We start from the raw sequence: 56565 nt of genomic DNA on the forward strand, positions 1-56565 counted from the left end.
GGCGCCAAGGGACCGGGCGAGATGTGCGCCAACCCGCAGATCCCGGCCGTCGCCAATGCTGTCTTCGACGCCGTCGGCGTGCGCATCGACACGCTGCCGATCACGCCCGAGCGCATCCTGCGCGCGCTGAAGGCGCAGGCCGCGGGCTGAGGGGAAGATGGCAAACCCCGACGCCGTTGCGGTCGCGGCTTCGCCGGAGACGATAGCCGAGCGCCTTGCCGCCTCGCGCTATCTGGCCGACGACAGCCTCGCCACCGCGATCTTTCTGGCGATCCGGCTCGGCAAACCGCTGCTGCTCGAAGGCGCGCCCGGCGTCGGTAAGACCGAAGCCGCCAAAGCGGTCGCCGAATTGCTCGGCCGCGAACTGGTGCGGCTGCAGTGCTATGAAGGCATCGATGCCGGGCATGCGCTTTACGAGTGGAACTACCAGCGGCAATTGCTCGCCATCCGCCATGCTGGCGAGCACGAGATCGACATCTATGACGACCGCTTCCTGATCGCGCGGCCGCTGCTGCAGGTGCTGCGGGCGCCTGAGCGGCGTGTGCTGCTGGTCGACGAGATCGACCGCTCGGATCACGAGTTCGAGGCGCTGCTGCTCGAATTTCTTTCCGACTTCCAGATAAGCATCCCGGAACGCGGCACAATCCGCGCCGCCACGCAGCCGATCGTCATCCTCACCTCCAACCGCACCCGCGAGCTGGCCGAGGCGCTGCGCCGGCGCTGCGTCTACCATTGGATCGGCTATCCCGAAGCCCGGCGCGAGGCCGAGATCATCATGCTGCGCTCGGGCGATGTCGCCGAGGCGACCGCGCGTGCGGTGGCGAACGCCGTGCAGGAAATCCGCGCGCGGCCTCTCGCCAAGCCACCGGGCATCGCCGAGGCGGTCGAATGGGCGAACGCCGCCACCATCCTCGAAAAAGGCGGCAGCCCATGGCCGGAGGCCTTCCGGCGGGCCATCGGCGTGCTGATCAAGGACGAGGAGGATTTGTCGGCGATCGCACCGGAGCTCGGAAGGATCGTCGGGGAGGCGCTGGCGTAATGGGCGACCCAAACAGTCCCTTCTCCCCGTTTACGGGGAGAAGGTGCCCCGAAGGGGCGGATGAGGGGCAGCGCCACACTGGGCAGAAGGTAGCGCCGCCCCTCACCTGCCTGCCGGCATCCTCTCCCCGTGAACGGGGAGAGGAGAGCTTGCCCCGTTCCGCGCAGCCCTTCCTCGGCTTCGCCCGCCTGCTGCGCCGCCACGCCTTCGCCATCGCGCCCGAACAAATCACCAGCTTCATGCAGGCCGTCACCCTGCTTGGCCCGCGCTCGATGAACGACATCCGCGAGGCCGCACTCGCCACGCTAGCGCCCTCGCCCGATCGCCGCGGCGAATTCGAGGCGCATTTCCGCGGCTATTTCTACGGCGATACCAGGCCGTCAATCGAAGGCGAAGAGCACGACGAAACCCGCGTCAAGGACGATCGCGGCACGCGCGAGGAAGAGAAGCAAACCATCCGCCAGGAGAAAGGCGGCGAGCTCTCCTCGGCGCTCGAGCAGCTGAGCAGCCGTGATTTCCAACGCGACGCCGATGGCCTTGGCCAGTTCCGCCGCAAGCTCGCGTCCGCCCTACCGGCGCGCCGTTCCTTCCGCACTGCGCGCACCCGCTCGCGCGGCACCCTCGACCTCCGCCGCTCACTCAGCGAAATCGTCAGCGCCGACGGCGACATCCCCTCGCCGCTGCTGCGCCGGCGGCAGCCAGTGCCGCGAAAGCTGCTCCTGCTTGTCGATGTCTCCGGCTCGATGAAGCTGCACACCGCCGACTATCTCAAGCTGGCGCATGCGGCGGTGCAAGGTGCCGATCGCGCCGAAGTCTTCACCTTCGGCACACGCCTCACCCGCATCACCTCGGCGCTGCGCGTCCGCGACCGCGAGCATGCGCTCGTCCGCGCCGCCGCGCTTGTGGACGATTGGGACGGCGGCACGCGCATGGGGCCGACCTTGCTTGCCTTCCTGTCGGTGCCGCGTTTCTCTGCCTTCGCGCGCGGCGCCTGCATCGTCATCCTGTCCGACGGACTGGAACGCGGCGATCATTCCGACCTCGAAACCGCGGTGCGCCGGTTCAGCGCCCGTGCCTTCCGGCTGTCGCTGGCGAGCCCGCTCGCCGGCGATCCGCGCTTTCGGCCCGCAACGTCGGCGCTTCGCGCCATCCTGCCGGCGCTCGACGACCTGGTCGACGGCTCGTCGACCGGAAGCCTGACCGATTTCATCCTGTCGCTCGCCCGCCTGGCCCCGGCGGCCGAGACCATCTGGAAAAGGGTATCGTGATGCAGAAAGCCATCGACGCGCATTTCCACATCTGGCGCCAGAAGGATCAGCCCTGGCTGGTCGGACCGATGGTGCCGCGCATCTTCGGCCCCTACGAGCCGATCCGCCGCGACTATCCGATCACGGAATTCCTCGAAGACCAGAAGGGCTCTGGCGTCGAGAAGGCGGTCTATGTCCAAACCAACTGGGCCAAGGAGGATTTCGAGAAGGAAGTCGCCTTCCTGCAGAAGACAGCCGACGAGACCGGCTGGCCGCATGCCGTCGTCGGCTATGCCGACATGACGGTCGACGATGTCCGCCCGCAGATCGACCGGCTGATGAAATACAAGCTGCTGCGCGGCGTGCGCATGCAGCTTCACTGGCACGAGACGCCCGCCTTCCGCTTCGCAGCCTCGGCCGACCAGGTGATCGATCCGAAAGTGCGGAAGAACGTGGCGCGGCTTAAGGACTATGGCCTCTCCTTCGACCTGCAGCTTTTCCCGGCGCAGATGAAGGACGGCCTGACGCTCGTCGGCGAAAACCCTGAGACCAACTTCATCCTCACCCATGCCGGCATGCTGACCGGCATGGAGCCTGAAACCACCGAAGCGTGGAAGGCGGGTCTCCGCACGCTTTCGGCGGCGCCCAATGTCTACGCCAAGCTGTCGGGACTCGGCACCTTCGTCCACCGCAACGACCCGGATCTCATCGCCTACATCGTCGACAACGCGGTCGACATCCTTGGCAGCGACCGGCTGATGTTCGGCTCGAACTTTCCGATCGAAAAACTTTGGACCAGCCATGCCGAGCTGATCAAGGCGCATCGCAGTGCAGTTGCGAAGCATGGCACCAAGGCCGAGGCGGACATCTTCTGGAACACGGCGCAAAAGGTTTACCGGCCGGTGTGAATGCTCCGAAAGCCGCCGCGCCGGCGGACGCGACGGCTTCGGTGGCATGTATTACTGCGTCGGCAACATGCCTTCGACGTCGCTCGCAGCGTCGGCAAGCGCTTCCTTCGGCGTCGCCGACTGGTCGACGATGCGCGAGAGGTTGTCGACAATGGTCTGCGTCACCTTGACCCCGTTGGTACCGGGGAAAGCATACCACGGAACCATCAGCGGCATCTGGCTGAGGCCGGCCTGGAACAGCGGGTTCTTCTTGTAGAAATCGCCGAGATAGTCGGGAGACTTCGCGGCGAGCTCGTTGTTGGGCACATAGCCGGTGCCGGGCACCACGACCGACGCGCCATAGGGGCCGGCGGCGAACTTCGCGAACTTCCAGGCGGCTTCCTGCTTCGCGGCGTCCTTGGTCAGGACGACCACCGCATTGCCGCCGGTCGGAAGACGGCCGTTGACCGGATCGATCAGCGGGATCTTGGCCGTGCGCAGCGTGAACTTGTCGCCGACATTCTTGATCGTGTTGACCAGCGCGCCGGTGGTCTGGAATTCGAAGCCGACCTTTCCGGCCGCGAAGGCTTGCTCGCCTGCCGGCTTGGTGAAGACCGGCATGCCGCCTTCCTTCACCATCCGCTCGATGAGCTCGACGGCCTTCTCGCCTTCCGGACCGTTGAAGGCAACCTTGCTCTCATCGCCGTTCAGCATCTTGCCGCCGGCGCCGAACAAGAGCGCTGAGAACATCCAGTCGTCGCCCTGCCAACGGAAATCAATGCCGTCAACGCCGTTGCCGAGCGCCTTGATCTTGCCGCCAAGCGCGATGACCTCGTCCCAGGTCTTGGGCGGATTGTCCGGATCGCCGCCTGCGGCCTTCACCAGGTCGGCATTGTAGTACATGATCGGGTTGGAGGTGGCGAAGGCCAGGCCGATCTGCTTGCCGTTCACCTGCGCGAGCTTCAGGATCGTGTCGGAGAAGCCTTGCTCGGCCATGTTGCCGTCCTTCTTCACGAGCGGCCCGAGATCAACGGCGACATCGCGCTCGTTGAGCATGCGCAGGCGGTTGAGGCCGATGAAGGTGATGTCGGGCATTTCGTCGGTGCCAGCCTGGCGAAGGATGGTCTGGATGCCTTCCTCATAAGTCGCAGACGGGCTGGCGAACTGGATCTTGATATCGGGGTTTTCTTCCATGAACTTCTTCGAGATCGTGTCCATCACATTCTTGAAGAAGCCGGGCATCGGGTAGTGGACCGTCAGCGTCGTTTCGGCACTTGCCGGAAAGGCGAAGGTCAGCGAGACCGCCGCCGCGGCGAAAATCCTTGAGATGTGCTTCATTGCTCGTGCTCCTTGTTGGCCCAGTCAGTTGGCAATTCAGCCTTTGAGACCGGTCATGGTGATGCCTTCGACGAAGCGCTTCTGCGCGAGCAGGAAGGCGACGACGAGTGGAAGAGTGATGATCAGCGTGGCGGCCATCAGCGCGCCGTAGTCGTCGCCCGCCTCCGCCGCCCGGAAATACATCAGGCCGAGCGGCGGCGTGGCGTAGGCCTGCTTGCTGATGACGATCAGCGGCCAGTAGAGATCGTTCCAGTGCGCGACGACGGAAAAGATCGCGAATGCGGTGACGGCCGGCCAGGCATTGGGGACGATGACCCGTGCGACGATGCCGAGCTCCGACATTCCGTCGAGCCGCGCCGCGTGGATGAGATCGTCGGGCATGGCGCGGAAGAACTGCAGGAACATGAAGATCGCGAACACCGAAATCGTGAACGGCGCGACCAGCGCGACGTAGCTGTTGAGCAACGACAATTTGTCGAAGGCGACATAGAGCGGCAGCGCCGTTGCATGGATGGGAACCAGCAGGCCAAGCATGACCAAGACCATCATCGCGCGCGCCGCCCGGAACTTCAGCTTGGCCATCGCGTAGGCGCAGGGAATCGCCACCGCGACCTGGAAGAAGAAGATCAGCCCACACACGGCGACGCCGTTCCACAGCAGCGTTGCCATCGGCACCTTGTCCAGCGCCTTGGCGAAATTCTCGGCGAAGTAGACATGCTGCGGGATGAGCGAAAGCGCCGCGGTGAAGATGTCGCTCTGTGTCTTGCCGGCGGTCGAGATCATGAAGATGTAGGGTGCAAGGATGAGCAGCGCGCCGAGCGAAAGCAGCGCGAAACGGACGATGCGGCCGGCGTGGATGCCTGTCATGTGTAGTGCACCCGCCGGTCGAGCACGCGGTATTGCAGGAACATCAGCACGACGAGGATCGCCAGGAAGACCACCGTCATCGCCGACGCATATCCGACGCGCATATAGACGAAGCCCTCCTGGTAGATGGTGAAGAGCAGCACTTCTGAGGCCTTGTTCGGGCCTCCGTCGGTTAGCATCTTCACGGTCTCGAAAACCTTCACCGCATTGGTGATGCTGATGGTGACGACGAACAGCGTCGTCGGCCCGAGCATCGGCCAGGTGACCAGGAAGAACCGGTCGAGCGCAGATTTCGCGCCGTCGACTTCAGCTGCCGCATAGAGCTCGCGCGGGATCGCGGTCAGGCCGGCCAGGAACAGCACCATGTTGAAGCCGACCGACTGCCAGACGCCGATGATCGACAGGCTGTAGAGGACTGTGTTCGAGGCGCCGAGCCAGTTCGGGCCGGGAATGCCGACAAGCGAAAGCAGCGCATTGAGCGGCCCGATGGTCGGATGGAAGATATACTGCCAGACGGTTGCCATCGCGACGATCAGCGAGGCCACGGGCAGGAAGTAGACGGTGCGGAAGAAAGCCCGGGCGCGCAATTCGCCTTCGATCAGAAGCGCGACGCCCAACCCCAGCGCGATCGAGACCGGAGCGACCATCGCCGTGTAGAGGGTGGTGTTCCACAGCGATTTGCGGAAGGTGCGGTCGGTGATGAGATGCGCGTAGTTCTCGAAGCCGACAATCCGGAATTTGCCGTAGCCGAGCTCGAAATCGGTGAAGCCGAGAAAGATGACGGCAATCACCGGCAACAGCACGAACAGGAACAACAGCACGATCGCCGGCAGCGCCAGCAGCCAGGCGGTCCGGTCCTCGCTGCGCGCACGCAGCGCCGCGGTGCTCAGGACATTGCCCGCCAGCGCGACGCTAGACATAGGCCGGCTCCTGCCGTGCGCCAGCCACTTCCGCGATGCGCAGCCGGCGTCCCTCAGGCCCGAAGACCATCGCCTGCTCAGGGGCCAGAAGGATGCCCACCGGCATTCCGCCGATCAGGTCCTTCGCCTCCTGCGGCGCCAGCTTGGCGATGACGCTGTCGCCGGAGACGCCGAGCCGGCAATGGGCAATGATTTCCGAGCCGAGGAATTCCAGCCGTTCAATCCGCCCGGCAACGCCGCTCCGCCCGCTGGGGGACAGTTTGACGAATTCCGGGCGAATGCCGAGGCTGATCGGGCCGTTCGCCACCTTCTCCAGCAAAGCCAGCCGCATGCCTTCGAAATCGACACGACCGTTTTCGGCGATCGCCTGCAGGATGTTGATCCTCGGCTGGCCGACGAACCGCGCGACCTCGATATGGGTGGGGTCGTTGTAGATCGTCTCGGGCGTGGCGAGCTGAAGCAGATGGCCGCCGATCATGACGGCGACGCGATCGGCCATCGAGAGCGCCTCGGCCTGGTCATGCGTCACATAGAGTGTTGGCACACCGGCGCGCCGGTGCAATTCTACGATCTCGCCGCGCGCATGGACGCGCAGATTGGCATCCAGGTTGGAAAGCGGTTCGTCCATGAGGAAGATGCTGGGATGGCGCACCATCGCGCGCGCCAACGCCACGCGCTGCCTCTGCCCGCCAGACATCTGTCCGGGCTTGCGGTCGAGCAGATGGTCGATCTTCAGCAAGCCCGCCATCTCGCGCACATCGCGCGCGATGCCGGCGCGTATCTCCCCCTGGCCCGGTAGCCAAGCGCCGATCAGCGGCAGGCGCTGCGCGCGGCTCAGCCGCTTCATGGCGAGCGGCACGGCGATGTTCTGGCTGGCCGTCAGATGCGGATAGAGCGCGTAGGATTGGAACACCATGGCGATGTTACGATCGGCAGCGGCGACGTTCGACATGTCCTTGCCGCCGACCAGGATCTCGCCGGCATCGGCATGGTCGAGCCCAGCAAGGATGCGCAGCAAGGTGCTCTTGCCGCAGCCCGAAGGGCCGACCAGGGCGATGAACTCGCCGGGCTCAGCATCGAGGCTGATGCCGTTCAGCACGGCATTGCCGGCAAAGGCCTTGCTCAGGCCGCGAAGCGACAGCGCGCCCATCACCCGGCCTTCCTGCGGACCTTGTGGGCCTCGTGCGGATAGACCTCCTCGACCACGTCGTCGAGAACGTGGGTCGCCATGCCGGGAATCGCGACGATCTCGCTGGCGACCGTGTCACCCAAGTCGTGCACGACAGCGCCGATCAATTGCTCGCCCGGCATCTTGCGTTCCATCGTGTCGACGATGAAGGCGGCGGACGGCCCCCATACAAGCGAGGTGTGGGCGTATTGGCCCTTCCACGCCCAGTGCAGGTGACCGCTCGCATGCAGGGCCACGTCGTGGGCGGCGATCAGATCGTACAGACGCCGGCGCTGCGTCGGCCGGATACTCCAATAGCCGGTATCGCCTTCGTCCGGATCGTCGACAAAGAGCGGCTTGTGGGCAAACATCGCGGCGCGGCGGCCGCCACGGCTTTCCAGTGTTTCCCGCAACCATTCGAACTGGGCTTCTTCGGTCGCGTCGTTGAAGCCCATCACCTGGCTGTCGAGGCCGACGAGCCGCCAGTTGCCCGCGTCCTCGAACCAGTGGTCGGGGCCGGCCAGTCGGCGCCAGCGCTCCAGCCGCACGGCATCGACCGGCTGCAGCGAGCCCGGCAGGTGACCGACATCGTGGTTGCCGGGTACCAGCAGCACGGGTTTCGATATCTCCCGCATAAGCCCCATGCAGAAGGTGATGTCGTCATCCTTGTCGGCGCCATCGACGGTCAGATCGCCGGTGTGGATGACGAGATCGGCGCCGCTTTGCTCGACCCAGGCGGCCAGAGGCTCCCAATTGCCGTTAAAATGCGGCTTGCTCGGGCTGAAATGGGTATCTGTGATCTGGATGATTTTCATGACGGCTCCGCTGCGAGAGCCGCGCCGGAAACCGCGGGCGAACTTCGCGTGCGGCTTCCTTAGTGCCGTTACATGTCACTTCCTTAACAGCGCCGGGACAAAATTCTCGATCACGGGCGCGAGCGTGTGGAATGCAAGAATGATCGCTGCCGGTCGATATTTTTTTGTTGGCGGCGACACGGAAAACGCCGTGACGCGCACCCTCCTCACTTCACCTCGAACTGCGGATCGAGCGGGATCTGCATCGCTGTGACCAAATGGTTGGTCTGGCCTGCGAGCCCGATGATCGACACAAGCTCGCCATGCTGCGCGTCGGTCATGCCCTTAGCGCGGGCGGCAGCCGTATGCGAGTGGATGCAGTAGGAACAGCCGTTCGCGGTCGAGACCGCGATATAAATCATCTCCTTGGTCAGCGGATCAATGGCACTGTCGGCGACCATCACCGCCTTGAGCTGTTCCCACACCCGCTTCAGCGCCGCCGGATCATTGGCTAGCCCGCGCCAGAAGTTGTTGACGAAATCGGACTTCCGCGTCGCCCGAATGTCGTCGAACACGGCCTTCAGCGCCGGATTTTTTTCGACCTCGGCATCGCTGAGAAGCTTTGTGGTGGCCATGGCGTTTCCTTTCAGCTTTTGATGTCAGAGGATTGAATCCGATACTCAATAGCCTTTGACAATCCATTCATTTGATTGGCAATTTCGCCTTTCTGCGCAGCAGGCGGCACCGCCAGGGTGTGTTGAGATTCAGGTTAGGCCGAGTCGAAAATGGCGGGCTCCGAGAACCGGAGCGGAGCGTACTTTTCGTACGTGAGCACCGGAAGCGGAGGAGGCCGCCATTTGCAGGCCGGCCTCACCTGAACATCGACACACCCTAGTGCACCGCGGCATACATGATCTTCTCCTCCGTCGCCTCCGCCGGCGAGAACTCCTCGACCATGCGGCCCTGGCGGCAGACCAGAATGCGGTCGGAAAGGTTCATGATCTCCGGCAGGTAGGACGAGATGACGACGACGGCGAGGCCCTCGTCGGCCAGCCGGTTGATGATTTGGTGGATCTCGGCGATGGCGCCGACATCGACGCCCCGCGTCGGCTCGTCGAAGATGACGATGCGCGGCTGCTGCACCAGCCCCTTGCCGATCACCACCTTCTGCTGGTTGCCGCCGGAGAGCTCGACGACGCGGGCATTGTCGTTGATTGCTTTGATGTTCAGCGTCTTGGTCCATTCGGCCGAGAGCTGCCGCATCTCCTGCTGGTTGATCACCCAGGCCTTTTCGCGGCCGGCGGCGAGCAACCCGCCGAACAGATTCTCGGCGATGCCCATCGTCTCGAAGATGCCTTCGCTCTTGCGGTCCTCGGTGACATAGACGATGCCGTCGGCCACTGCTTCGCTCGGCACGAGATAGCGCACCGGCTTGTCATCCAGCTCGATCGCGCCGCCGCGCAAAAAGTCGCGCTTGTAGATGCCCGACACGATCTTGAACGTCTCGGTGCGGCCAGACCCGATCAGTCCGAACACGCCGGTGATTTGGCCTTCGAAGATCGAGAAGGAATTGTTGCGCACGATGTTGCTCATCGAGATGTCCTGCACCGAGAGCACTTTCTTGCCGGCCTTGCGCAACTTCGTCTCGTCGCGCTGGCGATAGATCTGGCCCGACAGCGAGCGGCCCACCATAGCCGCGACGATTTTGTCGCGGTCGAAGGCCGACGTGTCGTCGGTGATCACCAGTTCGCCGTCACGCAGGATGGTGATGCGATCGGCGATCAGCAGCGCTTCCTCCAGCGCATGGCTGATGAAGACGATGGAAACGCCGCGGGCCTTCAATCGACGGATCAGCGCGAAGAAATGGCGCTTCTCCTCCGGCGTCAGCGTCGCCGTCGGCTCGTCGAAGATGATGATTTCGGCATTGTGGTGGACGGCGCGCGCGATCTCGACCATCTGCCGCTTGGCGGCGCCAAGCGTCGCCACCATCGCATTGGGATCGACCGGAAAATTCAGCGATTGCAGGAATTGCTGCGCCGAAATGTAGGTGCCGCGCAGCCGGTTGAGGAATTTCTCGGTACCGAGATAGAGGTTCTGCGCCACTGTCATCGACGGCACCAGGCTGGTCTCTTGAAACACCATGGCGATGCCGGCCTCGAGCGCCGCGTGCGGCGAGGCGTAGGTGATCTCGGCGCCCTTATGGAACATCTTGCCCGAAGTGGCGTCGACGACGCCGGCGATGATCTTGGTCAGTGTCGACTTGCCCGCGCCATTTTCGCCGAGCAGCGCATGGATCTCGCCCTTCCTCAGATCGAACGTGACGTTCTTCACCGCAGGCACGCCGCGATAGGTCTTGGTAACGTTTTCCAGACGGACGATCGGCTCCATCAGAAACCTCCCGTAATTGCGTCGAGCGCCAGCACGCAATCGCCGCCCTTCGAGGCGACGAACAGGCGGCCGTCCCGTTCGACCACGCTGCAGATGCCGTGGCGGGTGCCATTGGCGCGGCTGTGCAGGCTGAACTGCGGCTGCAGGGTCCGGTCGAGCCTGACTACGAGGCCGTAGGAGCGGCTGGGCGACCACGGCTTGTGGATGCCCATGGTGCGGATGCCGCCGCATTGCAGCGGCTCGAGGAAGCTGCGGTTGGAGGCCAGCGCCGGAGCGATCCAATAGGCCGGCGGCACCTGATCGATCATGTCCTGGCGATAATGCGTTTCCTGCAGCACGAATTCGATCAGCCGGTTGCGCGGCGCAAATAGCGCCAGCCAGGCGCCACCATCGACGGCCGGAGAAAGCCGCGCCGGGTAGCCGGGCAGATGCGTCAGCACCGTCGAGCGGTTTCCGTTCACGCCGTCGAAACGGACGAGCTGGTGGCGCCAGCTTTCGCTCGCCAGCACGTCGGCGCCCAGCGGGTGCAGCCCGTAGGGAAAGGCGATGTCGCCGGCGATCTTCTGGAAACCGATACCTCCTGGCCCGCACCGCCACAATGAACCGGACGCACCCTTCTTCATCAGGTCGGCAGCCCATTGCGAGGGCGGGTGCTGCGCCGAACCATTGGCCAGCCACAACTGGCCGTCACTGGCATAGGCAAGCGCGGTGATGCACCTTAATTCGGCCGGCAGCGAAACCTCCTTGCCGGCGATGAGCAGCTTGCCGCTTTCCAATCCGACGGTCAGTTCGCCGGATGGCGACAGCGCCAGCGCGGTGACGGGGGATTGAAAGGTCTCCGCCACAACGGGTTCGGAACCGGCCGCGATCGCGAGAACGGCATTGCCGCTGGAGACAAGCAGCCGGCCCTCCACGTTCAGCAGATTGTCCGGTTCGGTCAGTTCGGCAAAGGCCGCCGCGTCGTCCAGCCGCGTGTTGGGAACGAAGGCTCCGTCGAGCGGCGGGATGGTGACCGCCTTGCCGCGAAAGACATCCAGGATCGGATCGAGGATCATGCCTTGCCTCCCCAATAGGAAGCGGGGCTCGTCCAGTCCGGATCGGCGCCTTCGATCTTGTAGCGCCCGATGCGGTTGTTGAGGATGCCGCCGACGAACAGATAGCCCCTATGCTCGCGCATCGAGGTCACCATCGGATGCGCGTTGCCGGAAAGATCGCCGAGCGTCTCGACGATGCCGCCCTTCTCGTTGAACTTCACCACACCGCCGGTGTTGATGTTGGGAAACAGCCATTCATCCTGCGGCAGGCGCCGGGTCATGCGCTTGCGCATGTCAGGGTGGCGCAGCGACAGGTCGAAGCTCGGCGTGCGCATGCCGAGCCAGGCCATCCAGTAATTGCCGTCGGACGCGCGGTTGATGTTGTCGGGATAGCCCGGCATGTCCCGGATGACGCATTCGGCGGTGCCGGCCTTCGGCCCTTCCAGCCAGTAGCGATGCACGCGGCAGGCCCAGCTTTCCGCGAAGAACAGCGACTTGCCGTCATGCGCCATGCACACACCGTTGGTGTAGCGATAGCCGTCGAGCAGCGTCTTGGTCGAACCGTCCTTCGGGTCGTAGACCAAGAGACGGCCCGTGGCGCGATTCTCGATCGAGTCCAGCGCCCAATCATGGGCTTCATATCGCTTGGTGGAATCCGTGAAGTAGATGCGGCCGTCGGGCGCGATGTCGCAATCGTTCGGGTCGCGCAGCCTTGCGTCGTCGACGATCGAGGTCCAGGAGCGCGCTGTCTCGGCCGAGAGGCGCTTCACGTCGCGCTCCGGCGAGACGGAATAAAGCCCCATGGCGCCGACGCAGCTGATCAGATTGCCCTCCTTGTCGAAGGCCAGGCCCAGCGGAAAGCCGCCGATATGGGCAAAGACCTCGGAGCGCTTGTAGTCGGGCGCGAAGAAGCGGACGATCTCGCCGTGGCGCGTGCCGCAATAGAGGTGGTCGTCGCGGTCGAGGATGACGTCCTCCGGCCCTTCCAGCTCGCCGAGCCCGATATGGTCGGCGGCCGACAGCCGGTTGTCGAGCTCGTAGGACGTGCCGGAGCCGGGCGCGGCTGATTGCGTCTCGCCCATCTTGAGATAGACCGGCGCGACATAGACCTCGTTCAGCACCTTGTGGCGGTTCTTCAGCCAGCGGATATCGATGGTGACGGCGACCGCCAAGAGGATGCCGAGCACCATCTGGTTGGTGCCGGTGCCGTAGCCCAGCCGGATCAGGCCGTTGGTCATGGTGAGCACGATGATCGCGCCCATCAGCCCCTTGACCACCGAGCCGCGTCCGCCGCCCAGGCTGACGCCGCCGACCACCGCCGCGGTCAACGCCATGATCTCGAGATTGAGGCCGGTGCCCGGCCCGGCTCCGCTCAACCGGCAGGCGATCAGGAAGCCGCCTATCGAGGCGCAGAAGCCGGAAAAGACGTAGGTCATGAACACGGTGCGGCGCACGCGGATGCCGGCATTGTGCGCCGAGCGGCGGGAGCCGCCGACCGCCAGCACATGCCAGCCCGGCCGCGAGCGCGTCAGCGCGATATGCGTGACGATGGCGAGGATGATGGCCAGCCAGACCGAAACCGACAGGCCCCAGAAGGTGCCGTCGCCGATGAAGTCGAGCACGTCGGACGAGGCCTGGGAAAGCTGTACGTCGGCGGCATAGGCGGTGACGAGGATGTCGAACAGCGCCCGCCCGAAGATGAAGGTGACCAGCGTGGTGAGGAAGGCGCGCAGCCTGAGAAACCCGACCAGGTAGCCATTGATGGCGCCGAAGATGAGCCCGGTGCAAAGCGCCGCGGCCAGTGCCAGCCAGATCGACTGCTCGAGAATGAAGAAGACGTAGACTGCGGAAAAACAGGACAGCGCGAAGATCGAGCCGACCGAAAGGTCGATGCCGCCGCCCAGCATCACCACCGTCATGCCGATGACGACCAGCGAAAACTCGCCCAGTTGGCGGGTCGATTCCTGCAGCGAGGTGAGCTTGAAGAAACCCGGAATGATCGAGCCGAACACGCCGAGCGTCGCCACCAGGGCCAGGAAAGGTATGGCGTTGTCGGTCCAACGCTTGGTCAGGATCTCGCCGACCAGATGGTCGGGCACGAGATTGTAGCGCCAGGCCTGGAGGCGTTCACGGAAGGTCATCGGCTGCTGCTGTCATCAAAAACGGGAAAGAGGCGGCCGGAACAGTCCGGCCACCCCGTGGATGCTTTCCGGCTGCGCGGCTTATTTCGCCGCCGCTTCAGCCTGCAGCGCCTTCAGGTCCCAGCAGCTGTCGGGCTTGAGGTCGGCCTTGGTCGTCGCCTTCTCCAGCGTGTAGATGTAGGTGTGCGAGGTGCCGGCCGGCTGGCCGCTTTGCAGCAGGAACTTGATGATGGCGTTCATGTCGCCCGACTGGCGGGCAAGATCGGTCATCACCACGGCGCCATAGGTGCCGTCTTCCAGCTTGTCGCAATCGGCCGCCTTCTCGCCGCCGCCGGTGGTGACCAGGAACACCTTGCCGTCGAGCTTGGCGTCGCGGATCGCGGCCGAGGCGCCGGTGGCGTCGCCGTCCCAGAAGTCAATGATCGAGCAGATGTCCGGGTGCTGCTGCAGCATCGTCGTCGTCACGTTGCGCGAGGTGGTCGCGTCCCAATTCGAGTCGGGCTTTGCCACCACCTGGAAGTCGGGATGCTTCTCCAGCACCTTCATGATGCCGGCATACTGGTAGAGGCTCGACGAGTTCGCCTGGTCGCCCTGCACCAGCCCGATCTTCTTGGACGAATTCTCGCCGCAGCCCTTGATCGCCGCTTCGGCTTCGAGCTGGCCGAGCTTGTCCCAGTCGCTGCCGACGAAGGCGTCGGCTGGGAAATTCGCCGGGTTGTCGACCAGCATCACATAGGTGCCGGCGGCCTGCGCCTTCTTCATCAGCTTCGAGTAGGAGTTGAGGTCGGGCGCATGGATGATCAGAACATTCGGTCTGGTATCGGAGGCGATGGCGTCGGTGATCGCCTGCGCGCCGGCATCGACAACCCAGTTCGGGTCGCGGGTCTCGAACGTGCCACCCCAGGCTTCGACTTCCTTCTTCAGATAATGCGCCCAGCCTTGCGCAAGGTCGAAGCCCATCGCCAGCGGCACCAGCATGACGCGCTTGCCGTTGAGCGCCTTGGCGTAGGCGGCCGGGCCAGGATCGTCTGCGGCAAAGCTCGGCGCCGCGAAGGCGGTAACGGCGAGCGCCGTCGCGGCGGCCATCAATGTTCTAAGTAGTTTCATTTCACACCTCTGGTTCGGTTTTCGTTACCGGGCGATCGTCCCGATCGCTCCGGGGTATCCCAGAGCAAGATAGGCTAGCCCATCTGCTCTAAATGTCGCCCTGTTGCGCCGTCTGCTCGTCGCGCGGATTGATGATGCCGTCGACGATGATGGCGCCCAGCAGGATCGCGGCCTTGATCAGGTTCTGGTAGAGCAGCGGAATGTCGATGATGGTCATGGCGTTGAGCAGGATGCCGATCAGCGCCGCCCCTACCAGCACGTTGCGCACCCCGCCCCTGCCCCCTGAAAGGCCGATGCCGCCGATCACCGCCACCAGGACGATGTCGTAGAGCAGCGTCGAGTTGACGATGCGGGTGTTGATCGAATGCAGGCTGGCCGCCGTCAAAAGCCCGGCGATCAGCGCCACCAAAGCCGAGAGCACGTAGCGCAGAACCAGCATCGGCCGCACCGGAACGCCGATGTTGCGGGCGGCGACCGGATTGTCACCGGCGAAATAGATGAAGCGGCCCCATTTGGTGTAGCGCAGGAACAGGAAAACCAGGAAGGCAAGTCCGGCGAACACGAACACCTCGATCGGAATATCGAGGAAGCGGACGCCGCCGAGCAGCTCGACCCAGTGGCCCCCGGGCACCGGCACGGCATCCTGCGTGATCAGTTGCGAGCGCACATAGCCGAACACGAACGAGCCGGTGGCCAAAGTCACGAAGATCGCCGGCACGTCGGCATAGGCGACCAGAAAGCCGTTGAGCAGGCCGATGGCGAGCACCCCCGCCAGCACATAGACGAAGGCGAGCCCGTCCGAGGTGCCGGTGTTGAGCAGTTGCAGGTACCAGGCGACCGACATCGCCATGATCGCCACCGCCGACAGGTCGATGCCGCGGCCGATGATGACGACCGCCATGCCGAGCGCCAGAATGCCGAGCACCGAGACCGAACGCACGATGGCGACCAGGTTGTCGGCGGTCAGGAACCCGGGCAGACCGAGAGCGGCGGCGGCGAACAAAAGGATGGCGATGGCAAAGACAATGCCTTCCTGATTAAGGCGCCTCCAGTTCGGCCAGCCGATCGCATTCATCGCTTATGTCTTTCGCCCCGATGGCAAGGCCCTGCCGGCCTCCATCCCGCACGAAAGCTAATCGGCTCAACAGCGGCTCGTCAAATGAATCCGCGTTCAAGACCCGCGCCTCTCCGACTATTTTCCGGGTGGACGCATCGATTGCCGCAGCTGGCGCAATAGTCAGAAACTCTTGGGCTTTTTGACAATCCGTTGCCCGGGCCGCCCGGCCGGCGGAAGAGCCTGTTCGAAGGTTGCGGGGCCGACGCAATTAAAGTCCGCGAAATGTGCCTGGCGCGACCTCAATTGTTCGTCGAATGCCTGAAATCTCGGCCCGGCATTGGCCGGCAGGACCAGGAAACGCATCGCCGTTACGCGCCGTGACTGCGGCGCGGAATTTGCGGGACTGGGACACGGCTGCATTGTCGGGAAATGCTGGCCATGACGCACTGGGTGAACAGCATAAGCCCGGTCCAGTCCAGAGCTTATCCAACGAACTTTCGTGTCGCCTCGCCGCCTGTTATGGAAGAGCGCGGGCCGGCCGAGGGAAATGCATGAAGCCCATCTATATCGACTACCTCAACGCTCTCGACATCGAAGCGCTTGCCATGACTGACGCCGAGATCATCGGCGCCGTCGAAGCCGGGCTCGTCGCCCAGGGCAAAGGCCAGACCGTTATCGAGCCGCGCGTTCATCTCGAGCCGGATCCCGCCTTCCATGGCCATTTCAACGTGCTGCGCGGCTATGTGGCGCCGCTCGACGCCGCCGGCGTGAAGATCGTCGGCGACTATGTCGATAACTACCTGCATGGCCTGCCGTCGGAATTCGGCATCCTCAATCTTTTCGACCCGCGCACCGGCACGCCACGCGCCATCCTCGACGCCACCGTCATCACCGACATGCGCACCGGCGCGGTCACCGCGATCGGCGCCAAGCATCTGGCGAAGAAGTCGTCAAAAGTGCTCGGCCATATCGGCGCGCGCGGCACCGCCTACTGGAACGTGCGCCTGCTCGACCATCTCTTCGATTTCGACGAGATCCGCGTCCACTCGCGCCGGCCCGAAAGCCGCGATAGTTTTGTCGCGAGGCTGGCGGCGGACCTCGGCAAGCCGGTCATGGCCGTGGCTGACTGGAAAAGCTGCGTCGAAGGCGCCGACATCGTCGTCGAAGCCTCGCGGCTGCCGGAACCGCAGCCGCTGCTCAAGACCGAATGGATCAACCGCGGCGCGCTGGTGGTGCCCTATGGCACGATGAGCGCGGTCGAGCTGTCGCTGACCGACATCATGCAGAAAATCGTCGTCGACGATTGGGGCCAGTGCAAGGGCGGCAAATTCGGCTCGCTCCGCGCCCATGTCGAAACGGGACGGCTGAGCGAAGCGACGCTGCATGCCGAGCTCGGCCAGATCGCTGCCGGCCTCAAGGCAGGCCGGCAAAGCGATGGCGAGACGATCCTGTTCTGGCATCGCGGCCTCTCGCTGTCCGACATCGCGCTCGGTAAGGCCATGCTCGCCAAGGCCGGTGAAAAGGGCATCGGCCAGAGGCTGCGCTTCGCATGAGCCCGCTCCTTCTCACCGGCGCCGGCGTCAGCATCGAGGATGTGGTTGCCGCCGCGCGCGATGCCTGCAAGGTCGAGGTCACGCCGGTCGTCCTCGAAAAGCTCGACAAGGCTCGCCAGGTCCTCGATGCCGCCGCGGCCGGCGGCCAGCAAATCTACGGCTTGAACAGAGGCCTCGGCGCCAATCTCGCCACCGCGGTCGAAGGCGATGCGAGCGCCTTCCAGCGCCAGTTGATCGAAGGCCGCAGCGCCGCGGTCGGCGAGGCGCTGCCGGTGCCGGCGGTGCGGGCGGCGATGTTCGCCCGCCTTGCAATGCTCGCCGTCGGCGGCTCGGGCCTGTCGCCGCGCGTCTTCACGGCGCTGGTCGAGGCGTTCAATGCCGGCGTGCATCCCGTGATGCCGTCGCTGGGCTCGATCGGCGCCGGCGACCTTCTGCTGATGACGGCGATCGCCCGCGTGCTGATCGGCGACGGCGAGGCAGAATACCAGGGCCGCCGCATGCCTGCCGCCAAGGCGCTGATGATGGCGCGGCTGGCGCCCGTCACCCTCTCGCCAAAGGACGGTCTCTCTCTGATCAACGCCTCGGCGGTTTCCACCGGGACCGGAGCGCTGGCGCTGACCGATGCGCTGTCGGCGCTCGACCAGCAGCAGCAGGCCGGCGCGCTGACGATGGAAGGCATTGGCGCCAACCGCACCATCCTCGATCCGCGCCAGCATCAGGCGCGCCCGGGCGCCTGCCAGCAGCTTGCGGCGAAGGCGCTGCGCAACCTGTTGGCGCGCGATGAAGCGCCGGCGCCGACCACCATCCAGGATCCGCTGTCGATCCGCTGCATGCCCTCGGTCCACGGCGCGCTGATCCAGGCGACCGACCATGCCAGGCTTGCTGTCGAGATCGAGCTCAACGCCGCCGCCGACAATCCGCTGGTGCTGGCCGAGGATGAGCTGGTCATGTCGACCGGCAACTTCCACACCGCATCGCTGGCGCTCGCCTTCGAGACGCTTGGCCTGGCGATCGCTCAATGCGCGGCGGCATCCGCCGCCCGCTTCGTCCAGCTCACCGGCTCGACGCGTCACGGCCTGCCGAAATATCTTTCACCGGTCGGCGGCGCTTCTGCCGGCTTCGTGCCGCTGCAGAAGACGGTGACGGCGATCCTGGCCGCGATCCGCCACAAGGCCAATCCGGTGATGCTCGATTCCCTGCCTGTGTCCGAGGGCGTCGAGGATCACGCCACGCAGACGCCGCTCGCCGTCGCCAAATGCGCCGAGATGATCGCGCTGTGGCGGCGGCTGATCGCCTTCGAACTAATGGCTGCGGCGCAGGCCGTCGATTTGCGCGAGGGCACGACACTTGCGCCGGCCACGGGCGCAATCCACGCGGCCGTGCGTACACATGTGGCGACACTCAAGGAAGACAGGCCGCTCGGCATCAACGCGGAAGCCCTTTATGCCGCCCTCGTCAGCGGAATCTGGCAAGGCCCTCCGGGAACGAGCTGACGCTTCTCGACTCTCGGTTCAGGGCTTTGCATCCACCTTCTTCATGAAGAGGGTGAGCTCGTCGGAATCCATATGCACGATGTGCCGGTCTTCCGGATAGGCGCCGCTGTTGACGTCGGCGACATATTCGGAAAACGCCGCGATGCGCTCCTGCTGCAACCGGTCATATTCGGCGGCGAAGTTGCGGTAGACTTTCGAGTGGCGCGGCATGTGACCGCGATTGGTGCCGAGAATATCCTCGGCGAACAAATATTGCGCGTCGCAGCCCGTACCCGCGCCCATCGACAGCATGATCAGCGAAGTGCGCTCGGAGATCGCCTTGGCCACCTCCACCGGCACCACCTCGATCTCGGCGCCGATCGCGCCGACGGCCTCGAGGTGCTTGACCGCCTCGAACACCTGCATGGCGGTGTCCGCGGTCTTGCCGACGGCCTTGAAACCGCCGGTCCAGGTGGCGCGGGACGGGATCAGGCCGACATGGCCGATGACGGGGATGGCATCGTCGGCCATACGCTTGATCGTGGCGTATCCGGCGCTGCAATAGACGGCGTCGGCGCCAGCCTTGTAGAGCCGGAACGACCAGCGCAGGAAATCGTCGGCCGTGCCGATCTCATAGAAATTGTCGCCCGGCATGGTGAAGAGGCTGGGCGCGGCATCGCGATATTGCGGGTTGAGCACCAGTTCCGGCGGCACCGAGACGATATCCACCCCTGCCCGCTCGGCAGCCTCCGCCTCTTCCAGCGTCAGCACGCGCAGCATGGTCAATTGCCGCTTGCCCTTCATGGCGCGCAGGTCGGCAACGGTCGGTCTCTTTCGGCTCATTGATCTGTCCCTGTTAAATTCGCCCACGGCCTCAGCCGATATCGATCATCACCTTACCGGCCTCGACCTTGACCGGATAGGTCTTGAGGTTCACGCAGACCGGCGCGCCCTTGGCCTCGCCGGTCTTGTAGTTGAAGCGGCCGTTGTGCTTGGGGCATTCGATGATGTCGTCCATCACTAGCCCGTCCGCGAGATGGGCCTTTTCATGCGTGCAGTACCCGTCGGTCGCGAAGAAGTCGTCGTCCGGCGAGCGGTAGATGGCAAAGGTGCGGCCGCCATGGTCGAAGCGGATCACATCCTCTTCGTCCACGTCGTCCGCCGCGCATGCTTCGATCCACTCCGCCATCGTCTGTCTCCAACCTTTCTCTGGATTGCTGCGCCGCCTCTATTCGGCGGCCGCGACCGTTATGTCGACATCGTGGAACTCGCCGCGATAGGGCTTGGCCGTCGGCGGCAATTCGCGCTTGAGATAGTAGTCCTCGTATTTCAGCTGCCTGAGCAGCACCGGCCAGACCTCGCGATAGGCGTGCCACATCGACGGGTTCGCCGCCGGCAGATCGTGCTTGATCAGTTCATGCAGCTTCGGCAGCGCGTGGTAGGGCACCATCGGGAACATGTGGTGCTCCACGTGGTAGTTCATGTTCCAGTAGATGAACCGGCTGACCGGGTTCATATAGACGGTGCGGGTGTTCAGCCGGTGGTCGGTGACGTTGTCGGCGAGCCCGATATGCTGCAACAACCCCGTCAGCACCATGTGCCAGGTGCCGTAGAGGCGCGGCAGGCCGATCAGCACCAGGGGTATCCATGACCGAAGCGCGATCGCGACAGCGATCGTCGCGACGTATACCGCCATGTGCCAGCGCGCCGCGACCACCGCTTTATGCTGCTCCATCTCGGGGATGTAGCTCTTCTCGTCGTCCGACAATGTGCCGAAGGCCTGGCGCACCAGCGTCGGCAGCGAATAGCGGAAATCGAGAATGCCGGTGAAGGCCAGTGCCGCCTTGAGCAAATCCGGCGGCCGCATCACCGCGATCTCGGCGTCGCGGCCGACGATGATGGTGTCGGTGTGGTGGCGCGCATGGCTCCAGCGCCATTGCACCGGATTGCGCATCAGCATGAACGAGGCGATCTGATAGACGAGATCGTTCATCCAGCGCGTGCGGAAGGCGGTGCCGTGGCCGCATTCGTGCCAGCGCGAGTCGCTCGACGAGCCGTAGAGCACGCCGTAGACGAATAGGAACGGCACGACCCACCACATGCCCCAGAACCAGACGATGCCGGCCGCCGAGCCCAGGATCGCGACGATCCAGATGATGGTGTCGCGGATCGCCGGCCCGTCGGAGCGCTGCATCAATTCCTTCATCGTCTTGCGCGGCACTTCGGTGTGGTACCACTCGGCCGAGGCAAGCCCGGTCTCGATCGCCCGACGCGTGCTTTCGCCGACAAGGCTGTAGTCGCGCTTTTTCGCCATCGTCACATCGGCCTCCAATCTTCACACAGCGCTGGCAATCCGGTCCGCCGGCCGGAGGGCTTGCTATGGATAGATGTCGCGGTCATGCCCTGCCCGCCAGTCTTGGGAACTTGCCGGAAGGGTGAGGATAATCCTGCTCGGGCTGGCGGACGATGGCCCGAATCCTGCGTTCTGCATCGGCGATCGCATCCTTGCCGTCGAGGACGCGGAACACTGCGTCATAGGCACGGGTCTCGCCATGCTCCAGCCAGATCATCTCGCCGCGCTCGCGCGCGGCAAGATTGCCGAGCACATGGTGCGTCGAGGGCTCGATGCCAAGCGCATACTGCCCGGCCTGGAAATTCTGCCACTCATAGCAGCAGGGCAATTGATCCTTGCGGGTGACGACCTCGAAGCCGAGGCCAAGCCGATCGTTGACGACGGCGACCGGCACCTCGCCCTCTGCGTCGGCGCCCATCTCATGCTGCCAGACCTGCTCGCTGAAGCCCAATTGCGGTGCCGGCACCGTGCGGTAACCGACCTTCTGCGCTTCGTAGCGCTCGCCGTCATGCGCGGCCCAGACCACGTCGCGGATCGGCGCAAGGTAGCGCGAGCCTTCGTCGAGCAGCGGATGCCCGACATTGACATGGTAGAAATACATATGCGGCGTGCGGCGGAAGCCGTGGTTGACGACGCGGTCCGATATGCGGATCTCGCTGCCGCCGACATCGGCCTCGATGCGGCGGATGAGATGCAGGTCCTCGCCGAACACGCTTGCCTGCTGGACGATGCCCTCCGCCCACAAGACGCAGCGGTCGCCGTCCCAGCTTTCGCCGTAACCGGTGAGCCGTGCCGGAATGGTGCTGACGCGCCCGTGCAGCGAATGCGTTACCGTCTTGCGTCCGGGATAATTGTAGTTCTCGGCCGGCACCTCGTTGCGGCCGAGAATATGGTCGAGGCCGCAGGTGACCAGCAGGCCGGAGAAGGATCGGCCCCAGGCAAAGCCGTCCTCGCCTTCATAATCATGCAGGCCCGGATTGCGGAAACCGGTCGACGAATGCCAGCCGATCGCCTGGCCCTTGTACTCGCAATCGGCGATGTCGAGCGCGCGGTCGATCAGCGCGGTGAAGCGCAGGCCCGAGCCGGTGCGGAATTCGAGCATGCGGATGCCGCGCTCGACGCCGTCGCCAAGCGTCATCAGCCGCACGCCGGCGAATTGCGTCAGCATGCCGGAGCGTTCGGCTACCTGCCGGCGCGAAAGCGTCTGTCCGTAGAGCTTCACCATGCCGTCACTGCGCTCTTTTCATCAGGGCCGACAGATCGGCGCCGGTTATCAGGCTTTCCACCGTCAGCAGGTCGGTGTCGGCGACCGTCTGTTCGGCGACGATCTCGCCGCGGCGCATGACGACGATGCGGTCGGCGACCTCGAACACATGGTGGATGTTGTGGGTGATCAAGAGCACCGAATGCCCGGCCGCGCGCATTTCCTTGACGAAGCGCAGCACGCCGTGTGTTTCCTCGACACCGAGATTGTTGGTCGGCTCGTCAAGTATGATCACCTTGGCGGCGAACTGCATGGCGCGTGAGATCGCGATCGACTGGCGCTCGCCGCCGGAGAGCGTCGAGACCAGCGCATCGGCGTCGAGCTTCTTCGAGATGCCGACGCGCTTCAGAAGTGCCGAGGCCGCATCGCGCAGCTTGGCGAGATCGAGCGGCGCGAACACGCCGAGCCATTTGAGATTGACCGGCTCGCGGCCGAGGAACAGGTTGCGCGCGATGCTGAGGTCAGGCGCAAGCGACGTGTCCTGATGGATGGTCTCGATGCCGAGGTCCATCGCCTCGCGCGTCGAGCGGATCGAGACCTTCTCGCCACGCACATAGATATCGCCGCGATCGATCGGGAAGACGCCCGAGATCGCCTTGATCAGCGTCGACTTGCCGGCGCCGTTGTCGCCGAGCAGCGCCACCACCTCGCCCTCCTTGAGCGTCAGCGAGGCGTTCTTCAGCGCGCGCACGCTGCCGAAGGATTTTTGTAAGTTCTGCAACCGGAGCACTTCCTGCATCATCGTCAGCTCCTTGCGGCGTTTTTCTGCAGCAGAGCGTGCAGGATGAGCATGGCGAGGATGATGACGCCGACGAAGATGTTGTAGGCGAGCCCAGGCACGCCGACGAGCACGATGCCGTTGCGGATCGCCCGCAGCATCAGCGCGCCGACGATGGTGCCGAGGATGGTGCCGCGGCCGCCGGTCAGCGCCGTGCCGCCGACCACGACCATGGCGATCACCTCGAGCTCATAGCCGGTTCCCGCCACCGGCGATGCCGCCGAGATGCGGAAAGCGCTGATCATCCCGGCAAGCCCGGCGAGCACGGAGGTCGCGATGAACAGCCAGATCTTGACCGCGTCGGCCGGCACGCCGCGCGCCACCGCCGCGTTTCGGTTGGAGCCGATGGCACTGATCCAGTTGCCGAGCTTGGCGTAGCGCAGCACATAGACCGCAAGCAGCGAGAGGCCGATGAACCACCAGAGCGAGGTGTAGAAGCGGAACGCGCCGATGTTGAAGCTGCCGGCGAGCAGCGTAACGAAGAAGCCCGGCTGGTCCCAGGATTTTAGCGGAAAGCCTTGCGTGATGTAGAGCGCGGCGCCGCGCACGATGAGCAGCATCGAGAGCGTCACCAGGAAGGACGAGATGCCGATCTTGGTGACGATCACGCCGTTGATAGCGCCGATCGCGATGCAGAGCAGCAGCCCGGCGAGCAGCGCCACGCCGATATCGACCCCGGCATTCTGCACCAGAAGCATCACCACCACCGGGGCGAGCGCGAACACCGCGCCGACCGACAGGTCGAATTCGCCGGCGGTCAGAAGCAGCGTCATGCCGAGCGCAATGATGCCGAGCTCCGGCAGGAACGCCATCATGTTGGAGATGTTGAGCGGCGACAGGAAATTGCCGTCGGCGACCGCGAACACCACCAGAAGCACGACAAGGATGACGAAGGAAGAGAATTGCGGCGATCGCATCAGGCTCGACTTGGCCTTCGCGTGCCCCGCGCCATCTTCCGCTGTGACTGTCCCGACTTGCTGGACCATGACTTGCTGAACCATGCTTTTCTGCATGGCGCCCGCCGCTGGAATGGCGGGCGCCTATTCCTTACTTCTTGTCGTAAAGCTTCAGGATCGGCTCGACGCTGGAGGCGTCATAGAGGCCGAATGTATGGATGTCATAGCCGATCGGCTCGCCCGAGGCGGCAAGACCGAGCAGCGCGACCGGCATGAAGCCTTGCGCCGACGGGTACTGCCAGGCGGCGGCGTTGACGAAGCCGTCCTTGACCGCCTGCGCCGTCTCCTTGGAATTGCCCCAGCCGACGACCGGGATCTTGCCCGCCGGTATGCCGGCGCCGTCGAACACCCGCTTGACGCTGGCCGCCACGGAATCGCCGAGCGCGATGATCGCCGGCGGATTGTTGGCGACCATGTAGTCGGTCATCTTGGCGATGATGCCGGCCGGATCGGTGCCGCAATCGACCACGTCATATTTGATGCCGAGCGGATCGAAGACGCCGGCGATGCCTTCCGTCTCGATCTGCTGGTAGCTGGCGCCGGGCACCTCGACCGGCAGGAACACCTTGTCGCCCTGCTTCACCATCTTGTGGTCGACGAGATATTTCGCCCAGATCGCGCCGGCTTCCTTGAGGTCGGCGCCGACATAGGCCTGGCGGCCGGTGGCCGGATCGTCCGTGTTGAAGAACACGATCGGTATGCCGGCCGCTTTTGCCGCCTTCACTTCCTCCGTCCACAGCCCGGGCTGCGCCGAGGTGGTGGCGATGCCGTCGGGCTTGGCGGCGAGCGCCGAGTTGAAGGCCTCCTTCTGCGCCGCCATGTCGCCGCCGCTGAAGGAAATCTTGCAGGTCACCTTGAGCTGATCGCAGGCCTTGGTCGCGCCGGCGTTCCAGTCGATCCAGAACGCATCCGACGGGCCGCCATGCGACAAGAGATAGAACGTCTTCTGGCCGTCTGCCGCCTGCGCGGCCGAGCCGAAGGCGATGCCGGCAAGCACGGTCGCCGCGGCCGCCAGCTTCAATCCAAACTTCAACATCTCGTTTCCTCCACTTATGTCGTGCAGGCAGGCGCCGCCGCGAACCGGCGGCGCCTGCGCAATCTCAGAGGCCGTTCTCGCGGAACTTGCCGTCGAGGAACTTCTTGGCGCGCGGCACGTCGTCTTCCGACAGGTGCTCGATGATCACCGGGATATTGGGATGCTTCTCGGCAAGACGCCTCAGGTAGAGGTCGTAGTTCAGCGAGCCGAGACCCGGCGCAGGTAGCTCGATCTCGCCGACACCGCGGAAGGTGTGGCTTTCCATCGCGTCGGCGTCGCCGATATCGGCATGCTTCTCCGACTTGTCGTCGCCTGAGCGCTTGACGTCCTTGGCATGGGCTATCTTGATCCTGTCGGTCAGCGTGTCGAAGACCTGGTTGAGGATCTGATCCATCCGATCGATGTTGTGGGTCTCGAAATAGTTGGTCGGGTCCATCAGAAGGCCGAGGCCGGGATGGTCGACCTGCGCGAACATTTTCACCGTCTCCTCGACCGAACCGACGACGTTGTTGACATAGGTCTCGAGCAGGAACACCGCGCCGTGGTCATAAGCCGTCTGGGCAAGGTCGGCGATCACCTTGCGGCATTCCTCGAAGCCTTCCTCGGTCTTGTTCTTCGGGTGATGCACCCAGTCGGACTCGGTGTTGTAGGTGCCGGTCTCCGAGATCACGTAAGGCGAGCCGAAATGGCGCGCGTTGCGAATGATCTCCTTGAGATAGCCGACGCGCTTCTCGCGCTCCGCCTTGTCCGGATGGATGATGTTCGTGTAGCCCGACACGCAGCAGACCGGCAGGTTGTGGTCGCGGAAGACATCCTGCACCTTCTTCGCCTTGTCCTTGGTGATCTGCCCGGCCGAGAGGTCGATGTCCTTGAAGTGCAGGTCGAGCTGCACCGTGTTGAAACCGAGCCCGCGGATCTTCTTCGCCGTCTCTTCGAGGCCGTACGGGAAATAGCCCGTGAAAATACCTGCCTGCATCATGATGTGAATTCCTCCTTGTAAGCGATTCAGTTGACTCAGTTTGTCGGGATTTCGGAAAGCTTGACCGTGCGGCCCGCCGCCATCGAGCGGTAGCCTGCCTCGACCAGCGCCATGGTCTTGACGTTGTCGGCGACGGAGAGCGCCGGCGGCGTGCCCGTCTTCACGGCATGCTGCAGCTGTTCCATCACGCCGATGAAGGCGTGCGGGAACCACATCGTCTCCCAGCTCGGGCTCACCCATTCGCCGCCGGTCGTCTCGGCCGAGGCGTAGGTCAATGTCGAGGCCGCGCCCGTCGGCCAGCCGATCGTGCCCTTGGCGACGCCCTTGGTGCCGTCGACGCGCCAGTTGATGTGCTGGTCGTCCTTGTAGCCTTCTTGCCGCGGGCCGGACCAAACGTCTTCGAGCGAGACGGCAAGCACGCCCGACGGGAAGCGCAGTGTCGAGACGGTGATTCCGTCGGAATGATCGAACTGGGTGCGCGGGTCCTTGCGCGTCAGCGTCGTGATCTCGTCAGGATCGCCGAACAGGAAACGCAACACGTCGAGGTGGTGCACGCTCATATTGGCGAGCGTCAGCCGGTCGTAGCCCTGGAGGAAGGTCTGCCAGTGCGGGATCGCGTGCATGTCGATCTGCGCGAAGACGATGTCGCCGAGCGCGCCGCTGTCGATGATCTGCTTCAATACGCGCATCGACTGGTCGTAGCGCATGTTCTGGTTGACCGAGAGTATCTTGCCGGCCTTCGCCGCCTCGTCGCGCAGCTTGACGGCCTCCTCGACCGACAGCGCCAAGGGCTTCTGCGCCAGAATAGCCTTGATGTGCTTCTGCTTCAGCGCATGGCGGATCAGCGCCGGCTGCTGGTCCGGTGGAAAGGCCAGGTCGATGATGTCGACATTCGTGTCCTCGATGAGCTGTTCCGGCGTGTCGTGAACGGTCGGAATGCCCCAGCGGGTCGCGACCTTCTCAGCATTCGCCTTGGTGCGCGAGGCGATCGCCACTACCGGGAAACCGGCTTCCTTGTAGGCCGCCAGATGGCATTCGGCCATGATCATGCCGGCGCCGACGCAACCGATCCTGTACTCTTTGGTGCGAACCTTGACGTCCGGCTCGAAGCCTTTTTCTGCCATCTCTTCCTCCCGAAATTCAGTGCTTACGGCCGCCGTCACAGCGCGCCTCCGTCCTGGCCGAAATAATGCACTTTGGCCGGCTCGCAGGATATCGCCACCATCGCATCCGGCCTGATGTCGGGCTGCCCGCGCAGCAATGCCCTGAGCCGGGCTTGTCCGGCTTCCATGGTCACCACGGTGTAGCCGCCGAGCGGCTCGACCTCGTACACCCGCGCCGGACGGCCGTCCTTCGTGTCGCTGTCTGTCCAGGGCCGGACCTTGATGTCTTCGGGTCTCAGCCCGATCTCGATGGCCTCGGCCGGCGCCTTGGCATCGTCAATGCGGATTGTCCCTTCGGCCGCCTCAATCCCGCTGGCGCCGCGCACCGACGGCAGGATGTTCATCATCGGCGATCCAAGCATGCGCGCCACATAGGCGCTGGCCGGACGGTCGTAGATTTCCGCCGGCGCGCCGATCTGCCTGATCCGGCCGTTCTCGAGGATCGCCATGCGGTCGGCGACCGACATCGCCTCCTCTTGGTCATGCGTGACATAGATCAGCGTCTTGCCGAGCTCGCGCTGGATGCGCTTCAGCTCGACGCGCGTCTCTTCGCGCAATCTGGCATCGAGCGCCGAGATCGGATCGTCCATCAGATATGCCGCCGGGTCGCGCACCAAAGCGCGCGCGATCGCCACGCGCTGCCGCTCGCCGCCGGAAAGCTGCGCCGGCGGCTTGTGTAGGATGTGGCCAATGTGGAGTTTTGCCGCGACATCGGCCAGCCGCTTCTCGATCTCGGCTTCCGCGACCTTCCGCTCGACCAGCGGGAAGCGGACATTGTCGCGCGCGCTCATATGCGGGAACAGCGCCAGGTTCTGGAACACCATGGCGACGTTGCGCTCGGCCGGCGAAACGCTGTTGACCGGCTTGCCGCCGATCAGGATCTCGCCCTGATCCGGCACTTCCAGGCCGAGCACCAGCCGCAGGATCGTCGACTTGCCCGACAGCGGCGGGCCGAAGAAGCAGAAGAACTCGTTGTCGTTGACGGTGAACGAGGCATCGTCGACGGCAAGCGTGTTGCCGTAGCGTTTGGTGACGTTCCGGAAAACGATATCGGCCATGGTTCACCCCGCCTTCACTGCGAGGCCGGTGGAAGCATCGAAGACGCGCACCGACGAGGCTGGCGGCGCCACCACCACCGTCTGCCCCACCGACAGCCCGACATCGTTCTCGAACACCGCCTTCATCGCGCCCTCGCCTTCGCCGAGATGGACAATGGTGCGCGCGCCGATCCGCTCGACGAAGCTCACCGGCATCGAGAGCCCGCGCTCGGCAAGCGCCACCTGCTCGGGCCGGAAGCCATAGAGCACGTCGCCACACACCGCGCGCGCGGCCGAAGCGAGTTCGTCCGGCAAGGGCGGCGTGACGCCGAGCGGTCCCAGATCGATGACCAGCCCGCGGTCGCTCTCTGCCGGCCTGCCCTTCAGCAGGTTCATGCCCGGAGCGCCGATGAAGCGCGCGACGAAGACATTGGCCGGATTGTTGTAAACCTCGAGCGGCGTGCCGACCTGCTGCAGCACGCCATGATCCATCACCGCGATGCGGTCGGCCATGGTCATGGCTTCGAGTTGGTCGTGCGTCACATAGACCATGGTCTGTTTGAACTGGCGCTGCAGCTGCTTGAGCTCGGTGCGCATCACCGCACGGAAGGCGGCGTCGACATTCGAGAGCGGCTCGTCGAGCAGGAAGATCGCCGGCTCCATGATCGCCGAGCGGCCGATCGCCACGCGCTGCAGGATGTTGACCGAAAGCCGGTTGGCCTTGCGGTCGAGCAGCGGGGAAAGCTGCAACATCTCGGCGATGGCGCCGACGCGGCGGTCGATCTCGGCCTTGGCGGCGCCGCGCATCTTCGGGCCGTAGGCCAGATTCTGGCGCACCGTCATATGGGTGAAGATGGCATAGTTCTGGAACACGAAGCCGACGCCGCGCCGCCCCATCGGCACGCCGGCCATATCGCGCTCGCCGAACAGGATCTTGCCGCTGGTCGGCTCCTCCATGCCGGCGATCATGTTCATCGTCGTCGACTTGCCGCAGCCCGACGGTCCGAGCAGCGCCATGAACTCGCCATCGGCGATTTCGAGATCCATCGTCTTCAGCGCGGTGAAGTCGCCGAACGTCTTGGTGAGGTTCTTGAGGTGGATCGCGCTCATGCCTGCACCTCCCGCGCCTTCGCCATGCGCTTCATGGCGTAGACCGCGACGATTGAAAGCACGATCAGGATCGCCAGCGCGATCGCCGCCACATAGCCCCAGATCAGATCCTGCGTGGTGACCTTGTAGATGTAGACGGAGATCGTCTCGGTGGCGACGCCGGGGCCGCCTCCGGTCATGATGTAGAGCGTATCGAAGATCTTGAAATTCTCGATCACCCTTATCGCCAGCGCGATGATGATGATCGTCTTCATCTTCGGCAACACGATGGTGACGAAGCGCTGCCAGGCGTTGGCGCCGAGCAGGGTCGCCGCCTTCATCTGGTCCTCCGGCACGCCGACGAGGCCGGCGAGCAGGATCAAGAACATCAGCGGCGTCCACTGCCAGATGTCGGCGATCATGACCGCGATCAGCGCCAGGTTCGGATCCGACAGCCAGGCGACGGTCACCGGCGCGCCGACGATGCGCGACAGGATGTCGTTCACCGGGCCGCCCGACTGGAACAGCATGAAGAACATGTAACCGGCGACCGCCGGCACGACCATCATCGGCATCAAGAGGATCGAATAGAAGATGCGCTTGCCGGGAAAATCGTCCGCGAACAGCGTCGCCAGCGCGAGGCCCAGCAGGAACTCCGCCGGCACGCAGACAAGCATGACGATCGCCGTGCGCTGCAGCGCGCTCCAGAAGCGCGTGTCGGCCGCGAGGTCGGTGTAGTTGGCGAAACTGTTCCACATCTCCCAGGCATTCCACCAGCCGACGCCCGAAAGCGGCGACCAGTCGGTGACGCTGATGTAGAGCTGCATCAGAAGCGGAAAGGCCGAGATGAACAGCACCAGGATCTGCGCCGGCAAAGTCAGGCGGAAGCCCAGCCGCGTGCCCTCGTCAGGCGCGACGGACTTTGTCCGCGCGTCCATCTTGTCCTCCGAAATCGTCGCCGTCGCCGCACTCATTGCTTGAGCGCTCCGAAGGTCAGCCCGCGCACCAGGTGACGCTGGATGGCGATGCCCATGATCACCGGCGGCACCGCGGCGATCAGGCCGAGCGCGGCCTTGGCGCCGTAGAGCTGCCCGGTCATCGAGGAGGACAGCGATGCCATGTAGACAGGGATCGTCACCCATTCGCGCGTCGTCAGCAGCAGCGCGATCAGATAGTCCGACCAGTTGAGGATGAAGACGAAGAGCGCGGCGCTCGCCAGCGGCGCGCGCATCATCGGCAGCGTGATGCGGGTGAAGACGCGCAGCCGCGAGCAGCCCTCGACCAGGGCGGCCTCCTCGATCTCGCGCGGCATGTCGTCGAAGAAGGTCTTCATCAGCCAGAAGGCGAAGGGCAGCGTGACGATGCCGTAGATCAGCGCCAGCCCCCACCAGGTGTCGTTGAGATTGAGGAAGGCCCACATGATCATCACCGGGATCATGACCGCCATCGGCGGAAACAGCCTGAGCTGGATCAGCGCCAGCGGCAGGTTCTGGCCGGAGCCGAAGCGCGACAGGCCGTAGCCCGCTGCGGTGCCCGCCGACATGGCGATCACGGTTCCGAACACCGCAGAAAGCAGCGACGACAAGATCGGCTTCACCGCCGTATGGTCGAGCGCGACGATCAGGTCGTTGGTGGAGTGGCCGAACACGAACTGGAAATTGGCAAGCGTCGGCTGCTTCGGCCACCAGGTCAGGTCGGCGCCGGTCGCCGACCATTCGCCGATCGGCTTGAAAGCCATCGACACCATCCACAGGATCGGCACCAGCGTCACCCCCATCGCCGCGAGGATCGCGGCGTAGCGGAATAGCTCGAAGGAAATTGAACGCTTCATCTGGCTGCTTTGCTGGTGGCGTTGGGAAGGAGGGGAAGAGCTGACGCCCCTCCCCTCCGGTTCTGATCCAGGGAGACGGATCAGCTGATCGGATCGAGAACCGTGGGCCAGGCCTCCTTGTTGGTCTTGATGGCTTCGAGGAGCTTGTCCTCGCCGATGCGCCGCGCGATCTTCTTCCATTCGCGTTCGGTATCGGCCATCGCCTGCTCCGGCGCCTTGGCCTTGGTCAGCGAGGCCACGAGGTTCTCGTCGAGCGCGTTGTGGAAGGCCGTGGCGCCGGGATAGTTGATGGTCGGCACCGTGCGGGCCACCGTCTCGCGCACCACATCCATATGGTAGGCGTGATAGGTCTGGCGTACGAGCGGATCGGAGAAGTCCGAGAGCCGGAACGGATCGAGATAGCCGCCGGGATTGGCGCTCATCCAGGCATAGATGCGCGCCGAGCCGAGCCACTGCAGCAGCAAGTAGGCGGCCTCCGGATTCTTCGACTGCGACGAGACCATGCCGGTCAGCGAGAACCACAGCACCGAGCGGCTGATCAATTTGCCGTCGATCTCGCGACCGGGCGGCAGCATCGAGCCGATCTTGCCGGTGACGGCCGAATCCTTGTTGCCGGCGTTGTCGAGGAATTTCGGCAGGTTGGAGAAGGCGCAGGTCATCGCAGCGCCCCCCTTGGCGAAATTGCCATACTGTTCCGGCCAGCCCCACGAGATCGCGTCCGGCGAATGATGCGCCAGCGACTCCACATATTCCTTGGTGGCGGCGATGCCTTGCTCGGAATTGATCAGCGGCTTGCCGTCGTCGCCGAACAGGAACTGGTTGGGCGAGGCCATCGAGACGTAGCGCTGGTACCAGTTGGTGTAGCCCCAGCCCTGGTTGCGCAGGTCGGTCGAGCCGAACAGGCCCTTGTCCGGCCGCTGGAAGAAGGCCGCGACGTCGCTGTGCTGCTTCCAGGTCTTCGGCGGCGCGAGGTCGTAGCCGTATTTGTCCTTGAAGGCTTTCTGCTCGGCGGCATCGCTGAACAGATCGGTGCGATAGACCCAGGTCTGAAAGTCGCCGTCGAGCGACACGCCATAGGTCGAGCCGCGATACTGGTTGAGCAGCGACACGCCCTTGGCGCCATTGACGTAACCCTGCTTCGGGTCGTCCCATTCCGGCTTGTGCTTGGCGACGAAGTCGTCGAGCTTGGCGATACCGCCGGTCTCGGCGAGATCGCCGAGCCGGTTCCATTCGGTCGAATAGATGTCGTAGGCCCCACCCTTGGTGGAGATGTCCTGCATCGTCTTGGTGAATTCCTGGCCGTTCGGCAGGCCGACGATCTCGATCTGGATGCCGGTTTCCTTTTCCCACAGGTCCTTGATCGACGGCGCACCGGCCGGAAAAGGCTTGGTCAGTTGGCCGATCGAGCCGTCAGACAGGCCCAGCACGATCTTCGTCGGCGCCTTGCCAGCCGCCTTAAGCGCCTTGGCCGCCTCGACCGCGCGTCCTTCCGGCGTGTCGGGTCCGTATTGATAGCGCTCGGCGCCGTCGAAGCCGGTCGGCCCACCGATCATGCCGGGCGCCAGCGCGTCCGCCGCGAAAGCGCGGCCGGGACGAATGAACTGCGGTGCAATACCGGTCGCGGCGACGAACACCGCGGCCTTTCCTCCGGACGCCAGCAGGCGGCGCCGCGACATGCGGATCAAATGAGACATCGAATTCCTCCCTCGGGGCCTGTTCCTCCATGGCCCACGTGAGGGATATTGACGACAGCACGTGAAGCCTGTCAACATCATAAATACTCAAAACACGTCATAAGGTCGCAAATGAGGCAGATAATGCAGTCCACCATACCCGCCACCTCACCCCCATTGCTTGGATTTGAGGGATTCTTGCCGCGACCTGACCGGCTTGAGCCGACCTTCGCGCCTTGTGTACCGTGCCGGCTTGCGCGCAAGCCAAGGGCGGTTACATCATTTCACATCAGAATCGCGGTCGCCGCTGAGGCGTTCTCCGGAACTGAGTGAAAGCTACGTGATTTTGATGTTGCGGTGAGGTGCTCGACGTGCGGTCAACCCTGACAGATATAGCCCGGGAAGCCGGCGTTTCTCCAGCCACGGTCGACCGTGTGCTGAACAACCGGCCGGGCGTGCGCGCCCGCACCCGCGAAATCGTCATCGAGATGGCGCAGCGCCTGGGCTACATCGCCGAAACATCGAACGGGAGCCAATACCGCGCGGTGCAGGGACAGACGATCAGGCTCGATTTCGCGCTGCCGGCCGGCACCAACTCCTTCATCAAGCTCCTGCACCGGCACATCGAGACGCAAGCACTGACGCGGCCCGATCTCGACGTGCGCGTGACGACCATCGAAGGCTTCAATCCCGACCGCCTCGCCCGCCTGCTGCAGGACCTACATGGCCAGACGCAAGGCGTCGGTGTCATCGCGCTCGACCACCCGACCGTCCGCGAGGCGATCCGCTCGCTGTCGGCGAGCGAAATCAAGGTCGTCACCATCGCCTCCGACATCCTGCATGTGCCGAGGGTCGCCTATATCGGCATTGACAACCGCGCCGCGGGCCGGCTGGCCGGCTATCTGCTCAATCGCTTCATGGGCGCAGGGCGTCCGGGCAAGGTCGCGCTGTTCGCCGGCTCGCTCGCCTATCGCGGCCATGAGGAGCGCGAGATGGGGTTCCGCCACATCGTCGCCGAGGAAGCTCCCAACCTCGAGATCGTCGAGATGCGTGAAATGCTCGACGACCGCGAGAAGGCCTATTCGGAAGCCTCCGCCTTGCTCGAGCGCCACCCCGACCTCGCCGCGATCTACAATGTCGGCGCCGGCAACACCGGCATCGCCCGCGCGCTGAAGGAGCGCGGACGCGCGAAGGAGATCATCTTCCTCGGCCATGAGGTGACGGACGGCACCAAGGAGCTTTTGCTCGACGGCACGCTCGACGCGGTGATCGACCAGAACCCGCGTGTCGAGGCCAGGGAAGCGCTCAACATTCTGTCGCACTCCGTCAAGGGCTTGCCCTATGAGCTCCACCAGCCGCGGCTGCAGGTGATCTTCCGCGAGAGCATCCCGGAGATTTGAACCGTCTCCGCCTGGCTTCGAGGATCGGCAGCCTCAGGCCGCGATCAGCACCGTGCTGTCCGGGGACCATGTGAGCACGACAGGCTGACCTTCCGCCAATCTTTCGGTGCCGGTGTTCTGGACGATGACCTTCAGCGTCTGGCCGTCGCGCTCGACGAAATAGGTGCTGTTGTTGCCGGCGAAGATGCGCTTCGAAACCCGCCCTTTGAGCGTGTTGGCATTCGCTGGATCGGACGTTGTCGCACCGGTCGAGATCCGGATGCGCTCCGGCCGCACGGCACAGCTCGCCTTGGCGCCGGCCGGCACCGATGCGCCTGTCGAAGCCGCGATTGTCGTGCCGTCCGGCAGCTTGATCCCAGAGCCGGTCGCATCGCCGCGTAAGATGTTGGCGTCGCCGAGGAAGGTCGCGGCGAACTCGCTTTGCGGCCGGTCGTAGATCTCTTCCGGCGGCCCCTCTTGCACCAGCCTGCCGTCGCGCAGGATGCCGATGCGGTCGCTCATCGTCAGCGCCTCTTCCTGGTCGTGGGTGACGAAGATGGTGGTGATGCCGATCTCGCGCTGGATGCGCTTCAGCTCGATCTGCATGTCGACGCGAAGCGCCTTGTCGAGCGCGCCGAGCGGCTCGTCGAGCAGGAGCACGCGCGGCTTAGTGACAATGGCGCGCGCCAGCGCCACGCGCTGGCGCTGGCCGCCGGAGAGCTGGTGCGGCCTGCGGCCGCCGAGCTTGCCCAGCTGCACGAGATCGAGTGCGCGCTGCACTTCCGTGGCGATCGTCGCCTTCGGCTCGCCGCGCACCGACAGGCCGAAGGCAACATTGTCGGCGACGCTCATGTTCGGGAACAGCGCATAGTTCTGGAACACCATGCCGATGCGCCGCTTTTCGACCGGCACGCGCTCGACGCTCTCGCCGCCGATGGCGATGCGGCCGCTGTCCGGAAAGTCGAAGCCGGCGATCTGCCGGAGAAGCGTTGTCTTGCCGCTGCCCGAAGGTCCGAGCAGCGCGTAGAAGCCGCCATCGGCGAAATCGATCGAGACATCGTCCAGCGCCTTGTGCGCGCCGAAACTGCGGGAGACGTTCGCGACCTGGACGCCTGCCATTATTTCTCTCCGCCGAACTTGAAGAAGCGTGCCGTGAGCAGCATCAGCGCCATCGACACGACAATGATGATCGTCGACACCGCGTTGATTTCGGGCGTGAAGCCTTTGCGGATCGCGGCATAGATTTCGACCGGCAACGTCGTCTGGCCGGGCGTCGACAGGAAGTAGGACACGACGAACTGGTCAAACGAAACGGCGAAGGCGAACAGTCCGCCGGCGATCACGCCGGGCATGATCCACGGCAAGGTGACCCGCATGGTCACCTGCCACTGGTTGGCTCCTAGCGAGCGCGCCGCCTCCTCCAGCTCCGGCGCGAAGGTCTGCAGCCGCGCGGAGACGACGACGATCACATAAGGCAGCGCCAGCGCGACATGGCCGAGCAGGATGGCCGCCAGGCCGCGCCCGATGCCGACGCCGAAGAAGAAGATCAGCATCGCCGTGCCGGTGATCAGCCACGGAATGGCGATAGGCGGGAAGAGCAGCGCCTGCAGGAATTTCTTGCCGCGGAACTCATAGCGGTAGAGCGCGAGCGAGGCCATCGAGCCAAGCACCGTCGAGATCAACGTGGTGATGATTGCGATCTCGATGCTGTTCCAGGTCGCCGCGATCAGCTGATCGTTCTGCCACAGCGAGGCGTACCAGTCCGTCGTCCATTCGAACGGCAACTGGTAGAAGGGCGAGGCGTTGAAGGACATCGCCGCCATGATGATGATGGGCAGATAGAGGAAGCCGAGCAAAAGCACGATGTAGAAGCGCCCGAGCCCTTCGAGGATACGCGTCGTCGCCATCAGCCTGTCCTCCGCAGGACGGGTGCCGCCAGCGCCAGGATGATCAGCACCACGGCGAGGAGGATGAAGGAGAGCGCCGCGCCCAGCGGCCAGTTGAAGACGGCGACGAACTGGTCCTCGATGACCGTGCCGTAGAAGGTGCCAGTGCGGCCGCCGAGGATGCGCGGTTCCATGAAGGAGCCGACGACCGGCACGAAGATCAGCGCGGCACCGGCGACAAGGCCCGGCATCGACAGCGGGATAATCACCCGCCACAACACCTGCCGCCGCGACGCGCCGAGCGAGCGGCCGGCCTCGATCAGCGAGTCGTCGATGGCCTGCAGCGTAAGATAGCAGGTCAGCACCATATAGGGCACGTAGGAGTGCACAAGGCCGATGATGACGGCGGGATAGGAATACATCAGATCGATATTGATCTTGAACGGCAGCACCGCGTTCAACGCCGTATCGAGGATGCCGCCTTCGCGCAGCACCATCGCCCAGGAGAAGATGCGCACGAGACCGTTCGACCAGAACGGCAGGATGACGAGCAGGAAGATCGCCTCGCGGCTTCGCCCTTTAAGCACCTTAGCCAGCACATAAGCCGCCGGATAGCCGATGACGACGCACCACAGCGTCACTTCGAGGCCGAGCCGCAGCGATGAAAGCAGAAGCCGCGAATAGAGGCTCTGAGAAAAAAAGGCGGCGTAGTTGCCGAGCGTGAACGACCATTCCTTTCCAGCCAGCGGCAGGTCGGTCATGAACGAGAAAAAGAACATGGCCGATAGCGGCAAGAAGATCGCCACCGTCAACCACAGATAGGCGGGAAGGAGAAGCGGCAGCGCCGGCTTCAGTCCGCGACGCGAACCGATCGCAAGCTGGTCAGCCATTCTGCCTCTCCTCCCCGAAAGACGCCTATTACTTCACGTTGACCTTCAGCTCCTGCCACAGCGCCAGGTATTTTTCGCGCTGCTCGTCGGTGATCGGCGCCTGGAACTGGATACGCTTGGCGACATCCGGGCTGCCCATGACCTTGCGGTTGAAGGCATCTTCGGGCAGCGCCTCGACGGCCTTGGTATTGGCCGAAACCGGCGCGCCGACCTTGGTGACCCATTCGACATAGAATTTCGGGTCGATCATGTAGTTGATGAAGGCTTCAGCGCCGGCGACGTTCTTGGAGCCGACGGGAATCGAGAACGCGTCGAGCCAGGCGACGGCGCCTTCCTGCGGGATGACCAGCGAGACCGGCAGCTTGAAATGCGTCTTGGCACGATCCGCCGAGCCGCTCCAATAGGTGCCGATGTCGATCTGGTTGGAGGCGACCATCTGGTTCCAGTCGTTCTCCGAGCTCCAGAAGGTCTTGATCTGCGGCATCAGCGAGGTGAGCTTCGCCTTGACTGCATCCATATCCTTGATGTCGTTGATGTTCTGCCCCGAAGCGATCGCGCCGAACTGCACCGCCTCGACGGCGTCGTCGCGGATGATGACGCGGCCCTTATGCGCCGGGTTCCACATCTCGGCGATGCTCGTCGGCGGCTTGTCGAAGGATTTTTCGTTGATGGCCAGAGCCGTCAGGCCCCACACCCACGGCACGCCATACACCTTGCCGTCATGATTGAGCATCGGCGAGCTGGCCTTGTCCTTGGCGATATCGGCATAGTTAGAGAGCTTCGAGACATCGATCGGCTGGATCAGCTTGCCGGCCATCGCCTGGTCGTTGAAGGCGGCGTTGATCATGACGACGTCGTAGAGGCCGGGATTGGTGCGGATTTTGGTCAGCATCTCCTGTTCGGAGTTGAAGAAGTCGTTGACCACCTTGAAGCCGGTCGCCTTCTCGAAATTGGCGACCGCCCAGGGCTCGTCGGCGCCATAGCCTTTCCAGTTGAGCACATGCACTTCCTCGGCGGCTTGTGCGGCCAGCGTGAAGGCGGAGACGAAGACGGCCGTCGCCGTAAGCAATGCAGTCAGTCTGGGCATGCGCATGTTCTTTTCCTCTCATTGTTTGCCCGGTTGGCGGGCTTGTTAAGTTGCAGTCGCTTTCGCCCGGCCAGGCGCGGTCGTCGCTTCGCCGCGCTCAGTCAGGAACTCCTGGATTTCAGTGTCGGCCGGCGCCGAAGACCCGCCATGGCGAGTGACCGAAAGTGCTGCGGCCGCATTGGCGTAGCGGGCCGCCTCGCAAGGGAGCATGCCGCGCGAAAGACCATTGACGAAGGCGCCGATATGCGTATCGCCAGCCCCGTTGGTGTCGACGGCCTCCACCTCGAAACCCGGCACCGCGCGAGTGCCGCCATCGGCCATGCGCACGAGGCAGCCCTGCGCGCCGGCGCGGATGACGACGCCTTCGGCGCTGGGGCAATGTTCGGCGAGCAATCGGATGGCGACGGTCTGGGCGTCGCCGGCGCCGGCAATCTCGGCAGCCTCATTGGTGTTGCAGCTCAGCCAGGTCGTGCGCGCCAGCACCCTGTCCAGGATCGGTCGCGGAATGTCGGCGATCACCGGCGTCGGATCGAACACGAAAGGAATGCCGGCCGGCAGCGCCTCGATCCAGTGGGTCAGCGCATCGCGGCTGCCGGGATAGCTCAGCGTATAGCCCGAGGTGAAAACCCAGTCACCCGCAACGACTTGGACCGACTTCATCATGTCCGGCGTGAGCCGGCTCTCGGCGCCCGGCCAGGAGACGAAGGTGCGTTCGGCGTCGGCGCTGATCATCGCGACGCAATTGCCGCTGTCCATCGAAGGCGATGGCGGCGTCAGCGTCTCGATGCCTTCGGCCGCGAAGGCTTTGCGCAGGAAGTCTCCGTCCGGTCCAGTGCCGAGCTGGCCGCCGAACACCACCTTCATGCCGGTGCGGCTTGCCGCCACCATCATGTTGAAGCCGCCGCCGGCGACCCGCGCGTAAGCTGACGCGGTCTTTTCTGTGCCGGCCGCCGGCAGGGCATCGATGCGGTAGACATAGTCGACCACAGCGCTGCCGACATGGACGAGCCGCCCGCTCATCAGGCAACCTCCTTGCCTGGGCCGGTCTTGGAGACACGCGCGGCGACTAGGTCGCCAGCCAGCCCGCGAACCTGCGCGATGTCGATGCCATGCAGCCGGGCGATGCGATCCTGCGGCAGCTTCGACAGGCCGGCGCAGGCTCCGGCCATGCCGGCGGCAATCGCACCGATCGTGTCGGTATCGCCGCCGAGATTGGCCGCGATGACGGCAGCCCGCCATGTATCCCCTTGCGCGACCTCCAGCACCGCGAACGCGGCCGGAACCGATTCCTGGCTGGCGACGCCGGTGCCGACGAGGTCGACGATCAGCTCGATGGCTTCCTTCTCCGCCTTGCCGCGGACAAGCTCCCGCGCCCAACCGATGCGCGCGGCGATGTCGCCGCCGGTGACCCAGTGCCCGAGGGCAGCACCTAGTCTTGCGGCAGCGACCGCATGGCCGGAAGCGGCACGCCAGTCGCCGCCCGAAATGCCAAGGCTGACTGCGGCGGCAACGGCACTGGCGGAGGCTATTGCGATCGAGGTGTTGTGCGTGGCCCGGCAGGTTTCCGCGACTTTTGCGACTAGGGCATCGAGCGGCTCCGGCGGCATCATGATGCCGACCGGCGCAATGCGCATCGCCGCGCCATTGGTATCACCGCCGCGCCCGGCCTCTTCCGCGGGCACGCCGCTGTTGATGGCATCGATGGCGCGCTTGGTCGACGGTCCAAGCAGATCGTAGCTGCCGCGCGCCTTGACGTCGCGCTCCCAGTCGAGCAGCGCGTTGACCCAGCGCGGATGATCGAAGCGCTCGCCGGATTCGACAAGGATGTGGCCTAGCAGCAGCGCCTGTTCGGTGTCGTCGGTGATCGCGCCGGCCGGCAGCCCTTTCGATACCGGGTGATCGGCGGCAGGCGCGACGAAATCCTCGACATGACCGTAGAGCGCGGCGATGCGGGCCGGCGACAGAAGCTGCGTCGGCATGCCCAGCGCATCGCCCAGCGCCCCGCCGATCAGCGCGCCCATTGCCCGGTCCATCGCGTCGGCCACCATGCTCAGAACTCCAGGTGCAGCGCGAAATGCGCCGGGTTGAGCAGGCTGGTGACGAATTCGATGGCGCGTCCGTCGGCGGCGCGTGTCAGGCGGCGTGTGCGCAAGAACGGCGTGCCGGGCGCGCAGGCGAGGATCGCGGCGTCTGCCGCGCTCAACATCTCGATGTCGACCCATTCCTCGCCGTGATCGGGAACGAGCCCTGCCCCGCGCAGCGTCTGGTGCAACGAGCCCTCTCGAAGTCCGCGCAGCGGTATATCTTCCAACTCCGGCGACAGCGGCAGCCGGCTGCGCTCGATCGAGATCGCGTGGCCGTCATCGGCATTGGTGCGGGCGCGATCGACGGCGATGAAGGACGAGCTCTCGACGCCGAGCCTTGCCGCCAGTTCCGCGTCCTCAATGATCTCCAGCCGCAAGGTGCGGGTCTCGGCATTGGCGCCGGCATCGGCAAGCGCGCGCGACCAGCCGATCGCGTCGTCAACCGGCATGCCATCGAAGGTGACGAAGGAGCCGATGCCGACCTTGGTGGTGATGAGGCCGCGGCTGGAGAGTTCCTCCAGCCCCTTGCGGACCGTGTTGCGGCTGACGGAGAAGCGCTGGACGAGTTCGTTCTCGCTCTGCAGGCGGTCGCCGAAGCCGAGCAGGCCGGAGCGTATCTCATGCTCCAGAACCGTCGCGATCTGCTCGGGCTTGCCCGTGCCGGGGGTGATCTGCATCGCGCGACGGGCCATATCAATACCTGTTCAATGAACCTGTATAGTCCTGTTCAATATCGGATCTGAATTGCAACGTCAATGAAGCTTCATCGCGATTCAAGAACGGAAGGAGAGTCGGTCGCGGAATGAAAGCGGCCGCATCAGCCGCAGACGCGCCGCTTAAACGAAGAAGAACTCCTCGACGCGCTGCTTGGCCTGCCGCAACACCGGCAGGATGTCGCGCTCCATCGCCTCGACCGAGAAACGCGCCGACTGGGTCGAGACGTTGATGGCGGCGACTGTGCAGCCGGTGCGATCGACGATCGGCACCGCGATCGAGCGCAGGCCGAGCTCCAGCTCCTCGTCGACGATGGCAAAGCCATCGGTCCTTGCTTTGTCGATGGCCTTGCCGAGCGCGGCGCGGCCGATGATCGTCTTCGGCGTCCGCCGCTCGATGGACGCTTCAGCAAGGAAAGTCTTCAAGTCATCCGCCGACAGGCCGGAAAGCAGCGCCCGCCCCATCGACGTGCAATAGGCCGGCAGCCGCGCCCCGACGTCGAGCGCCACGCTCAGGATACGCCGTCCAGGGATGCGCGCGACATAAACGACGTCCTCGCCCGACAGCACCGCCGCGTTGCAGGCTTCGTCGAATTTTCCCGCCACCTCGCGCATGATGGGTGCAGCGAAGGTCCAGAGCGAGGCGCCGCCGAGCCAGGTCCGCGCCACGGTCAAAAGGCGCGGCGACAGCGAGAACAGCCGGGCGGACTGCGTCGCATAGCCCGTGGCGACCAATGTCAGCAGAAAGCGGCGGGCGCCCGCGCGGGTGAGGTCAGCCTCTTCGGCCATCTCGGTCAGCGTCATGCCGGCCGGATGGCGCGCGAGGATCTCCATCACCGTGAGGCCGCGTTCCAGCGAGCCGACGTGGTCGCGCGAAATGGATTCTTCTTCCACGCGCGCCTCCAAGCCGGCGTTGACTCAATCCAAAGGTTGGAGTTAAAAGTATCTCATACAAAACAATGGTTCGCAATACGAACTTTTCACGGAGCCTTGAGATGGTCAAGTTCCTGCCGCTGAAGGAGGCGGTCGCGGAAAATCTGCATGACGGCGAGACGGTCGCCTTCGAGGGCTTCACCCATCTGATCCCGACCGCCGCCGCGCATGAGGCGATCCGCCAGGGCTTTCGCGACCTCACTCTCATCCGCATGACGCCCGACCTGATCTACGACCAGATGATCGGCATGGGCATGGCGAGAAAGGTCGTCTTCTCCTATGTCGGCAATCCGGGCGTCGGCCTGCTCAGGCGCGCCCGTGACGCGATCGAGAACGGCTTTCCACGCGCCGTCGAGGTCGAGGAGCACAGCCATGCCGGCATGGCCAACGCTTATGAAGCTGGCGCGGCCGGCCTGCCTTGCGCGGTGTTCCGTGGCTATCGCGGCGCCGGTCTCGCCTCGGTCAACCCCAACATCAAATCGGTCACTTGCCCGTTTACCGGCGAGGTGCTGGCCGCTGTCCCGGCGATAAGGCCGGACGTCACATTCATCCATGCGCAGAAGGCGGACCGCAAAGGCAATGTACTGGTCGAGGGCATCATCGGCATCCAGAAGGAGGCCGTTCTCGCCGCAAAGCGCGCCGTGGTTACGGTCGAGGAAGTGGTCGACAATTTCGACCTCCATCCCAACCTCACCGTGCTGCCAAGCTGGACGATCGCTGCGATCTCCATCGTGCCGGGCGGCTCGCATCCCTCCTACACGCATGGCTATTACGAGCGCGACAACGCCGCCTATCTCGAGTGGGACGAGATCGCCGCCGACCGCGACCGTTTCCAGGTGTGGATCCAAAAGAACGTCATCGAGAGCAGCGCCGAGGACTTTGCCGGCCGCGTCGAGCATTTGAGGAAGGCCGCATGAGCGACGTGGGCTTCACCCCGAACGAGATGATGACGATCGCCGCCAGCCGCGCCTTGAAAAGCGACGATGTCTGCTTCGTCGGCATCGGCGCGCCGTCGGCCGCCTGCAACGTCGCGCGGCTGACCCATGCGCCCGACATCACGCTGATTTACGAGAGCGGCACCATCGGCACCGCGCCCGACGTCTTGCCGCTGTCGATCGGCGACGGTGAATTGTGCGAGACGGCCGTCACCACCGTCGCGGTGCCGGAGATGTTCCGCTACTGGCTGCAAGGCGGCCGCATCTCGATCGGCTTCCTGGGCGCCGCCCAGCTCGACAAGTTCGGCAACATCAACACCACCGTCGTCGGCGACTATGCGCATCCCAAGACCCGCCTGCCCGGCGGCGGCGGCGCGCCGGAGATCGCCACCTCGTCGAGACAGGTCTACATCACCATGGCGCAGTCGAAGCGAGGCATGGTCGAGAAGATCGACTTCTTCACCTCATTCGGCCATGGCGACGGCGGCGATCATCGCCAGCGGCTTGGCATCGACACCGCCGGGCCGACGCTTTTGATCACCGACCTCGCCATCTGGAAACCGGATCCCGTGACCAAGGAATTCACCGTGGTGTCGCTGCATCCGGGCGTCACGCGCACGCAGGTACAGGAGACCTGTGGCTGGGTCGTAAAATTCGCGGAGGCCCTTGACGAGACGCCGACGCCGACGGAACTCGAGCTGAAGACATTGCGCGACCTGCAGGCCCGCACCAAGGCGGCGCATCAAGGAACCGCCAAAGGGAAAGCTGCTTAGATGACCGAAGCCTTCATCTGCGACTACATTCGTACGCCGATCGGCCGCTTCGGCGGCGCGCTGTCCTCCATCCGCGCCGACGATCTCGGCGCCATCCCGTTGCGGGCGCTCGTGGAACGCAACAAGAGCGTCGATTGGGCCGTCATCGACGATGTCGTCTTTGGCTGCGCCAACCAGGCCGGTGAGGACAACCGCAACGTCGCGCGCATGGCGCTGCTGCTTGCCGGCTTGCCCCAGGACATTCCCGGTTCGACCGTCAACCGTCTGTGCGGTTCCGGCATGGATGCCGTCACCATCGCCGCCCGCGCCATCAAGGCTGGCGAAGCGGAGCTGATGGTCGCCGGCGGCGTCGAATCGATGAGCCGGGCGCCCTTCGTCATGCCGAAGGCCGACACCGCCTTCTCGCGCAATGCCGAGATCTACGACACCACCATCGGCTGGCGCTTCGTCAACCCGCTGATGAAGAAGCAGTATGGCGTCGATTCCATGCCGGAGACCGGTGAGAACGTCGCCGAAGATTTTTCCGTCAGCAGAGCCGACCAGGACGCCTTTGCGGCCCGCAGCCAGGACAAGGCGGTCGCAGCGCAAGAAAATGGCCGGTTGGCGAAGGAGATCACGCCGGTGACGATCGCGCAGAAAAAAGGCGATCCGATCGTCGTCGCGAAGGACGAACATCCCCGCGCCGGCACCACCATCGAGGCACTGGCCAAACTGCCGACGCCGTTCCGCCAGGGCGGCACCGTCACCGCTGGTAACGCTTCCGGTGTCAATGACGGCGCGGCCGCCCTCATTGTCGCTTCGGAAGCGGCAGCCAAGAAACATGGGCTGACGCCGATCGCCCGCATCCTCGGGGGTGCCGTCGCCGGTGTGGCGCCGCGCATCATGGGTATCGGTCCGGCGCCGGCCACGAAGAAACTTTGCGCCCGCCTTGGCCTGACGCCGCAACAGTTCGACGTCGTCGAATTGAACGAAGCCTTCGCCTCCCAAGGCATTGCCGTGCTCCGCCAACTCGGCATCGCCGAAGACGCCGCGAACGTCAATCCGAATGGCGGCGCCATCGCGCTCGGTCACCCGCTTGGCATGTCGGGGGCACGCATCACCGGCACGGCGGCGCTCGAGCTGCGCGAGCGGGGCGGCAAGCTGGCCTTGGCCACCATGTGCATCGGCGTTGGTCAGGGCATTGCCATCGCGCTGGAGCGCGTCTGAGGTCCGGCGCGGCTATGGCCTGTCCTGAACGGTGCCTATCTCACTGACCATCAAGCGAGGCGACGAAGCCTCGGATAAGAGCGGTCAGCGCTTCGGGCTGCTCGATGCCCGGGATGTGTCCCGCATTGCGGATCACCTCGAAGCGCGCGCCGGGGATCAGGTCGGCCAGCGAGCGGACCAACTCAGGCGGCGTCGAGCCGTCCAGGTCACCGACGATGCAGAGCGTCGGCACCGCAATCCGCCGGGCGCTCTCGGTGAAATCTGCGTCGCGGACCGCCATGCAGGTGCCGATATAACCCGGCAGCGCCTGCCTGGTCAGCATGTTGCGGCAGCCGGCAAGATCCGCGGCGCGCCTGGCATGGAACTCCGGCGTGAACCGCCCCTTGAGCACTGCGTCGGCGATCGCCTCGATGCCGTCGCGCCCAACGGTCGCGATGCGGCTGTTCCAGCTCTCGGCGGTGCCGATCTTGTGCGCGGTGTCGCCCAGAATCAACGCTTGGACGAGTTCGGGCCGCCGGGCACAGAGCCCTTGCGCGACCATGCCGCCGACCGACAGGCCGTAGAGCACCACCTTATTGAAACCGAAGTGATCTATAAGCGCGCTCAAATCATCGACGTGATCGTCTATCGAGCGCACCCCGCTTCCGATGTCCGAAAGCCCGTGGCCGCGCTTGTCGTAGACGAGCATCGGCATTTCACCGTTAAGCCGCGCGATGACGTCGTCCCAGATGCGGAAGTCGGTGCCCAGCGAATTGATGAAGATGATCGGGCGCGAAGTGTCCTTCGCTTCTATGTAGCGGTGGTGCAGCGCGACGCCGCCGATGCTGACGAATGGCACGATTTTCAATCCTCCGAAGCCACATTGCACGAGGTATCTGGTCCGGCAAATAGCGCCGTCCAGGCTTCGGTCTCTTGACCGCGCTACTTGATTCTATCCAAGCGTCAGCCCGGCCTTCTTCGCTTCCTCGCGCAGGAATGGCAGGCCGACCTCGATCACGTCGCGCGGATCTTCCGCCACCGGCCGCCATACGGCGAGCCCGCCGGCGATGTCGACATCGACATGGTTCATGCTTTCGAGCGTGATCGCGCCTTCGTAACCGATATCGGCGATCGCCTTCATGCAGGCCGCCCAATTGAGCATGCCTCGCCCCGGCACGCCGCGATTGGCCTCCGACACATGCACATAGCCGAGATACGGCGCCGCCGCCTCGAAGCCGGCGGCAAAACTCTCCTCCTCGATATGCATGTGGTAGGTGTCGAGATGGATGAAGATGTTATCGGCGCCGACGCGCTCGATGATGCGCGCCGCGTCGATGCCGCGGTTGATCAGATGCGTCTCGTAGCGGTTGCAGGGCTCGATGCCGAGCTTGAGGCTGCGCGCCTTCGCCGCCTTCGCCGCCCGTTCGAGGAAGCGGCACATGCCGTCGATCTCCCTTTGTGTCGGCGCCCGGCCGGTGGTCTTGCCGATCGTGCCGTAGGTGACGCCGCCCAGCGCTTCCGCACCCACCTCGTTGCAGACCTTGAAGGCCGGCTGCAGGAAGTCGATCGCCTCGTCCGGCCGCTCGACCACGTCTTGTGCGCGCGGCAGGCCGAGCGAGGGGATAAGCTGGACGCCATAGTGATTGGCGAAGCCGCGCGTGCGCTTGGTGTCGATCTCCTCGGGACGCAGCAGCGGGATCTCCATCAGGCCGATGCCGAGCTCCTTTAGCCGGTCCATCTGCGGCTCGATGCGGGCGAGGTCCCAGACAGGCGCGATGGCGAAAGTGTGCAGTCCGAACGTGTTCATGTCAGCCTCGTTGTTCATGCGCCGCCGCGGCGGCCGTATCGCCGCCGCCGACGATGCGGCTGACGACTTCGTTCATGTTGGTGTTGGCGGTGACGAGATCGGCGTCCGCCCTGCCGTGCCGTAGCACCACGATGCGGTCGGTGACCGACAGCACGTCGTTCAGCCGGTGCGAGATCAGGATGACGGCGATGCCTTCCGACTTCAGCCGCCGGATGAGGTCGAGCACGCTCTGCACCTCGCGCACGGCAAGTGCGGCCGTCGGCTCGTCCATGATGACGAGCTTCGGGTTGAAGGTGAGCGCACGCGCGATCGCCACCGTCTGCTGCTGGCCGCCGGAGAACGAACCGACCGACCGGTTTATCGACGGCAAATGCGCGCCGAGCCGCTCGATCATCTTCGACGCCTGGCGATCCATCTCGCTTTTGTCGACGAAGCCGGGAAACAGGCCGAACAAGCGCTTCGTCGGTTCACGCCCGAGGAAGATGTTGGACGCCACATCCTGCTGCTTGGCAAGCGAAAGATCCTGGTAGATCATCTCGATGCCGAGGCGGCGGCGCTGGCCGGGGTCGAGAGCAAGAATGTCCTTGCCGTCGAATTCGATCGAGCCGGTGTCGGCGCGGTAGATGCCGGTGATGGTCTTCATCAGCGTCGACTTGCCAGCGCCGTTGTCGCCGACCAGCCCGACCACCTCGCCGGCCGCGACAGAAAGGTCGACGCCGTGCAAAACATCGACCGCGCCGAAACTCTTGCGGATGCCGCGAAGCGAAAGCAGGGTCATACGCGCGACTCCTTCCGCACCTGGTACTGGTCGATGAAGACGGCGAGGATCAGCACCGCGCCGATCGCCATCTGCTGATAGTAGGATTGCACGGCAAGCAGCGTCAGCCCGTTCTGCAACACGCCCATGATCAGCGCGCCGATCATCGTGCCGAGGATCGAGGCGCGGCCGCCGAACAGGTTGGTGCCGCCGATGATAGCGGCCGTGATGGCGGTGAGTTCGTAATTGATGCCGGCGGTTGGATCGCCGGCGTTGACGCGGGCGGTGAAGAGCAGACCCGCGAGGCCGGCCAGCGCGCCCGACAGCGTGTAGATGATGCGGCGGTGATGCTCGACCCGGATGCCCGCCGCGCGGGCAGCACCTTCGCTATCCCCGAGCGCCAGTGTGTGGCGTCCGAAGCGAGTATAGGCAAGCACCGCATGCGCGACGATCGCCGTCAGCACGAAGATGATGACCGGCATCGGAATGCCGAAGGGCCTGCCCTGCCCGATAAAGACGATCTCGGGCGGCAGTCCGTAGATCGCCCTGCCCTGCGAGATGACCAGCGCCAGCCCGCGCGCCAGGCCCAGCATGCCGAGCGTGACGATGAAGGCCGGCACGAAGGCGCGAGTGACCAATTGCCCGTTGATGTAGCCGGCGATCGCGCCGGCAAGGATACAGGCGATCACTGCCAGCACCGATGGCCAACCGAGATTGACGGCGACGAAGGCGCCGGCGACACCGGCAAGGCCCATCACCGAGCCGAGCGACAGATCGAGCCCACCCGAGCCGATGACGAAGGTGGCGGCGATCGCCAGCACGCCGATCGTCGACGTCGCGAGCAGGATGTTGAGGAAATTGCTGAGCGACAGGAAATAGGGCGACAGGAGCGCCATCGCCGTGCTCAGCGCCAAAAGCACCACCAGCGACTCCAGCCTGATGTGGAGCCTTTCGACGGATGCGCGCTGCACCCGAGCCCAGAAGCCGGGCTGCGTCGTTTCGGAAGCCATCTTGCCTCGCTGTTCGCAAAAAGTTGGCTGGCGCAGGGTAGACCCGCGCCAGCCTGTCCGGGAGGACTATTTCACATATTGCAGCATCGGCTCCTTGCCGGCGTCGAGCACGTCCTTGGTCAGCACCAAAGTCGGCACGGCAATGCTTTCCGGAACCTTCTCGCCGGCCAGCGCCTTCTTGACGTTCTCCACCGCCTGCTTGCCGACAAGATAGGGAAGCTGCGCCACCGAGGCGTTGAGCCGGCCTTCCTTGATCGACTTCACCGCGTCCGAATTGCCGTCGACGCCGATGATCGTCACCTGCGGGCCCTTGCCGGCCGCATAGACCGACTCCACCGCGCCGAGCGCCATGCCGTCATTGGCGCAGAAGATGGCAACGAGATCAGGGTGCGCCGTCAGCGTGTCGGTGGCGATCGAGGCGGCCTTGCCGCGGTCCCAGTCGCCCGGCAGTGAGGCGACGATCTGGAGTCCTGGCGCCAGTTCCTTCAGCTTGTCGGCAAAGCCCTTGGCGCGCTTCTCGCCGGTGATGTTGCCCGAGAGGCCCTCGATGACCAGCACCGGACCCTTGGCGTCCTTGCCAAGCTTGTTGGCGAGATATTCCGCACCCTGCGCGCCGGCGGCGATGTTGTCGGAGCCGATATGGAAGGTGACCTTGACGCCTTCCTTGTCGAGCACCGCCTGGTCGAGATTGTTGTCGAGATCGACGATCTTGATGCCGGCGTCCTGCGCCGACTTCAGGCAGGGCAGAAGATTGGTCGAGTTAATGGCGGCGGTGATCATCGCCACCGGCTTGCGCTCCAGCATCGTGTTGCACAGGTTGAGCTGCGGTTCGGCCGCCTGGTCGCTCTCGGCCGCCTGCTGGAAATATTTCACCCCGGCTTCCTTTGCGCCATCCGCGACGCCTTGCGCCATCGCGCCCCAGAACGGGTTGGCCAGCGTCTTCATCAGCACGCCATATTCACCGTCCTCGGCCCTGGCGGCGCCGACGGCGCAAAATGCAAGCGCGACGCCTATGGCAAGTGTAAATCGATTTACCTTCAAGAAATGCGATATCATTCGTTCCTCCGTCCGTTCTTTGGCGCCGGAGCCGCGGCCAGGGCCGGCGCATGTTTCCGCTCACGACAATGGGGGCTGTTGTCGGTCTCCTCCCCCGGAATGCGGGCCGCTGCCTGGCGAGCCAACGGATTCCCGCATCAACACCTGGCAGGATTCGAGCCGCGCCACGGGCGGTCCCACAGCACCTTCGACCCTGCGAAACAAAAGGTCCATTGCCTCGCCGGCGATCTGCCGCACCGGCTGCACCACGGCCGCGATCGCCGGCCATGTCACCTGCATCCATTCGGCGTCGTCAAAGCCGACCAGCGAGATATCGTCCGGACAATGCCAGCCGCGGCGGCGGAATTCCGACAGCGCGACAAGCGTGCCCTTCAAAAGCAGCGAATAGACGGCGGTCGGCCGCTCGCCTCGCCCGAAATAGTCGCGCAGCGAGGATCGCAGCGGCTCGACGCTGACTTCCGATGTGATCACGTCGATACGGATGGACGGGTCGAGCGCCAGCGCCTGGGTGCGAAAACCTTCCAGGCGAGCGCGCACGGTTGCCGCTCCTTCGGCGAGACCGATGATCAGGATGTGCTTGTGGCCCTTGCCGACCAGCATCCGTGCAACCTCGGCGCTGGCGGCGGCGCTGTCGGCCGAAACAGTATCGAAGGCGTCATCCGAGAGCACGCGGTCGATCAGCACGCCGGTCATGCCGTGGGCTTTCATGAAGGCGGCCGCCGGCCCGTGCTCATTGCGCACCGGCGCCAGCACCACGCCGGCGACGCGCCAGTCATGCATGCGGGCAAGGATCTCTTTCTCGCGTGCCTCCGATTCACGGCTCGAGGCCGCGACCAGCGTGTAACCGCGCTGCTCAGCAAGGCCCTCCAGTTCGGTGACCATCGAGCCGAAGAACTCGCTTTCGAATTCCGGCATGATGGCGCCGATGATGCGGCGCTTGGCCCTGCGCATGTCGGACGCCAATGGATCGACGCGATAGCCCAGGCGTTCGACGGCATCGAAGACGCGCTGCGCGTTTTCAGGTTTCACCGTGGTGACGCCGGCCAGCACCTTGGAGACGGTGGCCGCGGACACGCCGGCATGGCTTGCCACGTCGTGGATCGACGGACGCCTTTGCCGGGCTTCCTGTTGCGCCATTGACTTCCTCCCGAGGGCAGGCAGCCGATCAGCCACCTCACCACTCCAATCGATAAATCGATTTTTCGTTCTTGTAAATCGTTTCACCGGGAGTAAGACTGGAAAGAAGTGATTGACGCGATCCAATCGTGTCCCGGGAGGAAAACATGTCCGACAACACCTTGCCGCTGGTGATCAGCGCACCCGAACCGCGCACGCTCGACCTGATCTTCACGCCGCCGCAACTAGCACGCCTGCGTAGCCACTATCGCATTGTCGAGACCACGCCGGAAGACGTTTCCGCCCTACCCGCCGAAACTTTGGCCGAGGCGCGTTACATCATCGGCCAACCGCCGATTTCATCCGAAACGCTGGAAAAGCTGAAGGCGCTGCGCTGCATCTTCAACGTCGAGACCAACCTCCTCAACAACATGCCCTATGAGACGCTGTTCGCACGCGGCATCCATGTCGTTACCACCGGGCTGGTCTTTGCCGAACCGGTGGCGGAGCTTGGCCTCGCCATGGCGCTGAACCTGGCGCGCAACATTGTCGACGCAGACCTCGCTTTCCGGCAGGGCAAGGAATTGTGGGGCGGCGACGGCAACCAGACTGCGCGGCTTCTCTCCGGCGCCGATGTGGGCATCATCGGCTTCGGCGACCTCGGCCGCGCGCTCAACCGCCTGCTGACCGGTTTTCGGACCCGCACCAAGGTTTATGATCCATGGCTGCCGCCCTCGATCCTGGCCGACAATGGCGTCGAGCCGGCCTCGCTGGACAAGGTGCTGTCGCAAAGCGATTTCGTTTTCGTCGTCGCTTCCGTCACCAGCGAGAACCAGGGCTTTCTGGGCGCCGATGCCTTTGCCAGGATGCGCAAGAGCGCGGCCTTCATCCTGCTCAGCCGCGCCGGCGTCGTCGATTTCCCGGCGCTGATGGAAGCGGTGAGGAGCGGCCATATCGTTGCCGCCAGCGATGTCTTCCCCGAAGAGCCGCTGGCCAAGGACCATCCCGTGCGCGCCCTCCCCGGCTTCCTGCGTTCGGCGCATCGCGCCGGCGCGCTCGACATCGCCTTCAAGCGCATGGGCGACATGGTGCTGGAAGACATGGACCTCATCGACCGCGGCCTGCCGCCGTTGCGCTCCAAGCGCGCCGAACGCGAGACGGTCTCGCGCATGCGCTCCAAGCCGGTTGACAGGAACTGAGCTCCAACAACGTGCCTGGCCGAAGAGCGCCGCACGCAATTTGCCAGGCGTCTCCAGATGCCGCCGGGCTGCATTGGCGTGGCGGCCCCTCTCCGCAACATCGCTAAACAAGATCGTTGACAGCCAGTATTTCGGCCAATAAGTTCGGTGACAGAACGAATTAATCGAGGCGTTGTGAGCGACCTGCCGCGTATTTCCCGCCAGTTCTCCCAGCGGTCCGTCATGGAAGCGATCGTCCAGGGCGGGCCGATCTCGCGGGCCTCGATCTCCAAGCTCACCGGGCTGTCGAAGCAGACGATATCGGAAATCGTACGCGGGCTCGAGCAGGAAGGCTGGGTGCAGGAGACAGGCCGCACCAGCGGCCATGTCGGGCGCACCGCGGTCACCTATGAGCTCGTGCACGACGCCGCCTACATCATCGCCGTCGACCTGGGCGGGACCAAGGTGCGGGTGGCGCTGACCGACCTCACCTGCCGGATCTTCGCCGAGGCGGCGACGCCGACCGATCCGCGCGGCGGCCAGTTCGTCATCGACCAGATCGCAGCACTTGCTTTCCGGGCCGCTACCCGGGAGCGCATTCCGCGCAAGAAGATCCGCCTTGCGGTCATCGGCGCGCCGGGGGCACCCGACCCCGCGACCGGCCGCATTCTGCTCGCGCCCAACATTGCCGGTTTCGATGCCATGAATGTGCTCGACGCGTTCGAGAAGGCGCTCGGCGTCGCGGTGATGATCGAGAATGACGTCAATCTCGCCGTGCTCGGCGAGAATTGGCTGGGCCAGGGCCAGGGCATCGACAACCTTGCCTATATCGCGCTGGGCACCGGCGTCGGCGGCGGCCTGATGCTGGGCGGCCATCTGGTGCGCGGCGCCACCCGTGCGGCGGGTGAAATCGGCTTTATGCCGATCGGCGCCGATCCGTTCGCGGCGGAATCGCTGCGCACCGGCGCGTTCGAGCGGGCGGTGGCGACCCATGCGATAACCGAACGCTACAGCTCCCTGACCGGCATGCAGGTCACGGTTCCCGCGATCTTCGAGAATGCGGCTGCAGGCGACGAGGCAGCGCTTACCGTGCTCGACGAAACGGCGCGTTATCTGGCGCAAGGCATTGCGGCGATCGCCGCCGTCGCCAATCCCGAAAAGGTCATACTGGGAGGTTCGATAGGCCTCAGGCCGGAGATCCTCTCGCGCGTCAAGGCCCTGATACCGCTGTGCTTCCCCTACCCCGTCACCGTCGAGGCCGGCGAGCTGGGTGCGCGGGCGGCACTCATCGGCGCGGCCGCCATCGGTCTCGGCCAGTTGCACAACACGCTGTTCGGCGTCGACGCGCCGGACGGCCGGATTTCGCTTCCCACCGCCCAGGCGGCTGCCTTGAAGGAGGTTGTGCTGTGACCAGCGATATCATGACCAGGCTGCGAGCCGCTCTCGATACCGACCAGGCGCTGGCGCTGTTCAGGGGCGCGATCGGCCGCGAAAGCATCACCGGCAACGAGGCGAATGTCGTCGGCTTTCTCGAAGCTAAAATGCGCGAGCTGGGACTGAGCGGCCTGAGCCGCGCGGATTTCCTGCCCGGCAGGCCGAACATCTGGGGCGAACTCAAGGGTGCCGGCGGTGGCAAGCGCCTGCTCTTCATCGGCCACACCGACACCGTTCATGTCGACGGCTGGCGCGAGCACTGGGCGGGGACCGAGCGGGAGGACCCGTTCGGCGCGCCCATCCTTGACGGGGCGGTCTGGGGCCGCGGCTCCGGCGATCTCAAGGCCGGCATCACCGCTTCCCTGGCGGCGCTCTCGTTGCTCGACAAGGCCGGCATCCGCCTCAATGGCGATGTGGCCTTCGCTTTTATCGGCGACGAGGAGAGCGGCCAGCCCGGCACCGGCGTCTCCGCCGGCATCAAGCATTTCGTCGGCCGCATCGAGGCAGGCGAGGTCGCGGCGCCCGATTTCACCGTCTACGTCGAGCCGACCCGGCTTGCCGTCTACGCCGCGCAGATCGGCTTCTTCATCACCGACATCACGATTACCGGCAAGTCGGCCTATTTCGGCGTGCCGGAGCTTGGCAAGGATGCCTTGCGCGCCGCCCATGCCGCCATGACGGCGCTGTGGAAGCACTCGGACGAAGCGGCCGCCCGCGCCGAGCACAAGCTCACCGGGCGCGGCTTCCTGCTGATCACCGGCCTCGCCGGCGGCGGCTATATCGCCGTGCCCGAGCGATGCACGCTGTCGCTGATCCGCAAGCTCCTGCCGGGCGAGGACCTCGACAAAGCCGCCGCCGAGATCGAGGCCGCGGTGCGCGGCGCCATCACCGATCCCGAGATCACCGTGGAGTTCGCCTATCCGGCCGGCCGCGACCACCGGCTGGGCGGCACCGCCGCCGAGATCGATGAGACGCGCGCCGAAGTCGCCCTGCTTTCGCAGTCGATGGCGGGCGCCATGGGCGGACGCGGCGTGATCGAGGGCGCGCCCTTCTGGTCGGAATCGTCGTTCTTCGTCAATCGGTTGGGCATTCCCGCCGTCTATTGCGCGCCGGGCGACATCCGCAACTGCCACACTTTCGATGAGCACGTCGATGTCGAGGAATACCTCGCCGGCATCGTCGGCTTCGCAACCTTCATGGCCCGCTATTGCGGCGTGGCCGACTGAACGACCAACGAAGAAGAAAATGGGAGACTAAAAACATGCTGATGAAGAAATGGATTGCCGTCTTGGCCGGCGGATTGATGCTCGCCGCCGGCGTGGCTCACGCACAGACGGTCGGACCGCAGGGCGAGACCGCCACCCCGAGTTCCGGCCTGACGCTGAGCGATGCCGACATCGCGGCGCTGAAGGACAAGGGCTATAAGGCGGCCCTGTTGTGGCACACCTCTTCCGACTTCACCAATGCAGTGACCGCCGGCGCCACCGACGAGTTCGCCCGCGCCGGTATCTCGATCGCGGTCAAGACCGATGCGCAGTTCGACGCCGCCCGCCAGCGCAGCGACATCGAGACCGCGCTTGCCGCCAAGCCGAACGTCATCCTGGCCCTGCCGCTCGACCCCGTCACCTCCGCTGAGGCCTTCCGCCAAGCGGTCAAGGACGGCGTCAAGCTGGTGTTCCTGTCCAACCTGCCCAAGGATTACAAGCAAGGCACCGACTACGCCTCGATCGTCACCGACGATCTCTACCAGATGGGCAAGCAGGCGGCCGACGCCATGGCCAAGGCCATCGGCGGCAAGGGCAAGGTCGGCTACATCTTCCACGACGCCAACTATTACGTCACCAACCAGCGCGACCAGTCCTTCAAGAAGACCATCGAGAAGGACTACCCCGATATCAAGATCGTCGCCGAACAGGGCATTTCCGACCCGGCCCGCGCCGAAGAACTGGCCAATGCCATGCTGCTGCAGCATCCCGATCTCGACGGCATCTACGTGACCTGGGCCGAGCCGGCTGACGGGGTGCTTTCCGCGCTGCGCGGTGCCGGCAACACCCACACTAAGATCGTCACGCTCGACCTCGCCGAGCCGGTCGCGCTCGACATGGTCAAGGGCGGCAATGTCGCCGCGCTTGTCGCCGACAAGGCCTATGAGCTCGGCCGCGCCATGGCCGCCTCCGGCATGAAGTCGCTGCTTGCCCAGCAGACGCCGGCCTTCGTCGTCGCACCGGCGCTGACGGTGACCAAGGAGAACGTCTCCCAGGGCTGGAAGGACTCGCTCAACCGCGACGCGCCGCAGTCGGTGCTCGACGCGGCGAAGTGAAGCCGACGCCCCGGCCCGGCTTGCCGGCCGGGGCTCTCTTCCTGAACAAAAAGGGTAACCGACATGCGCAAAGCATTTGGTATCATGACCGTATTGGCGAGCCTGTTCGCCGCTTACGCCTTCGCCGCCGAAGGCGTTACCACCGGCCCGAACGGCGAGAAGCCGGTTCCGGCGGCTTCTCTGACGCTGTCGGCGGCGCAAGAGCAGCAGATCAAGGACGGCAAGTTCACCGCGGCCCTCGTCTGGCACGAGATGAGCGAGTACACCAACGCCGTCAACGCAGGCGCGCGCGACGAGTTCAAGCGTCTCGGCATCGAGGTGGTGGCACAGACCGACGCCGGTTTCGACGCCGCTCGCCAGAAGGCCGATGTCGAGACGGTGATGGCCAAGAAGCCGTCGATCATCCTGTCGCTGCCGGTCGACCCGGCGACCGCGGCTTCCGTCTACGATCCGGCCCGCCAGGCCGGCGTCAAGCTCGGCTTCGTCGACAATTGCCCGACCGGCTACAAGCAGGGCACGGACTACGTCACGATCGTCTCCGACGACCTTTTCCAGATGGGCAACAAGGCCGGCATCGCCATGGCCGAGGCGCTCGGCAAGAAGGGCAAGGTCGGCTACATCTTCCACGACGCCGATTTCTACGTCACCAACCAGCGCGACGGCGCCTTCAAGAAGACCATCGAGCAGGACTATCCCGACATGAAGATCGCCGCCGAGGCCGGCATGGCCGATCCGGCGCGCAGCGAGGATATCGCGCAGGCGATGATCACCCAGCACCCGGACCTCGACGGCATCTATGTCACCTGGGCCGAGCCGGCGCTCAGCGTGCTCTCCGCGCTGCGCGCCGCCGG

The 56565-nt window shown here is 64.6% G+C and carries 54 protein-coding genes (2 of these 54 cut by a window edge); 15 read left to right on the top strand and 39 right to left on the bottom strand.

Features of this window, described 5'->3' with window-relative positions:
* The 4 genes from FJW06_RS30795 to FJW06_RS10965 form a co-directional block, all read left to right on the top strand.
* Positions 1–150, top strand: partial view of a molybdopterin cofactor-binding domain-containing protein gene (locus FJW06_RS30795; RefSeq protein ID WP_140751432.1) — the 3' end only. 855 nt of this gene lie to the left of the window's left edge; the window shows 150 of its 1005 coding nt (coding positions 856–1005); its start codon lies off the left edge, out of view; it ends in the stop codon at positions 148–150.
* 7 nt (positions 151–157) lie between these two features.
* Positions 158–1039, top strand: a complete 882-nt coding sequence (locus tag FJW06_RS10955; protein WP_140751434.1) for a MoxR family ATPase — start codon at positions 158–160, stop codon at positions 1037–1039.
* 149 nt (positions 1040–1188) lie between these two features.
* On the top strand, positions 1189–2307 hold the full coding sequence (locus FJW06_RS10960; RefSeq protein ID WP_246674575.1) for a VWA domain-containing protein: 1119 nt from the start codon (positions 1189–1191) through the stop codon (positions 2305–2307).
* The gene (locus FJW06_RS10965) at positions 2307–3194 is read left to right on the top strand and encodes an amidohydrolase (RefSeq protein ID WP_181178226.1); all 888 of its coding nucleotides are present in this window, start codon (positions 2307–2309) and stop codon (positions 3192–3194) included. The genes FJW06_RS10960 and FJW06_RS10965 overlap by 1 nt, the downstream gene beginning before the upstream one ends.
* Positions 3195–3245: 51 nt before the next feature.
* On the opposite strand, the gene FJW06_RS10970 is transcribed toward FJW06_RS10965, so the two are convergent.
* The 11 genes from FJW06_RS10970 to FJW06_RS11020 all read right to left on the bottom strand — a co-directional run bounded on the left by FJW06_RS10970 (position 3246) and on the right by FJW06_RS11020 (position 16005).
* On the bottom strand, positions 3246–4511 hold the full coding sequence (locus FJW06_RS10970; protein WP_140751440.1) for an ABC transporter substrate-binding protein: 1266 nt from the start codon (positions 4509–4511) through the stop codon (positions 3246–3248).
* A 36-nt stretch (positions 4512–4547) separates the two neighbouring features.
* Positions 4548–5378: a carbohydrate ABC transporter permease gene (locus FJW06_RS10975; RefSeq protein ID WP_140751442.1), complete on the bottom strand. Its 831-nt coding sequence runs from the start codon at positions 5376–5378 to the stop codon at positions 4548–4550.
* Positions 5375–6298 (bottom strand): sugar ABC transporter permease, encoded by a 924-nt coding sequence (locus FJW06_RS10980; RefSeq protein WP_140751443.1) that lies wholly within the window; start codon positions 6296–6298, stop codon positions 5375–5377. The genes FJW06_RS10975 and FJW06_RS10980 overlap by 4 nt, the downstream gene beginning before the upstream one ends.
* Positions 6291–7448 carry an ABC transporter ATP-binding protein gene (locus tag FJW06_RS10985; protein WP_140751445.1) on the bottom strand — a complete coding sequence of 386 codons (1158 nt, stop codon included), beginning with the start codon at positions 7446–7448 and terminating at the stop codon, positions 6291–6293. The genes FJW06_RS10980 and FJW06_RS10985 overlap by 8 nt, the downstream gene beginning before the upstream one ends.
* Positions 7448–8281: a metallophosphoesterase gene (locus FJW06_RS10990; protein WP_140751447.1), complete on the bottom strand. Its 834-nt coding sequence runs from the start codon at positions 8279–8281 to the stop codon at positions 7448–7450. Before FJW06_RS10990 ends, FJW06_RS10985 begins: the two co-directional genes overlap by 1 nt.
* Positions 8282–8487: 206 nt before the next feature.
* Complete coding sequence (locus tag FJW06_RS10995) at positions 8488–8895, bottom strand: carboxymuconolactone decarboxylase family protein (RefSeq protein ID WP_140751449.1); 408 nt, start codon at positions 8893–8895, stop codon at positions 8488–8490.
* Positions 8896–9151: 256 nt separating this feature from the next.
* On the bottom strand, positions 9152–10648 hold the full coding sequence (locus FJW06_RS11000; protein ID WP_140751451.1) for a sugar ABC transporter ATP-binding protein: 1497 nt from the start codon (positions 10646–10648) through the stop codon (positions 9152–9154).
* Positions 10648–11703, bottom strand: a complete 1056-nt coding sequence (locus FJW06_RS11005; protein ID WP_140751453.1) for a hypothetical protein — start codon at positions 11701–11703, stop codon at positions 10648–10650. The genes FJW06_RS11000 and FJW06_RS11005 overlap by 1 nt, the downstream gene beginning before the upstream one ends.
* A complete protein-coding gene (locus FJW06_RS11010; protein ID WP_140751455.1) occupies positions 11700–13823 on the bottom strand; it encodes an SMP-30/gluconolactonase/LRE family protein in 2124 nt (707 codons plus the stop codon). The genes FJW06_RS11005 and FJW06_RS11010 overlap by 4 nt, the downstream gene beginning before the upstream one ends.
* A gap of 81 nt (positions 13824–13904) precedes the next feature.
* The gene (locus FJW06_RS11015; protein WP_140751457.1) at positions 13905–14930 is read right to left on the bottom strand and encodes a sugar ABC transporter substrate-binding protein; all 1026 of its coding nucleotides are present in this window, start codon (positions 14928–14930) and stop codon (positions 13905–13907) included.
* Between the two features lie 88 nt (positions 14931–15018).
* Complete coding sequence (locus FJW06_RS11020; RefSeq protein ID WP_140751459.1) at positions 15019–16005, bottom strand: ABC transporter permease; 987 nt, start codon at positions 16003–16005, stop codon at positions 15019–15021.
* Between the two features lie 533 nt (positions 16006–16538).
* Here FJW06_RS11020 and FJW06_RS11025 point away from each other — a divergent pair.
* Positions 16539–17540, top strand: a complete 1002-nt coding sequence (locus FJW06_RS11025; protein ID WP_140751461.1) for an ornithine cyclodeaminase family protein — start codon at positions 16539–16541, stop codon at positions 17538–17540.
* The gene (hutH, locus tag FJW06_RS11030; protein ID WP_140751463.1) at positions 17537–19033 is read left to right on the top strand and encodes a histidine ammonia-lyase; all 1497 of its coding nucleotides are present in this window, start codon (positions 17537–17539) and stop codon (positions 19031–19033) included. Before FJW06_RS11025 ends, hutH begins: the two co-directional genes overlap by 4 nt.
* Positions 19034–19051: 18 nt before the next feature.
* Here hutH and FJW06_RS11035 read toward each other — a convergent pair whose 3' ends face one another.
* The 14 genes from FJW06_RS11035 to FJW06_RS11100 all read right to left on the bottom strand — a co-directional run bounded on the left by FJW06_RS11035 (position 19052) and on the right by FJW06_RS11100 (position 33192).
* Positions 19052–19855 (bottom strand): 3-methyl-2-oxobutanoate hydroxymethyltransferase, encoded by an 804-nt coding sequence (locus FJW06_RS11035; RefSeq protein ID WP_140751465.1) that lies wholly within the window; start codon positions 19853–19855, stop codon positions 19052–19054.
* Between the two features lie 31 nt (positions 19856–19886).
* Complete coding sequence (locus FJW06_RS11040; RefSeq protein WP_140751467.1) at positions 19887–20201, bottom strand: MocE family 2Fe-2S type ferredoxin; 315 nt, start codon at positions 20199–20201, stop codon at positions 19887–19889.
* Between the two features lie 39 nt (positions 20202–20240).
* On the bottom strand, positions 20241–21326 hold the full coding sequence (locus FJW06_RS11045) for a fatty acid desaturase family protein (protein ID WP_140751609.1): 1086 nt from the start codon (positions 21324–21326) through the stop codon (positions 20241–20243).
* Positions 21327–21408: 82 nt separating this feature from the next.
* Complete coding sequence (locus tag FJW06_RS11050; RefSeq protein ID WP_140751469.1) at positions 21409–22590, bottom strand: aldose 1-epimerase family protein; 1182 nt, start codon at positions 22588–22590, stop codon at positions 21409–21411.
* 4 nt (positions 22591–22594) lie between these two features.
* A complete protein-coding gene (locus FJW06_RS11055) occupies positions 22595–23371 on the bottom strand; it encodes an ATP-binding cassette domain-containing protein (protein ID WP_140751471.1) in 777 nt (258 codons plus the stop codon).
* Between the two features lie 2 nt (positions 23372–23373).
* Positions 23374–24393 carry an ABC transporter permease gene (locus FJW06_RS11060; protein ID WP_181178228.1) on the bottom strand — a complete coding sequence of 340 codons (1020 nt, stop codon included), beginning with the start codon at positions 24391–24393 and terminating at the stop codon, positions 23374–23376.
* A 61-nt stretch (positions 24394–24454) separates the two neighbouring features.
* Positions 24455–25399, bottom strand: coding sequence for a substrate-binding domain-containing protein (locus FJW06_RS11065; RefSeq protein ID WP_140751473.1), 945 nt, complete (start codon positions 25397–25399; stop codon positions 24455–24457).
* 64 nt (positions 25400–25463) lie between these two features.
* Positions 25464–26378: a sugar phosphate isomerase/epimerase gene (locus tag FJW06_RS11070; protein ID WP_140751475.1), complete on the bottom strand. Its 915-nt coding sequence runs from the start codon at positions 26376–26378 to the stop codon at positions 25464–25466.
* Positions 26379–26413: 35 nt separating this feature from the next.
* On the bottom strand, positions 26414–27502 hold the full coding sequence (locus FJW06_RS11075) for a Gfo/Idh/MocA family oxidoreductase (protein WP_140751477.1): 1089 nt from the start codon (positions 27500–27502) through the stop codon (positions 26414–26416).
* Positions 27503–27537: 35 nt separating this feature from the next.
* On the bottom strand, positions 27538–28599 hold the full coding sequence (locus FJW06_RS11080) for an ABC transporter ATP-binding protein (RefSeq protein ID WP_140751479.1): 1062 nt from the start codon (positions 28597–28599) through the stop codon (positions 27538–27540).
* Between the two features lie 3 nt (positions 28600–28602).
* The gene (locus FJW06_RS11085; RefSeq protein ID WP_140751481.1) at positions 28603–29688 is read right to left on the bottom strand and encodes an ABC transporter ATP-binding protein; all 1086 of its coding nucleotides are present in this window, start codon (positions 29686–29688) and stop codon (positions 28603–28605) included.
* The gene (locus FJW06_RS11090; protein ID WP_140751483.1) at positions 29685–30641 is read right to left on the bottom strand and encodes a sugar ABC transporter permease; all 957 of its coding nucleotides are present in this window, start codon (positions 30639–30641) and stop codon (positions 29685–29687) included. Before FJW06_RS11090 ends, FJW06_RS11085 begins: the two co-directional genes overlap by 4 nt.
* Entirely contained in the window at positions 30638–31498 is an 861-nt protein-coding gene (locus FJW06_RS11095; protein ID WP_140751485.1) for a carbohydrate ABC transporter permease, read from the bottom strand. The genes FJW06_RS11090 and FJW06_RS11095 overlap by 4 nt, the downstream gene beginning before the upstream one ends.
* A gap of 80 nt (positions 31499–31578) precedes the next feature.
* The gene (locus FJW06_RS11100; protein ID WP_140751487.1) at positions 31579–33192 is read right to left on the bottom strand and encodes an extracellular solute-binding protein; all 1614 of its coding nucleotides are present in this window, start codon (positions 33190–33192) and stop codon (positions 31579–31581) included.
* Positions 33193–33542: 350 nt separating this feature from the next.
* On the opposite strand from FJW06_RS11100, the gene FJW06_RS11105 reads away from it, so the two are divergent.
* Positions 33543–34571, top strand: a complete 1029-nt coding sequence (locus FJW06_RS11105; protein ID WP_140751489.1) for a LacI family DNA-binding transcriptional regulator — start codon at positions 33543–33545, stop codon at positions 34569–34571.
* A 33-nt stretch (positions 34572–34604) separates the two neighbouring features.
* Here the strand turns inward: FJW06_RS11105 and FJW06_RS11110 are convergent, their stop codons facing one another.
* The 8 genes from FJW06_RS11110 to FJW06_RS11145 all read right to left on the bottom strand — a co-directional run bounded on the left by FJW06_RS11110 (position 34605) and on the right by FJW06_RS11145 (position 42104).
* The gene (locus FJW06_RS11110) at positions 34605–35669 is read right to left on the bottom strand and encodes an ABC transporter ATP-binding protein (protein WP_140751491.1); all 1065 of its coding nucleotides are present in this window, start codon (positions 35667–35669) and stop codon (positions 34605–34607) included.
* Positions 35669–36457 carry an ABC transporter permease gene (locus FJW06_RS11115; protein WP_140751493.1) on the bottom strand — a complete coding sequence of 263 codons (789 nt, stop codon included), beginning with the start codon at positions 36455–36457 and terminating at the stop codon, positions 35669–35671. The genes FJW06_RS11110 and FJW06_RS11115 overlap by 1 nt, the downstream gene beginning before the upstream one ends.
* Positions 36457–37326, bottom strand: a complete 870-nt coding sequence (locus FJW06_RS11120; RefSeq protein WP_140751495.1) for an ABC transporter permease — start codon at positions 37324–37326, stop codon at positions 36457–36459. The genes FJW06_RS11115 and FJW06_RS11120 overlap by 1 nt, the downstream gene beginning before the upstream one ends.
* Positions 37327–37354: 28 nt before the next feature.
* Positions 37355–38419 (bottom strand): ABC transporter substrate-binding protein, encoded by a 1065-nt coding sequence (locus FJW06_RS11125; protein WP_140751497.1) that lies wholly within the window; start codon positions 38417–38419, stop codon positions 37355–37357.
* 39 nt (positions 38420–38458) lie between these two features.
* Positions 38459–39433 (bottom strand): PfkB family carbohydrate kinase, encoded by a 975-nt coding sequence (locus FJW06_RS11130; protein ID WP_140751499.1) that lies wholly within the window; start codon positions 39431–39433, stop codon positions 38459–38461.
* The gene (locus FJW06_RS11135) at positions 39433–40461 is read right to left on the bottom strand and encodes an ADP-ribosylglycohydrolase family protein (protein WP_140751501.1); all 1029 of its coding nucleotides are present in this window, start codon (positions 40459–40461) and stop codon (positions 39433–39435) included. Before FJW06_RS11135 ends, FJW06_RS11130 begins: the two co-directional genes overlap by 1 nt.
* Before the next feature lie 2 nt (positions 40462–40463).
* On the bottom strand, positions 40464–41189 hold the full coding sequence (locus tag FJW06_RS11140) for a GntR family transcriptional regulator (protein WP_140751503.1): 726 nt from the start codon (positions 41187–41189) through the stop codon (positions 40464–40466).
* Positions 41190–41333: 144 nt separating this feature from the next.
* Entirely contained in the window at positions 41334–42104 is a 771-nt protein-coding gene (locus tag FJW06_RS11145) for an IclR family transcriptional regulator C-terminal domain-containing protein (RefSeq protein ID WP_140751505.1), read from the bottom strand.
* A gap of 101 nt (positions 42105–42205) precedes the next feature.
* Here FJW06_RS11145 and FJW06_RS11150 point away from each other — a divergent pair, with 101 nt between their 5' ends.
* Genes FJW06_RS11150 through pcaF form a run of 3 tightly spaced genes read left to right on the top strand, consistent with a single transcriptional unit; the run spans position 42206 to position 45057 of the window.
* A complete protein-coding gene (locus FJW06_RS11150; protein ID WP_140751507.1) occupies positions 42206–43060 on the top strand; it encodes a CoA transferase subunit A in 855 nt (284 codons plus the stop codon).
* Complete coding sequence (locus FJW06_RS11155; protein ID WP_140751509.1) at positions 43057–43851, top strand: CoA-transferase subunit beta; 795 nt, start codon at positions 43057–43059, stop codon at positions 43849–43851. Before FJW06_RS11150 ends, FJW06_RS11155 begins: the two co-directional genes overlap by 4 nt.
* Positions 43852–45057, top strand: a complete 1206-nt coding sequence (gene pcaF / locus FJW06_RS11160) for a 3-oxoadipyl-CoA thiolase (RefSeq protein ID WP_140751511.1) — start codon at positions 43852–43854, stop codon at positions 45055–45057.
* A gap of 40 nt (positions 45058–45097) precedes the next feature.
* Here pcaF and pcaD read toward each other — a convergent pair whose 3' ends face one another.
* The 6 genes from pcaD to FJW06_RS11190 all read right to left on the bottom strand — a co-directional run bounded on the left by pcaD (position 45098) and on the right by FJW06_RS11190 (position 50803).
* Entirely contained in the window at positions 45098–45895 is a 798-nt protein-coding gene (gene pcaD, locus FJW06_RS11165) for a 3-oxoadipate enol-lactonase (protein WP_140751513.1), read from the bottom strand.
* Between the two features lie 93 nt (positions 45896–45988).
* A complete protein-coding gene (locus FJW06_RS11170; protein ID WP_140751515.1) occupies positions 45989–46843 on the bottom strand; it encodes a sugar phosphate isomerase/epimerase family protein in 855 nt (284 codons plus the stop codon).
* Between the two features lies 1 nt (position 46844).
* On the bottom strand, positions 46845–47621 hold the full coding sequence (locus FJW06_RS11175; protein WP_041008027.1) for an ATP-binding cassette domain-containing protein: 777 nt from the start codon (positions 47619–47621) through the stop codon (positions 46845–46847).
* Entirely contained in the window at positions 47618–48610 is a 993-nt protein-coding gene (locus FJW06_RS11180; RefSeq protein ID WP_140751517.1) for an ABC transporter permease, read from the bottom strand. Before FJW06_RS11180 ends, FJW06_RS11175 begins: the two co-directional genes overlap by 4 nt.
* Positions 48611–48676: 66 nt before the next feature.
* Entirely contained in the window at positions 48677–49666 is a 990-nt protein-coding gene (locus FJW06_RS11185; RefSeq protein WP_246674576.1) for a substrate-binding domain-containing protein, read from the bottom strand.
* A 60-nt stretch (positions 49667–49726) separates the two neighbouring features.
* Complete coding sequence (locus FJW06_RS11190) at positions 49727–50803, bottom strand: LacI family DNA-binding transcriptional regulator (RefSeq protein WP_140751519.1); 1077 nt, start codon at positions 50801–50803, stop codon at positions 49727–49729.
* A gap of 146 nt (positions 50804–50949) precedes the next feature.
* Here FJW06_RS11190 and FJW06_RS11195 point away from each other — a divergent pair, with 146 nt between their 5' ends.
* The 5 genes from FJW06_RS11195 to FJW06_RS11215 form a co-directional block, all read left to right on the top strand.
* Entirely contained in the window at positions 50950–51981 is a 1032-nt protein-coding gene (locus FJW06_RS11195) for a hydroxyacid dehydrogenase (protein ID WP_140751521.1), read from the top strand.
* Between the two features lie 174 nt (positions 51982–52155).
* Positions 52156–53370: an ROK family transcriptional regulator gene (locus tag FJW06_RS11200; RefSeq protein ID WP_140751523.1), complete on the top strand. Its 1215-nt coding sequence runs from the start codon at positions 52156–52158 to the stop codon at positions 53368–53370.
* Positions 53367–54620, top strand: coding sequence for a M20/M25/M40 family metallo-hydrolase (locus tag FJW06_RS11205; RefSeq protein WP_246674577.1), 1254 nt, complete (start codon positions 53367–53369; stop codon positions 54618–54620). Before FJW06_RS11200 ends, FJW06_RS11205 begins: the two co-directional genes overlap by 4 nt.
* Positions 54621–54655: 35 nt before the next feature.
* Positions 54656–55714 (top strand): substrate-binding domain-containing protein, encoded by a 1059-nt coding sequence (locus FJW06_RS11210; protein ID WP_140751525.1) that lies wholly within the window; start codon positions 54656–54658, stop codon positions 55712–55714.
* Positions 55715–55777: 63 nt separating this feature from the next.
* Positions 55778–56565: the 5' portion of a substrate-binding domain-containing protein gene (locus FJW06_RS11215; RefSeq protein WP_246674578.1), read on the top strand. 274 nt of this gene lie beyond the right edge of the window; only the first 788 of its 1062 coding nucleotides appear in the window; the start codon lies at positions 55778–55780; its stop codon lies off the right edge, out of view.

Source organism: Mesorhizobium sp. B4-1-3, from assembly GCF_006439355.1.
Taxonomy (GTDB): Bacteria; Pseudomonadota; Alphaproteobacteria; order Rhizobiales; family Rhizobiaceae; genus Mesorhizobium.

Bases quoted from the DNA above. Each gene is read 5' to 3' on its own strand.
- FJW06_RS10955 (WP_140751434.1), top strand. From the start codon at position 158: ATGGCAAACCCCGACGCCGTTGCGGTCGCGGCTTCGCCGGAGACGATA.
- FJW06_RS10965 (WP_181178226.1), top strand. From the start codon at position 2,307: ATGCAGAAAGCCATCGACGCGCATTTCCACATCTGGCGCCAGAAGGAT.
- FJW06_RS10970 (WP_140751440.1), bottom strand. From the start codon at position 4,511: ATGAAGCACATCTCAAGGATTTTCGCCGCGGCGGCGGTCTCGCTGACC.
- FJW06_RS10975 (WP_140751442.1), bottom strand. From the start codon at position 5,378: ATGACAGGCATCCACGCCGGCCGCATCGTCCGTTTCGCGCTGCTTTCG.
- FJW06_RS10980 (WP_140751443.1), bottom strand. From the start codon at position 6,298: ATGTCTAGCGTCGCGCTGGCGGGCAATGTCCTGAGCACCGCGGCGCTG.
- FJW06_RS10985 (WP_140751445.1), bottom strand. From the start codon at position 7,448: ATGGGCGCGCTGTCGCTTCGCGGCCTGAGCAAGGCCTTTGCCGGCAAT.
- FJW06_RS10990 (WP_140751447.1), bottom strand. From the start codon at position 8,281: ATGAAAATCATCCAGATCACAGATACCCATTTCAGCCCGAGCAAGCCG.
- FJW06_RS10995 (WP_140751449.1), bottom strand. From the start codon at position 8,895: ATGGCCACCACAAAGCTTCTCAGCGATGCCGAGGTCGAAAAAAATCCG.
- FJW06_RS11000 (WP_140751451.1), bottom strand. From the start codon at position 10,648: ATGGAGCCGATCGTCCGTCTGGAAAACGTTACCAAGACCTATCGCGGC.
- FJW06_RS11005 (WP_140751453.1), bottom strand. From the start codon at position 11,703: ATGATCCTCGATCCGATCCTGGATGTCTTTCGCGGCAAGGCGGTCACC.
- FJW06_RS11010 (WP_140751455.1), bottom strand. From the start codon at position 13,823: ATGACCTTCCGTGAACGCCTCCAGGCCTGGCGCTACAATCTCGTGCCC.
- FJW06_RS11015 (WP_140751457.1), bottom strand. From the start codon at position 14,930: ATGAAACTACTTAGAACATTGATGGCCGCCGCGACGGCGCTCGCCGTT.
- FJW06_RS11020 (WP_140751459.1), bottom strand. From the start codon at position 16,005: ATGAATGCGATCGGCTGGCCGAACTGGAGGCGCCTTAATCAGGAAGGC.
- FJW06_RS11025 (WP_140751461.1), top strand. From the start codon at position 16,539: ATGAAGCCCATCTATATCGACTACCTCAACGCTCTCGACATCGAAGCG.
- hutH (WP_140751463.1), top strand. From the start codon at position 17,537: ATGAGCCCGCTCCTTCTCACCGGCGCCGGCGTCAGCATCGAGGATGTG.
- FJW06_RS11035 (WP_140751465.1), bottom strand. From the start codon at position 19,855: ATGAGCCGAAAGAGACCGACCGTTGCCGACCTGCGCGCCATGAAGGGC.
- FJW06_RS11040 (WP_140751467.1), bottom strand. From the start codon at position 20,201: ATGGCGGAGTGGATCGAAGCATGCGCGGCGGACGACGTGGACGAAGAG.
- FJW06_RS11045 (WP_140751609.1), bottom strand. From the start codon at position 21,326: ATGGCGAAAAAGCGCGACTACAGCCTTGTCGGCGAAAGCACGCGTCGG.
- FJW06_RS11050 (WP_140751469.1), bottom strand. From the start codon at position 22,590: ATGGTGAAGCTCTACGGACAGACGCTTTCGCGCCGGCAGGTAGCCGAA.
- FJW06_RS11055 (WP_140751471.1), bottom strand. From the start codon at position 23,371: ATGATGCAGGAAGTGCTCCGGTTGCAGAACTTACAAAAATCCTTCGGC.
- FJW06_RS11060 (WP_181178228.1), bottom strand. From the start codon at position 24,393: ATGGTCCAGCAAGTCGGGACAGTCACAGCGGAAGATGGCGCGGGGCAC.
- FJW06_RS11065 (WP_140751473.1), bottom strand. From the start codon at position 25,399: ATGTTGAAGTTTGGATTGAAGCTGGCGGCCGCGGCGACCGTGCTTGCC.
- FJW06_RS11070 (WP_140751475.1), bottom strand. From the start codon at position 26,378: ATGATGCAGGCAGGTATTTTCACGGGCTATTTCCCGTACGGCCTCGAA.
- FJW06_RS11075 (WP_140751477.1), bottom strand. From the start codon at position 27,502: ATGGCAGAAAAAGGCTTCGAGCCGGACGTCAAGGTTCGCACCAAAGAG.
- FJW06_RS11080 (WP_140751479.1), bottom strand. From the start codon at position 28,599: ATGGCCGATATCGTTTTCCGGAACGTCACCAAACGCTACGGCAACACG.
- FJW06_RS11085 (WP_140751481.1), bottom strand. From the start codon at position 29,688: ATGAGCGCGATCCACCTCAAGAACCTCACCAAGACGTTCGGCGACTTC.
- FJW06_RS11090 (WP_140751483.1), bottom strand. From the start codon at position 30,641: ATGAGTGCGGCGACGGCGACGATTTCGGAGGACAAGATGGACGCGCGG.
- FJW06_RS11095 (WP_140751485.1), bottom strand. From the start codon at position 31,498: ATGAAGCGTTCAATTTCCTTCGAGCTATTCCGCTACGCCGCGATCCTC.
- FJW06_RS11100 (WP_140751487.1), bottom strand. From the start codon at position 33,192: ATGTCTCATTTGATCCGCATGTCGCGGCGCCGCCTGCTGGCGTCCGGA.
- FJW06_RS11110 (WP_140751491.1), bottom strand. From the start codon at position 35,669: ATGGCAGGCGTCCAGGTCGCGAACGTCTCCCGCAGTTTCGGCGCGCAC.
- FJW06_RS11115 (WP_140751493.1), bottom strand. From the start codon at position 36,457: ATGGCGACGACGCGTATCCTCGAAGGGCTCGGGCGCTTCTACATCGTG.
- FJW06_RS11120 (WP_140751495.1), bottom strand. From the start codon at position 37,326: ATGGCTGACCAGCTTGCGATCGGTTCGCGTCGCGGACTGAAGCCGGCG.
- FJW06_RS11125 (WP_140751497.1), bottom strand. From the start codon at position 38,419: ATGCGCATGCCCAGACTGACTGCATTGCTTACGGCGACGGCCGTCTTC.
- FJW06_RS11130 (WP_140751499.1), bottom strand. From the start codon at position 39,433: ATGAGCGGGCGGCTCGTCCATGTCGGCAGCGCTGTGGTCGACTATGTC.
- FJW06_RS11135 (WP_140751501.1), bottom strand. From the start codon at position 40,461: ATGGTGGCCGACGCGATGGACCGGGCAATGGGCGCGCTGATCGGCGGG.
- FJW06_RS11140 (WP_140751503.1), bottom strand. From the start codon at position 41,189: ATGGCCCGTCGCGCGATGCAGATCACCCCCGGCACGGGCAAGCCCGAG.
- FJW06_RS11150 (WP_140751507.1), top strand. From the start codon at position 42,206: ATGGTCAAGTTCCTGCCGCTGAAGGAGGCGGTCGCGGAAAATCTGCAT.
- FJW06_RS11155 (WP_140751509.1), top strand. From the start codon at position 43,057: ATGAGCGACGTGGGCTTCACCCCGAACGAGATGATGACGATCGCCGCC.
- pcaF (WP_140751511.1), top strand. From the start codon at position 43,852: ATGACCGAAGCCTTCATCTGCGACTACATTCGTACGCCGATCGGCCGC.
- FJW06_RS11170 (WP_140751515.1), bottom strand. From the start codon at position 46,843: ATGAACACGTTCGGACTGCACACTTTCGCCATCGCGCCTGTCTGGGAC.
- FJW06_RS11175 (WP_041008027.1), bottom strand. From the start codon at position 47,621: ATGACCCTGCTTTCGCTTCGCGGCATCCGCAAGAGTTTCGGCGCGGTC.
- FJW06_RS11180 (WP_140751517.1), bottom strand. From the start codon at position 48,610: ATGGCTTCCGAAACGACGCAGCCCGGCTTCTGGGCTCGGGTGCAGCGC.
- FJW06_RS11185 (WP_246674576.1), bottom strand. From the start codon at position 49,666: ATGATATCGCATTTCTTGAAGGTAAATCGATTTACACTTGCCATAGGC.
- FJW06_RS11190 (WP_140751519.1), bottom strand. From the start codon at position 50,803: ATGGCGCAACAGGAAGCCCGGCAAAGGCGTCCGTCGATCCACGACGTG.
- FJW06_RS11195 (WP_140751521.1), top strand. From the start codon at position 50,950: ATGTCCGACAACACCTTGCCGCTGGTGATCAGCGCACCCGAACCGCGC.
- FJW06_RS11210 (WP_140751525.1), top strand. From the start codon at position 54,656: ATGCTGATGAAGAAATGGATTGCCGTCTTGGCCGGCGGATTGATGCTC.